65 protein-coding genes and 1 pseudogene (1 of these 66 only partly in view) are annotated in these 56,912 nt (G+C 36.8%); 22 read left to right on the top strand and 44 right to left on the bottom strand.

Annotation, left to right across the window (positions count from 1 at the left end; translation table 11 throughout):
• A pseudogene (locus F948_RS16380) lies at positions 1 to 190 on the top strand (IS4 family transposase); the annotation flags it as partial.
• 55 nt (positions 191 to 245) lie between these two features.
• On the opposite strand, the gene F948_RS07325 reads toward F948_RS16380, so the two are convergent.
• The 4 genes from F948_RS07325 to F948_RS07340 all read right to left on the bottom strand — a co-directional run bounded on the left by F948_RS07325 (position 246) and on the right by F948_RS07340 (position 3,141).
• Positions 246 to 842, bottom strand: a complete 597-nt coding sequence (locus tag F948_RS07325) for a nitroreductase family protein (protein ID WP_004962126.1) — start codon at positions 840 to 842, stop codon at positions 246 to 248.
• A gap of 245 nt (positions 843 to 1,087) precedes the next feature.
• The gene (gene ftsY, locus F948_RS07330; protein ID WP_004911397.1) at positions 1,088 to 2,227 is read right to left on the bottom strand and encodes a signal recognition particle-docking protein FtsY; all 1,140 of its coding nucleotides are present in this window, start codon (positions 2,225 to 2,227) and stop codon (positions 1,088 to 1,090) included.
• A gap of 118 nt (positions 2,228 to 2,345) precedes the next feature.
• Complete coding sequence (locus F948_RS07335) at positions 2,346 to 2,675, bottom strand: hypothetical protein (RefSeq protein ID WP_004962130.1); 330 nt, start codon at positions 2,673 to 2,675, stop codon at positions 2,346 to 2,348.
• Between the two features lie 106 nt (positions 2,676 to 2,781).
• Positions 2,782 to 3,141, bottom strand: a complete 360-nt coding sequence (locus tag F948_RS07340) for a hypothetical protein (RefSeq protein WP_004954146.1) — start codon at positions 3,139 to 3,141, stop codon at positions 2,782 to 2,784.
• A 226-nt stretch (positions 3,142 to 3,367) separates the two neighbouring features.
• Here F948_RS07340 and F948_RS07345 point away from each other — a divergent pair, with 226 nt between their 5' ends.
• The 3 genes from F948_RS07345 to F948_RS07355 all read left to right on the top strand — a co-directional run bounded on the left by F948_RS07345 (position 3,368) and on the right by F948_RS07355 (position 4,804).
• Entirely contained in the window at positions 3,368 to 3,601 is a 234-nt protein-coding gene (locus F948_RS07345; RefSeq protein ID WP_004911406.1) for an SEL1-like repeat protein, read from the top strand.
• A 257-nt stretch (positions 3,602 to 3,858) separates the two neighbouring features.
• Entirely contained in the window at positions 3,859 to 4,239 is a 381-nt protein-coding gene (locus tag F948_RS07350) for a DUF2750 domain-containing protein (protein ID WP_004911409.1), read from the top strand.
• Between the two features lie 133 nt (positions 4,240 to 4,372).
• Complete coding sequence (locus tag F948_RS07355; protein WP_004911413.1) at positions 4,373 to 4,804, top strand: CBS domain-containing protein; 432 nt, start codon at positions 4,373 to 4,375, stop codon at positions 4,802 to 4,804.
• Positions 4,805 to 4,856: 52 nt separating this feature from the next.
• On the opposite strand, the gene F948_RS07360 is transcribed toward F948_RS07355, so the two are convergent.
• Complete coding sequence (locus F948_RS07360) at positions 4,857 to 6,071, bottom strand: aspartate aminotransferase family protein (RefSeq protein ID WP_004962133.1); 1,215 nt, start codon at positions 6,069 to 6,071, stop codon at positions 4,857 to 4,859.
• 163 nt (positions 6,072 to 6,234) lie between these two features.
• Here F948_RS07360 and grxD point away from each other — a divergent pair, with 163 nt between their 5' ends.
• Entirely contained in the window at positions 6,235 to 6,576 is a 342-nt protein-coding gene (gene grxD / locus F948_RS07365) for a Grx4 family monothiol glutaredoxin (RefSeq protein WP_004772459.1), read from the top strand.
• A 34-nt stretch (positions 6,577 to 6,610) separates the two neighbouring features.
• Here grxD and F948_RS07370 read toward each other — a convergent pair whose 3' ends face one another.
• Complete coding sequence (locus F948_RS07370) at positions 6,611 to 6,934, bottom strand: hypothetical protein (protein WP_004911419.1); 324 nt, start codon at positions 6,932 to 6,934, stop codon at positions 6,611 to 6,613.
• A 79-nt stretch (positions 6,935 to 7,013) separates the two neighbouring features.
• Between F948_RS07370 and F948_RS07375 the strand changes: the two genes are divergently transcribed.
• Positions 7,014 to 7,439, top strand: a complete 426-nt coding sequence (locus F948_RS07375) for an HD domain-containing protein (protein ID WP_004962139.1) — start codon at positions 7,014 to 7,016, stop codon at positions 7,437 to 7,439.
• A 52-nt stretch (positions 7,440 to 7,491) separates the two neighbouring features.
• Positions 7,492 to 8,415, top strand: coding sequence for a LysR family transcriptional regulator (locus F948_RS07380; protein WP_004962142.1), 924 nt, complete (start codon positions 7,492 to 7,494; stop codon positions 8,413 to 8,415).
• 25 nt (positions 8,416 to 8,440) lie between these two features.
• Here the strand turns inward: F948_RS07380 and map are convergent, their stop codons facing one another.
• Positions 8,441 to 9,235 carry a type I methionyl aminopeptidase gene (gene map, locus F948_RS07385; RefSeq protein ID WP_004954129.1) on the bottom strand — a complete coding sequence of 265 codons (795 nt, stop codon included), beginning with the start codon at positions 9,233 to 9,235 and terminating at the stop codon, positions 8,441 to 8,443.
• A 344-nt stretch (positions 9,236 to 9,579) separates the two neighbouring features.
• Here map and brnQ point away from each other — a divergent pair, with 344 nt between their 5' ends.
• Together brnQ and F948_RS07395 are read left to right on the top strand one after the other, a co-directional pair.
• Positions 9,580 to 10,881 (top strand): branched-chain amino acid transport system II carrier protein, encoded by a 1,302-nt coding sequence (gene brnQ / locus F948_RS07390; protein ID WP_004962146.1) that lies wholly within the window; start codon positions 9,580 to 9,582, stop codon positions 10,879 to 10,881.
• Positions 10,882 to 11,240: 359 nt separating this feature from the next.
• Positions 11,241 to 11,480, top strand: coding sequence for a hypothetical protein (locus tag F948_RS07395; RefSeq protein ID WP_004911434.1), 240 nt, complete (start codon positions 11,241 to 11,243; stop codon positions 11,478 to 11,480).
• Between the two features lie 32 nt (positions 11,481 to 11,512).
• Here the strand turns inward: F948_RS07395 and F948_RS07400 are convergent, their stop codons facing one another.
• A complete protein-coding gene (locus tag F948_RS07400; protein ID WP_004954119.1) occupies positions 11,513 to 11,974 on the bottom strand; it encodes a hypothetical protein in 462 nt (153 codons plus the stop codon).
• Between the two features lie 119 nt (positions 11,975 to 12,093).
• Between F948_RS07400 and F948_RS07405 the strand changes: the two genes are divergently transcribed.
• Together F948_RS07405 and F948_RS07410 are read left to right on the top strand one after the other, a co-directional pair.
• Positions 12,094 to 12,951, top strand: coding sequence for an alpha/beta hydrolase family protein (locus F948_RS07405; protein WP_004911437.1), 858 nt, complete (start codon positions 12,094 to 12,096; stop codon positions 12,949 to 12,951).
• A 654-nt stretch (positions 12,952 to 13,605) separates the two neighbouring features.
• Positions 13,606 to 14,070, top strand: a complete 465-nt coding sequence (locus F948_RS07410) for a MarR family winged helix-turn-helix transcriptional regulator (protein WP_004911447.1) — start codon at positions 13,606 to 13,608, stop codon at positions 14,068 to 14,070.
• 53 nt (positions 14,071 to 14,123) lie between these two features.
• Here F948_RS07410 and F948_RS07415 read toward each other — a convergent pair whose 3' ends face one another.
• The 4 genes from F948_RS07415 to F948_RS07430 form a co-directional block, all read right to left on the bottom strand.
• A complete protein-coding gene (locus F948_RS07415) occupies positions 14,124 to 14,792 on the bottom strand; it encodes an SOS response-associated peptidase family protein (RefSeq protein WP_004911450.1) in 669 nt (222 codons plus the stop codon).
• 57 nt (positions 14,793 to 14,849) lie between these two features.
• A complete protein-coding gene (locus tag F948_RS07420; protein ID WP_004911452.1) occupies positions 14,850 to 17,012 on the bottom strand; it encodes a malate synthase G in 2,163 nt (720 codons plus the stop codon).
• 293 nt (positions 17,013 to 17,305) lie between these two features.
• Positions 17,306 to 18,451 (bottom strand): cell division protein ZapE, encoded by a 1,146-nt coding sequence (gene zapE, locus F948_RS07425; protein WP_004911455.1) that lies wholly within the window; start codon positions 18,449 to 18,451, stop codon positions 17,306 to 17,308.
• A 118-nt stretch (positions 18,452 to 18,569) separates the two neighbouring features.
• Positions 18,570 to 19,589, bottom strand: coding sequence for an AraC family transcriptional regulator (locus tag F948_RS07430; RefSeq protein ID WP_004962153.1), 1,020 nt, complete (start codon positions 19,587 to 19,589; stop codon positions 18,570 to 18,572).
• A gap of 155 nt (positions 19,590 to 19,744) precedes the next feature.
• Between F948_RS07430 and F948_RS07435 the strand changes: the two genes are divergently transcribed.
• Both F948_RS07435 and F948_RS07440 read left to right on the top strand, forming a co-directional pair.
• Complete coding sequence (locus F948_RS07435; RefSeq protein WP_004962156.1) at positions 19,745 to 21,259, top strand: flavin-containing monooxygenase; 1,515 nt, start codon at positions 19,745 to 19,747, stop codon at positions 21,257 to 21,259.
• A 47-nt stretch (positions 21,260 to 21,306) separates the two neighbouring features.
• Positions 21,307 to 22,224, top strand: coding sequence for a LysO family transporter (locus F948_RS07440; protein WP_004962159.1), 918 nt, complete (start codon positions 21,307 to 21,309; stop codon positions 22,222 to 22,224).
• 9 nt (positions 22,225 to 22,233) lie between these two features.
• Here the strand turns inward: F948_RS07440 and pyrF are convergent, their stop codons facing one another.
• Positions 22,234 to 22,929 (bottom strand): orotidine-5'-phosphate decarboxylase, encoded by a 696-nt coding sequence (pyrF, locus tag F948_RS07445; RefSeq protein ID WP_026057424.1) that lies wholly within the window; start codon positions 22,927 to 22,929, stop codon positions 22,234 to 22,236.
• A 162-nt stretch (positions 22,930 to 23,091) separates the two neighbouring features.
• Between pyrF and F948_RS07450 the strand changes: the two genes are divergently transcribed.
• Positions 23,092 to 23,607, top strand: a complete 516-nt coding sequence (locus F948_RS07450) for a hypothetical protein (protein ID WP_004962164.1) — start codon at positions 23,092 to 23,094, stop codon at positions 23,605 to 23,607.
• 239 nt (positions 23,608 to 23,846) lie between these two features.
• On the opposite strand, the gene F948_RS07455 is transcribed toward F948_RS07450, so the two are convergent.
• From F948_RS07455 to F948_RS07585, 27 genes are all read right to left on the bottom strand, one after another.
• Complete coding sequence (locus F948_RS07455) at positions 23,847 to 24,209, bottom strand: lipopolysaccharide assembly protein LapA domain-containing protein (RefSeq protein WP_004911472.1); 363 nt, start codon at positions 24,207 to 24,209, stop codon at positions 23,847 to 23,849.
• A gap of 30 nt (positions 24,210 to 24,239) precedes the next feature.
• Entirely contained in the window at positions 24,240 to 24,542 is a 303-nt protein-coding gene (locus F948_RS07460; protein WP_004911476.1) for an integration host factor subunit beta, read from the bottom strand.
• A gap of 157 nt (positions 24,543 to 24,699) precedes the next feature.
• Positions 24,700 to 26,382, bottom strand: a complete 1,683-nt coding sequence (gene rpsA / locus F948_RS07465; protein WP_004954100.1) for a 30S ribosomal protein S1 — start codon at positions 26,380 to 26,382, stop codon at positions 24,700 to 24,702.
• A 114-nt stretch (positions 26,383 to 26,496) separates the two neighbouring features.
• A complete protein-coding gene (gene cmk / locus F948_RS07470) occupies positions 26,497 to 27,177 on the bottom strand; it encodes a (d)CMP kinase (protein ID WP_004962168.1) in 681 nt (226 codons plus the stop codon).
• 10 nt (positions 27,178 to 27,187) lie between these two features.
• A complete protein-coding gene (locus tag F948_RS07475) occupies positions 27,188 to 27,628 on the bottom strand; it encodes an SRPBCC family protein (RefSeq protein ID WP_004962173.1) in 441 nt (146 codons plus the stop codon).
• A 66-nt stretch (positions 27,629 to 27,694) separates the two neighbouring features.
• Positions 27,695 to 28,198: a tRNA adenosine(34) deaminase TadA gene (tadA, locus tag F948_RS07480; protein WP_004962178.1), complete on the bottom strand. Its 504-nt coding sequence runs from the start codon at positions 28,196 to 28,198 to the stop codon at positions 27,695 to 27,697.
• Between the two features lie 6 nt (positions 28,199 to 28,204).
• Positions 28,205 to 29,329: an enoyl-CoA hydratase/isomerase family protein gene (locus F948_RS07485; protein WP_171053792.1), complete on the bottom strand. Its 1,125-nt coding sequence runs from the start codon at positions 29,327 to 29,329 to the stop codon at positions 28,205 to 28,207.
• Positions 29,326 to 30,039, bottom strand: coding sequence for a uracil-DNA glycosylase (gene ung / locus F948_RS07490; protein WP_004911491.1), 714 nt, complete (start codon positions 30,037 to 30,039; stop codon positions 29,326 to 29,328). Before ung ends, F948_RS07485 begins: the two co-directional genes overlap by 4 nt.
• A gap of 38 nt (positions 30,040 to 30,077) precedes the next feature.
• Entirely contained in the window at positions 30,078 to 30,674 is a 597-nt protein-coding gene (locus F948_RS07495; RefSeq protein WP_004954093.1) for a 6-pyruvoyl trahydropterin synthase family protein, read from the bottom strand.
• 106 nt (positions 30,675 to 30,780) lie between these two features.
• A complete protein-coding gene (gene gspK / locus F948_RS07500; RefSeq protein ID WP_004962185.1) occupies positions 30,781 to 31,740 on the bottom strand; it encodes a type II secretion system minor pseudopilin GspK in 960 nt (319 codons plus the stop codon).
• Positions 31,737 to 32,465: a type II secretion system protein GspJ gene (locus F948_RS07505; protein ID WP_004962188.1), complete on the bottom strand. Its 729-nt coding sequence runs from the start codon at positions 32,463 to 32,465 to the stop codon at positions 31,737 to 31,739. Before F948_RS07505 ends, gspK begins: the two co-directional genes overlap by 4 nt.
• Positions 32,462 to 32,935 carry a type II secretion system minor pseudopilin GspI gene (gene gspI, locus F948_RS07510; RefSeq protein ID WP_080592510.1) on the bottom strand — a complete coding sequence of 158 codons (474 nt, stop codon included), beginning with the start codon at positions 32,933 to 32,935 and terminating at the stop codon, positions 32,462 to 32,464. The genes F948_RS07505 and gspI overlap by 4 nt, the downstream gene beginning before the upstream one ends.
• A 13-nt stretch (positions 32,936 to 32,948) precedes the next feature.
• Complete coding sequence (locus F948_RS07515) at positions 32,949 to 33,497, bottom strand: prepilin-type N-terminal cleavage/methylation domain-containing protein (protein ID WP_004962194.1); 549 nt, start codon at positions 33,495 to 33,497, stop codon at positions 32,949 to 32,951.
• Positions 33,498 to 33,509: 12 nt separating this feature from the next.
• On the bottom strand, positions 33,510 to 34,118 hold the full coding sequence (locus tag F948_RS07520; protein WP_017397517.1) for a TetR/AcrR family transcriptional regulator: 609 nt from the start codon (positions 34,116 to 34,118) through the stop codon (positions 33,510 to 33,512).
• A gap of 38 nt (positions 34,119 to 34,156) precedes the next feature.
• Positions 34,157 to 34,930, bottom strand: a complete 774-nt coding sequence (locus F948_RS07525) for a TatD family hydrolase (RefSeq protein WP_004962201.1) — start codon at positions 34,928 to 34,930, stop codon at positions 34,157 to 34,159.
• 22 nt (positions 34,931 to 34,952) lie between these two features.
• Complete coding sequence (locus tag F948_RS07530; protein WP_004962203.1) at positions 34,953 to 35,297, bottom strand: PilZ domain-containing protein; 345 nt, start codon at positions 35,295 to 35,297, stop codon at positions 34,953 to 34,955.
• A gap of 224 nt (positions 35,298 to 35,521) precedes the next feature.
• Positions 35,522 to 36,511, bottom strand: coding sequence for a DNA polymerase III, delta' subunit (locus F948_RS07535; protein WP_004962206.1), 990 nt, complete (start codon positions 36,509 to 36,511; stop codon positions 35,522 to 35,524).
• A 1-nt stretch (position 36,512) separates the two neighbouring features.
• Complete coding sequence (kdsB, locus tag F948_RS07540) at positions 36,513 to 37,274, bottom strand: 3-deoxy-manno-octulosonate cytidylyltransferase (protein WP_004962209.1); 762 nt, start codon at positions 37,272 to 37,274, stop codon at positions 36,513 to 36,515.
• Between the two features lie 9 nt (positions 37,275 to 37,283).
• Entirely contained in the window at positions 37,284 to 38,291 is a 1,008-nt protein-coding gene (gene lpxK / locus F948_RS07545) for a tetraacyldisaccharide 4'-kinase (RefSeq protein WP_004962211.1), read from the bottom strand.
• 2 nt (positions 38,292 to 38,293) lie between these two features.
• Positions 38,294 to 40,021, bottom strand: coding sequence for a lipid A export permease/ATP-binding protein MsbA (msbA, locus tag F948_RS07550; RefSeq protein WP_004962214.1), 1,728 nt, complete (start codon positions 40,019 to 40,021; stop codon positions 38,294 to 38,296).
• The gene (locus tag F948_RS07555; RefSeq protein ID WP_004954071.1) at positions 40,018 to 40,446 is read right to left on the bottom strand and encodes an ExbD/TolR family protein; all 429 of its coding nucleotides are present in this window, start codon (positions 40,444 to 40,446) and stop codon (positions 40,018 to 40,020) included. The genes msbA and F948_RS07555 overlap by 4 nt, the downstream gene beginning before the upstream one ends.
• A gap of 14 nt (positions 40,447 to 40,460) precedes the next feature.
• Positions 40,461 to 41,090, bottom strand: a complete 630-nt coding sequence (locus F948_RS07560) for a MotA/TolQ/ExbB proton channel family protein (RefSeq protein ID WP_004962218.1) — start codon at positions 41,088 to 41,090, stop codon at positions 40,461 to 40,463.
• A gap of 46 nt (positions 41,091 to 41,136) precedes the next feature.
• The gene (locus tag F948_RS07565) at positions 41,137 to 42,024 is read right to left on the bottom strand and encodes a ParB/RepB/Spo0J family partition protein (RefSeq protein ID WP_004962221.1); all 888 of its coding nucleotides are present in this window, start codon (positions 42,022 to 42,024) and stop codon (positions 41,137 to 41,139) included.
• Positions 42,021 to 42,803 (bottom strand): ParA family protein, encoded by a 783-nt coding sequence (locus F948_RS07570; protein WP_004911554.1) that lies wholly within the window; start codon positions 42,801 to 42,803, stop codon positions 42,021 to 42,023. The genes F948_RS07565 and F948_RS07570 overlap by 4 nt, the downstream gene beginning before the upstream one ends.
• Before the next feature lie 21 nt (positions 42,804 to 42,824).
• Positions 42,825 to 43,457, bottom strand: a complete 633-nt coding sequence (rsmG, locus tag F948_RS07575) for a 16S rRNA (guanine(527)-N(7))-methyltransferase RsmG (protein ID WP_004962224.1) — start codon at positions 43,455 to 43,457, stop codon at positions 42,825 to 42,827.
• A gap of 172 nt (positions 43,458 to 43,629) precedes the next feature.
• Positions 43,630 to 44,319, bottom strand: a complete 690-nt coding sequence (murU, locus tag F948_RS07580; RefSeq protein ID WP_004962227.1) for an N-acetylmuramate alpha-1-phosphate uridylyltransferase MurU — start codon at positions 44,317 to 44,319, stop codon at positions 43,630 to 43,632.
• The gene (locus F948_RS07585; RefSeq protein WP_004962229.1) at positions 44,319 to 45,332 is read right to left on the bottom strand and encodes an aminoglycoside phosphotransferase family protein; all 1,014 of its coding nucleotides are present in this window, start codon (positions 45,330 to 45,332) and stop codon (positions 44,319 to 44,321) included. Before F948_RS07585 ends, murU begins: the two co-directional genes overlap by 1 nt.
• A gap of 118 nt (positions 45,333 to 45,450) precedes the next feature.
• Here F948_RS07585 and F948_RS07590 point away from each other — a divergent pair, with 118 nt between their 5' ends.
• Both F948_RS07590 and F948_RS07595 read left to right on the top strand, forming a co-directional pair.
• Positions 45,451 to 47,913, top strand: coding sequence for an LPS-assembly protein LptD (locus F948_RS07590; RefSeq protein WP_004962232.1), 2,463 nt, complete (start codon positions 45,451 to 45,453; stop codon positions 47,911 to 47,913).
• Positions 47,913 to 49,226 carry a peptidylprolyl isomerase gene (locus F948_RS07595; protein WP_004962235.1) on the top strand — a complete coding sequence of 438 codons (1,314 nt, stop codon included), beginning with the start codon at positions 47,913 to 47,915 and terminating at the stop codon, positions 49,224 to 49,226. The genes F948_RS07590 and F948_RS07595 overlap by 1 nt, the downstream gene beginning before the upstream one ends.
• 96 nt (positions 49,227 to 49,322) lie before the next feature.
• On the opposite strand, the gene fba is transcribed toward F948_RS07595, so the two are convergent.
• From fba to F948_RS07610, 3 genes are all read right to left on the bottom strand, one after another.
• Positions 49,323 to 50,360, bottom strand: a complete 1,038-nt coding sequence (gene fba, locus F948_RS07600) for a class II fructose-bisphosphate aldolase (RefSeq protein ID WP_004954063.1) — start codon at positions 50,358 to 50,360, stop codon at positions 49,323 to 49,325.
• A gap of 207 nt (positions 50,361 to 50,567) precedes the next feature.
• Positions 50,568 to 51,719: an ATP-dependent RNA helicase RhlB gene (gene rhlB / locus F948_RS07605; protein ID WP_004911568.1), complete on the bottom strand. Its 1,152-nt coding sequence runs from the start codon at positions 51,717 to 51,719 to the stop codon at positions 50,568 to 50,570.
• 99 nt (positions 51,720 to 51,818) lie between these two features.
• Entirely contained in the window at positions 51,819 to 52,031 is a 213-nt protein-coding gene (locus tag F948_RS07610; protein ID WP_004911569.1) for a cold-shock protein, read from the bottom strand.
• Positions 52,032 to 52,385: 354 nt separating this feature from the next.
• On the opposite strand from F948_RS07610, the gene F948_RS16030 reads away from it, so the two are divergent.
• The 6 genes from F948_RS16030 (at position 52,386) to F948_RS16875 (ending at position 56,321) form a co-directional block, all read left to right on the top strand.
• Entirely contained in the window at positions 52,386 to 52,625 is a 240-nt protein-coding gene (locus F948_RS16030; RefSeq protein WP_004962240.1) for a sulfurtransferase TusA family protein, read from the top strand.
• A 131-nt stretch (positions 52,626 to 52,756) separates the two neighbouring features.
• The gene (gene rpoH / locus F948_RS07615; protein ID WP_004911572.1) at positions 52,757 to 53,626 is read left to right on the top strand and encodes an RNA polymerase sigma factor RpoH; all 870 of its coding nucleotides are present in this window, start codon (positions 52,757 to 52,759) and stop codon (positions 53,624 to 53,626) included.
• Positions 53,627 to 53,733: 107 nt separating this feature from the next.
• Complete coding sequence (locus tag F948_RS07620; protein ID WP_004962244.1) at positions 53,734 to 54,099, top strand: DUF423 domain-containing protein; 366 nt, start codon at positions 53,734 to 53,736, stop codon at positions 54,097 to 54,099.
• 9 nt (positions 54,100 to 54,108) lie between these two features.
• The gene (gene thiS, locus F948_RS07625) at positions 54,109 to 54,306 is read left to right on the top strand and encodes a sulfur carrier protein ThiS (protein ID WP_004962247.1); all 198 of its coding nucleotides are present in this window, start codon (positions 54,109 to 54,111) and stop codon (positions 54,304 to 54,306) included.
• Positions 54,307 to 54,329: 23 nt separating this feature from the next.
• On the top strand, positions 54,330 to 55,115 hold the full coding sequence (locus F948_RS07630) for a thiazole synthase (RefSeq protein ID WP_004639328.1): 786 nt from the start codon (positions 54,330 to 54,332) through the stop codon (positions 55,113 to 55,115).
• A gap of 386 nt (positions 55,116 to 55,501) precedes the next feature.
• Positions 55,502 to 56,321, top strand: a protein-coding gene (locus F948_RS16875) for an IS5 family transposase (RefSeq protein ID WP_409360450.1) whose coding sequence is annotated in 2 segments (ribosomal slippage) — positions 55,502 to 55,887 and positions 55,886 to 56,321 — 822 coding nt in all. Because the reading frame shifts where the segments join, the coding sequence is not laid out codon by codon here.
• 276 nt (positions 56,322 to 56,597) lie between these two features.
• Here the strand turns inward: F948_RS16875 and F948_RS07645 are convergent.
• On the bottom strand, positions 56,598 to 56,912 hold the 3' portion of the coding sequence (locus tag F948_RS07645) for an HD domain-containing protein (protein WP_004962252.1). The gene runs 300 nt beyond the window's last position; the window shows 315 of its 615 coding nt (coding positions 301-615); its start codon lies beyond the right edge, outside the window; it ends in the stop codon at positions 56,598 to 56,600.

A 56,912-nucleotide genomic window follows, 5' to 3' on the forward strand; every position in this document is an offset into this window, starting at 1 on the left:
ATGGATTGCATTAATTGCCTATTTGCTGGTGAACTTCGCTAAACACATGGCACAAGAAGGATGGAGTGTTCAGCGTTTACTGAGAATTATTCAGGTCAATTTATTTGAAAGGAAACTTTTAAGGTCACTCTTTGTGCCTGATAAAAAATGGCGAAAACAAGAAGAACCTCAATTGAGGTTCTTCTTGTGATATTTGTGGGACAGCAGTGAATTGAAAGTGCCCTTTTTTAATAATCTTGAAAAACTTAGTTAAAAGTTTTGAAACGTGCAGCGTCATCCATAAATGGTTTATCGCCTGCTGGCGCTTCAATTGAACCAAATACTAACTGAGCACGTAATTTCCAATTTGCAGGAATATCATAAGTCTCAGCAACTTCCGCATCTACAATCGGATTATAGTGCTGTAATGATGCACCGATACCAATTTCAGAAAGCGCCGTCCAAGTTGCAAACTGAGCAATCGCACTTGAATGTTCAGACCATACTGGGAAATTATCAGCATATAAAGCAAACTGTTCTTGTAAACCTTTTACAACATCTTGATCTTCATAAAATAATACAGTCCCGAAACCTGCTGCGAAGCTATCAATTTTTTGATTTGTGCCTTCAAATGCTTCAGCTGGTACGATTTTACGTAAAGTCTCACGAACGATGTTCCAGAAATTTGTATGTGATTCACCATAAAGCGTCACAACTCGAGATGTTTGTGAGTTAAATGCTGAAGGGCTTTGTTTTACTGCTTCGCGAATCGTTTCTTCAATTTTCGCTTGATCTACTGTCACGTTTTTGCCAATTGCATAAATCGTACGACGAGCTTTGATGCTGTTTAAAAAGTTACTCATGTTGTTATTCCTCTTTTACCCTTTGGGTGTTATCTTGGATTGAATGTAGTGTATAACGGCTTATTTTTTATTAGTAGACCAAAAAATATAACAGATCGTTTTATTTTTGAAACGACCGTAAATGGTTGCCTATTTTTAGATCACAATAAAACTGTAGATTTACCTTAATTTCCTTTGATTGCTTTGAATATAAAAAAGAGGCTCTAAGAACCTCTTTTTAAAAGAATGAGCTAAATAATTAAAAATTATTTCTCAGTCTCGAACAAAGCAGCAACAAATGATTTAGCAGAGAAAGGACGCAAATCGTCAATCTTTTCCCCAACACCGATATAACGAATCGGCACATGAGTACGACTTGCGATATTGAATAAGACACCACCTTTAGCAGTACCATCTAACTTAGTAATTGTAATACCAGTCAAGCCAACAGCCTCATCAAAAAGCTGTACTTGATTGATCGCATTCTGCCCTGTACCAGCATCCACAATAAGCATAATTTCATGTGGTGCAGTCGCATCTATCTTTTGCATTACGCGCTTAACTTTTTTTAACTCTTCCATTAAGTTAGATTTGTTTTGCAAACGCCCTGCCGTGTCGGCAATGAGAACATCGATGCCTTTTGCACGGGCACTTTCGAATGCATCAAAAATCACAGAAGCACTGTCTGCACCATGACCCTGTGCAACAACTGGGATATCGTTACGCTCGCCCCAGATCTGCAGTTGTTCAGTCGCTGCGGCACGGAAAGTATCACCAGCGGCAAGCATGACCTTCTTTCCTTCAGCCTGTAAACGTTTTGCAAGCTTACCAATGGTTGTTGTCTTACCAACACCATTTACACCTACCATTAAAATGACATAAGGAGACTTGTTAGGATCAATATGTAGTGGCTTCACACGAGGAGCCAATAATGCTACCAACTCCTCTTGCAATGCTTTATACAAAGCATGCGAATAGATCAAATCTCCACGTGCTGTACGCTCTGTCAGATTTGCGATAATTGTTTTTGTTGCCTCAACACCGATATCTGCAATCAAAAGTTGTTCTTCAACTTCTTCTAATAGCTCATCATCGATTTCTTTACCACCGATCAAAATATTGACCATACCATCGGTAAAACTACGACGAGTTTTGATTAATCCATCCTTCATACGTCCAAAGAAACCTGTTGATTTGGTTTCTTCTTCCTCTTCTGAAGATACTGATTGATGTTGCTCAGTTATTTCGACGTTAGTAGCTGGCGCAGGTGTTGTTTCAACTGTTGTTTTTACAGCTGGCTCAATAATGGGAACATCGACAGCAGGTAAACTCGGTAATGTGACATCATCATCGCCGATATCAGCATCTATCAAGAATTTATTTTGCATATTCGATTGCTGTTGCATGTCAATTCCTTGAGAATAAAGCAGCTTTTTAAAAAGATGGTCAGTCTAGCATAAATAGATTTTATTTTCCCGACTGCTACAAATCCCTCATTTATAAATAAATTACTTTGATTAAAACTCATTCATCATCGAGCGAAAGTGCAGGATATTCTTGGATACGTGTAGATTCAAATTGAAACGCATTTAATAGTTTTAAATATTCGACCCGACGAATTTTTTGAGCTTGTAAAACATTCAAAGCCATAGCCTGCGTTTTGGGATGACTAGCTTGTTCAGCCAATTGCATAACCTTCAGATATTGATCCTGATTCACTGGTCGTAGTAGAGCATTAAATGCAAGAATAAAAATGGCTATTAGAATAAATATCACTAAATAGACATTAAACTGATCTAATTTATGCCCTAATTTTAGCTCTAAGATTTTATGTTTTAAATGTTTAGACAGCATGACTAACCTCAATATTAGAAGTAGTGTATGTGCCTACGTAACTCAGTACAAGACTCACGTTCAATAAGCCGCCAAAATATCGTTTATTGAACGTGATGGTTATAGGTCAACTCACTAATGTACGTACAAAGGCGAAGTAAAGGATAAATGCAATAATCACTAAACTAACAAATACAGCAAACATTCCCACACCACTTTCTGCATCTGCTGGATGTAAATCATCATCATCTGCTATACGGCGCAGCTCTCCGTTATAAATTTCATAAAAACGATCTTTTTGCTCTGGGCTAAGCGTACTCGCAAAATCATAAACCCTTTTACGCTGAGCTAAACAATAATCACCCAAATGAATTTCTTGATGGAAAATAGCCTCATCAAGTAATTTTCGATGATGATGTGCCAATTCAATAATTTGATTTTCAGATGGTGGAACATCAAAGGTTAAACCATCGATTACGTTTGACATGTTATTCTCCTTTTCTATTATTTTCACTTTGATTTTACTTAAAATTATTTGCTAGAAATGTTTAATCGTGTAAGCTTTTATTTACAGAAAGACACTCGATATATTTGACAATTCCATTATTTTTGTCATAATAATTTAACAATTCAAAGTTAAATTAGCTTATATTCAAAGTAAAGTGTCTTTGGATAGAATTTGCGGTAATCATAATTAAAATAAGGAGTTATATATGATTCAACATTTCACACAACACGAACTAGAGCATGTGTATGCAAATGCGGTTAATACCATTCAATCGCAAAAAAACTTTCAAGATGCAGTGAAAGAACTTGAAGAAGTAGCAAAAGCAGGTCATGGTAAAGCAGCATTATTTCTAGCAGAATTGTATTATCAAGGTTTCCGAGTAGAGCGTGATTCACTTAAAGCTCAATACTGGCAAAAGATGGCAACCTTACAAGCATAAAGAGACGTCACCTAGGTGGCGTTTTTTTATGCCTGCAACAAAGATAAAAAGTTATCTTTATCTGAGTTAAAAAATGTAATTTCTTTAGCATCTAAAATTTAATTAGAGCTTACTTTTTTCAATAAATGTGATGCAGATTACGATTTATTGAAATAATTAGAATATTTGCTTACCATTTTGATGAATTGATTAAACATAAATGCAAAGTATATTTCTTATAATAAAACATGAGTTTATAACTATATAAGTTTAAGAATATGTATCGGTTTAACCATTTTCAACCTGTTTCTCGTGAGTTGATGATTAAAATTTCAATCCTAAAAACAATGATGTATTGCGGTGTACTTTGGGGTCTTTATCATCAAGGTTGGGCAATCAAATCTGATCAAGATGGTCACGTATTCCCTTTTTGGCTAAATGGCGTCCAAGCACACCGTTATGCAAAATCACATTGGAAACATTACCAACCACGTAAAATCACACCCAAAGACTTTCACGAATCGTTGCTTCCTACTTTGACCCGATTACAAGTTGAACCTGCTTTATTTAATTCTTCGCACAGAAAATTCAAACTTTCTACTCAACAAATGCAGCACTTTTTCTTTATGCCAAAAGACACTGTAATGCCAGCAGTATAAAGCATCTAATCAATGATGACTTTTTAAGCACTTACATTAAAAAGTCATCATCGAAGATAAATTAGGGCTTTGCATTTAAAAAAAATACCGTTAAGTTAAATGAAAATGACAATACAACACAGGTGGATAAATAATGACAATCGTTGCTCAAGTCATCAAGAATAAAGCTGTACAATCTATTTTTACGATTTCACCAAATGCGACTGTACTTGAAGCAATTAAAATCATGGCAGATAAAGGTGTTGGTGCTTTAGTCGTTGCAGAAGATGAAAAAGTGGTTGGAATTTTCTCTGAGCGTGACTATACACGTAAAATCGCCTTGATGGAGCGCTCTTCAAATAATACGCTTGTTTCGGACATTATGACTTCAAAAGTGATTTCTGTAAGCTTAAACAATACAGTTGAAGAATGCTTAAACTTAATGACAGATCGTCATTTACGCCATTTACCTGTTCTTGAGAATGAAAAATTAGTTGGTTTTATTTCAATTGGTGATTTAGTCAAAGCTGCCATGGAAGATCAGCGTGTTTTAATTGAACAGTTACAACAGTATATTTCTGGCTAATTGATTAATATAAAAAAGGGCAATTTAATTGCCCTTTTTTTATTTACAAAGATCAACCTTTCAAGAAACTCTGAATGGTTGGTACAAGACGCTTAAGAAGATCGTCTGCTTGTTCTTGTGTCATGTTTAATGGAGGAAGTAAACGAACCACTGAACCTGCGGTTACGTTAACAATTAATTTGTATTCATCACGAGCGATTGCAACAATTTCAGCACAATCTTCAGGTAATTGAATACCAATCATCATACCAAAACCACGAACTTGAACATTCAAATCATTTAAATGCACTTTGAGCTGCTCAACTATGTATGCGCCTACTTTAGCCGCATTTTCTACTGCATTTTCATTTTGAAGTGTGTCAATCACTGTGTAAACAACACGTGAACCTAAAACAGTTCCACCATAAGTAGAACCATGACTACCAGCACCCAATAGTCCAACTGCTTTACCTTGAGTCATAACCGCACCAACAGGAAAACCATTTCCTAAACCTTTTGCAGTTGTCATCACATCAGGAACTATATTGGTGTGTTGGTATGCAAAATATTTACCTGTACGACCATTACCAGTTTGGATTTCATCAAGCATCATCAACCAATTGTGCTGATTACAAAGTGCGCGAACTTCTTCTAAATAGCTGAAGCCTTGTGGAGCGGTATTGACACCACCTTCACCTTGAATTGGCTCAATCAAGATAGCAACAATGTCTGGATGATTGATCGCAGCTTCTTGGATTGCCTCAACATCACCAAATGGAACTCGAATAAACCCTTCAACTAATGGCGCAAAACCTTCCTGAACTTTTTTATTCCCTGTTGCAGACAAGGTTGCCAAAGTACGACCATGAAAAGATTGTTCAGCAACGATAATTTTAGGATTACTCACACCTTGCTGCGCACCAAATTTACGAGCAATTTTAATTGCACCTTCATTTGACTCAGCACCGCTATTTGAAAAAAAGATTTCTTCCATTCCTGAAACTTCAGCAAGTTTCTGCGCAGCAGCTGTCTGCCAAGGAATTTCAAATAAGTTACTGGTGTGTACTAATGTTGCAGCTTGCTCTGCAATTGCTTCTGCAATCACAGGATGAGCATGACCTAAACCACATACAGCAATACCTGTCAAAGCATCCAAATATTCAGTACCATCTGCTGTATACAGATACGCCCCTCGTCCTCGAACAAAACTGATCGCTTGGCGACCATAAGTAGCCATAAGATGTGAAGGTTGATCAGGTTGCACAGGAGCAAGAGTGATATTAGTCATAACAAACTCAATCTATCGTTAGTTGTGTTGAAAAGGGTTATATAAGCAAAAACCTGTGTAGATTGAAAGCTTAAACTCACATTTATACAAGAAAAATCTTTAGCAATAGCCCGCAACTAATTTTTCGGTATATAATTTGGGAAGATTAGTTGAGGATCTATCTATGACGGAACAAGCGCGTGATACAGTAGCGTTAATTCGTGATCAAATTGCGAAACACCCTGTTTTACTTTACATGAAAGGCACTCCACAATTCCCGCAATGTGGTTTTTCAGCTCGTGCAGTTGAAGCACTTAGTCAAATTGGTCGTCCATTTGCCTATGTAAATATCTTAGAAAACCAAGATATTCGTGCAACATTACCTCAAATTGCAAACTGGCCTACTTTCCCACAGTTATGGGTAAATGGTGAGCTTATTGGTGGTAGCGATATCATGCTTGAGATGTTCCAAAATGGTGAATTAAAACCATTAGTTGAGCAATATAGCCCAGCACCTGAAGCATAAGTTTAAAAAGCCAATCTCTTGATTGGCTTTTTTATTACTTACAACTTAAACCGATATAACGAAACATCCCTTCGACGCCCAAATCTGATTTTAAAATAATTACATCTTCATATGTTGACTTTGAAATACTAGAAAAGATATTCATATTGGCATCTTCATGAATTTCATCAACAGATTGTGACAAAGTTTCTTCAAAACGATCTGCTATATATTCAAATCCCAAGTCCATAGCGATAAATAACGTATGATCACATGGTTGGATATATTGCTCTTGTTCCCAATCTAGTACAGCTTGTTGACAATATGGGCAGACAATATTTTGAGTTGAATCGGCAATATTAATAAGTTGATAAGACATGATGATAAAGCTTAAGAAATTAAAAACAGTTTAAAAGAATATCGTAATCAAAGCTATTCCGCTCAGGAGTATTTAGCACATGGTCTCTATAGAACAAGCTATCGCTTTTGCCGCTACAAAGCATATGGGACAAGTCGATAAGGCGAATGCCCCTTATATATTACATCCTTTACGCGTCATGATGAACGTCTCAACGATTCAGCAAAAAATTGTAGCCGTGTTGCATGATGTTCTCGAAGATACTAATACTACTGTAGATGAACTATATGAATTAGGATGTGATAACGATATTGTTGAAGCAATTCTGGCATTGACTAAACTAAAGGGTGAATCTAGAACTGAGGCTGCAAAACGCACCCTTCAAAACCCTATAGCACGTGTTGTGAAAATTGCAGATATCACTGACAATATGGACTTATCGAGGATTCACTCACCTACAGATAAAGATTTTGAACGAATTAAAGAATATCAACTGGTTCGCGATATTTTGACACAAAGTATTTAATCAACCGGTTTATACTAACCTAGAACTTGTAAAAGTTGGAGTTTATGGCGGAATGCTAACGGATTTAGATGATTTTTACTGCTTTGCACTGGTTGTAGAACATGGTGGTTTTAGCGCAGCCGAACGTGCAACTGACATCCCAAAATCTAAGCTTAGCCGTAGGGTCTATAATTTAGAAGAACAACTAGGCGTTCGCCTCATTCAACGCAGTTCACGACATTTTGCTGTCACTGATATCGGTATGGATGTCTATAGACACGCACAAGTCATGATGAATGCCGCGCAAGCAGCACATGATGTGGTTAATCACTTAAGTAGCGAACCTCGTGGCGTGATCAAAGTGAGCGTTCCTGTCGACATCGCCCAAAACCAAATGGCCAAAATACTACCCGCTTTTTTGAAGAAATATCCCGAAGTACGCGTACAAATGATGGTCAGTAACCGTCGTGTTGATGTTATTAATGAAGGTATTGATCTAGCTTTAAGGGTTCGTTCTAAATTAGATGATGACCCCAATCTCGTATTAAGAGAGTTTGAAGCAATAGAACAACGTCTTTTTGCCAGTCAAGCATATCTTAATGAATTTGGACACCTAAATACACCTGAAGAACTGAGCAAACACCGTATTATTAGTATGTCAGAAGATCATCTCGATCAACAATTCTTATTAAGTGGCCCAAATAATCAACAACAAAAAATTAAAGTTAACCCAGTGATTATGGCTTCCAATCTTTTAATGTTGGCACAACTTGCAAGCCAAAATTGCGGTATCGCTTTATTACCAGATAGTATTGCTCAAGATTTTGTAAAATCAGGACAATTAGTAAAAGTATTACCAGAGTGGACTGCACCTCATGGTATTTTTCACGCTGTATATCCATCGAGAAGAGGTTTGCTACCTGCCGTACGTGTATTTATTGATTATCTGGTTGAACAACTAACGATGTGCTCTACAAGAAAAAGGCCTGATTTTTAATCAAGCCTTGATGATTCGAAACCCTTTAAATTGAAGGATAATGTCCAGTTCCATTTGGCCATGGCGTCAATAGCTCAAATCCATCATCAGTCACAGCAACCATGTGCTCCCATTGCGCTGACCAAGATTTGTCCTGAGTAACAACCGTCCAACCATCACTCAACTCTTTAACAAATGGTTTCCCAGCATTAACCATGGGTTCAATCGTAAATACCATGCCTTTTTTCAGCACCATACCCTGACCTTTTTGCCCGTAGTGCAAAATGTTTGGCTGTTCATGATATACGCGCCCAATTCCATGACCGCAATACTCTCGGACAATACTATAGCCTTCACGCTGTGCTACAGATTGAATTGCATGACCAATATCACCTAAAGTCGCACCAGGCCTCACAGTATGAATACCAGCAAGCATCGCTTCGTAGGTAGTTTCTACTAATTTTTTTGCTTCAGGAGTAGGTTCACCCACAAAGTACATTCTACTGGTATCACCAAAGTAACCATCTTTGATGACAGCTACATCAATGTTTAAAATATCACCGTCTTTTAAAATCTTCTTTGCAGAAGGAATTGCATGACAAACCTCTTCATTGACGGAGATACACGTAGTCTTCGTAAAACCATGGTAGCCAACATTGGCAGGTATCACTTGCAGCGTATTTACAATGTAATCATTACAGATATCATCTAGGTATTCTGTACTTACGCCAGGCTTAATATACTCGCCTATCATTTCTAAAACTTGTGCCGCTAAACGTCCTGAGATTCTTAACTTCTCAATATCTTGTTCCGTTTTGATGGTCACAGTAGAAGCTCTCATTCGAGATATTCCTTATTAAAAAATAATAAAATCAAAAAATAATGCATAGGCGTTGCATTCATCATTTCTATAGTTTTACGCCTTAGCTTTCAAATGTTCAATCCTTTTATGGACTAACACCAATTAATTGTACATTTAATTTAGATTTTTATCATAATATCATCATGTTTAACCCATTTTTTCACTTTTAAAATCATTTCAAACAATTATGTTTACCAATCCTAATTATATGATTTACAAGCTTTCTTTTTAGTCAAAAATCAATCAATTTTCACATAAAATTAGTTTCAAAAGAGAACATTTTTGGTCTAGAATTCGCACTTTTATTTTAAACCTCCCATTTTATGAATCATCTTCGTACAGGAGATATTATTGCCTTAGGTTTTATGACCTTCGCACTGTTTATTGGTGCAGGTAATATTATTTTCCCACCTATTGTCGCACAACAAGCAGGTGAACATGTTTGGCTTGCTGCTTTTGGTTTTTTAATCACTGCAGTTGGTTTACCAGTGCTTACCATTATGGCTTTATCGCGAATGCAAGGCTCAATCGAGATTATTAGTTCTCCTTTAGGTCGATTTGCTAGCCTTTTATTAACAATTGTTTGTTATCTCTCTGTTGGTCCATTATTCGCTACTCCACGGACTGCGACAGTTTCATATGAAATTGGTTTTGCTCCTTATTTTGGAACTTCGAGTAGTAGTTTATTTATATATAGTGTGATTTATTTTGCTCTAGTGACTGCTGTATCACTCTACCCAAATAAGCTGTTAGACACTGTAGGGCATGTTCTTGCGCCTTTAAAAATTATTGCACTGGCAATTTTAGGTATTGCAGCAATTGTTATTCCGACTGGTTATATCTCACCGCCGATCAACAACTATGTGAGTAGTCCAGTATCTGAAGGCTTTGTTAATGGTTATCTCACCATGGACACGCTTGGTGCATTGGTCTTTGGTATCGTAATTATTCAAGCAATACAATCACGTGGTGTGACAGACTCAAAACTGATAACTAAATATGCAATTATTGCAAGTTTAATTGCAGGTGTTGGACTTACACTCGTATATATCAGCCTATTCAAACTTGGTTTGGGTAGTCATGAAGTTGCTGCAAATGCTGACAATGGTGCTATTATTTTGCATGCATATGTTCAACACGCATTTGGCGACTTGGGTTCTATCTTTCTGACTGGATTAATTTTTTTAGCATGTATGGTGACTGCTATTGGGCTAACCTGTGCTTGTGCTGAATACTTTACAGAATTGACTGGCCTACCATATAAATTACTTGTTTTTATCTTGATCGGTTTTTCATTGGTCATTTCGAATCTAGGCTTAACAAAACTTATTGCATTTTCAGTACCAGTGCTTAGTGCTATTTATCCACCAGCTATAGTGGTTATTATGTTGAGTTTTTTCTGGAAATTTTGGAATAAACCATCATTAGTTGTTGGATCAGTTACTACGGTTGCTTTTATTTTCGGAATTATAGAAGCGGTAAAAGCTGCGGGATTCAACGAATATTTACCAGTTTTCATTCAACATCTACCTTTGAATCAACAAAATTTGGCATGGCTACTTCCGTCTCTTATTGTACTGGTGGTAACTACTGCTATTGATCAAATGCGTAAAGAAAAAATTTAAAATGATTTGTCGTTAAAATGATGTTTTACCCAGACATGATTTTAGCTATACAGAAAATGTTCTTTTATCCAACGTTCATTTTTTGTTTACGACAAATCTTTTTAGCTGTTAAATTAATAATTTATGGTTTTATTATTTTCTATTTCTAAATGTAAAAAAACCAACAATATCATAATTAAAAATACCAACAATCACCAAATAAAATAATATTTTCATATATAATTCAATACATTCTAAAATTTATTTTCAAAATAGTCTTTTTACCTATTGAAATCCCTAAAAATAAGCAGTACAACTTTAAATTCAATTCTGACAAAAACGATTAGGTTTCTGTCATCACGACTCAAGGAGGGATGGAGATGTTATCATTACATTTCAACAAGCAAGTCTTCATTAACACTCTGAAGGCAAACGATTCGATCGTATATGCAATCACAACACTCGCACTTATGGCTACGTTGTTATTACAAGGCACAATTAAAGGTAATTTGAAACCTGAATATTTCGCCTATGCACTGATCGTTTCACTAGCCTTTTGTACGTGGGGTATTGTGGACCGAAAGTTTCGACAAATGAGTGCTGAGCGTCAAAAAAATTAATTTACTAAAATGGATGAGTCATCATCCATTTTTTATTGGAAATAAATTATTGTTCCGTAAAGCAATATAGCTGTTGCACCCAGCTCAACCACTATCAAACTAAACATTATAAAACTCATACACCAACTTGGTAGTGTCCAATGTCCCAATTGATGAGGTTGTTTAAATTGGTTGGTTGTGTCTTTTAAAAAACCATGGATTATGTAAGTTAGGATCGACATCGAGAAAAAGAACAGATTCGCAACAACGCAAAATAATTTTGTAGTTTCACTTAACATACTGAAATAACTTAAACATGCCAAAATTAAACTGGCACTCGCATATAACAAACTACTACGATGCGCAATATCTACATAATAATGAGCTCTTGATTGTTGAGATCTTCGAATTTGATAATATTTCCAAACGCCTGTTAACATTCCTACCCAAAGAAAAATTCCACTAAAAATTATTGCTAATTCCATTGCTTGGTTAAATTCCACAACTATATCCATTTGATTTGTTTAATTAATAATCTTGATTCTACCTTTATTTGACTTTTTAGTCATTTTTTATATAAGTTTCTTTTTGGAACTTATGTAAAGTAATTAGAGATAGTATTGAGTTCTCCGTTATGAATACCTATAAATCTTTTTGGATCAGCTGTAAAGATGGTTATCAACTTTCAGCTCGATACTACGCTTCTGAAAATAATACAAAACAGTTTCCAATTCTGGTTTGTTCAGCAACTGGCATTACTCAGAACTTTTACAATTCATTTGCACAATGGCTGAATCAACAAGGTTATCAAGTTCTCACCTTTGATTTCAGAGGAATTGGTGAGTCATTACATGGCAAATTAAAAGATTCTACAGCAAGTATTGATGATTGGGGTTTATTGGATATACCAGCTGCAATTGACTCACTAATCAACAAAACCCACGCACAACAGGTGATTATTATTGGTCATAGTGCTGGCGGGCAGTTGCTTGGTATCAACCCTTCTTATGAAAAAGTTGCCAAGGTATTAGCTATTGCGGGTTCTACAGGTCACATCAAAGGTCTAAAGGGAAAAACTAAGTTATTAGCTCCTGTTATGTTCAACATTATTTTCCCTGTTTCAAGTTTATTTAAAGGATACGGTGCGACACAATTCATCGGCATGGGTGAAAACCTACCGAAAAATGTTGCAAGACAATGGGCTGAGTTTTGTAGTAAACCTGGTTATGTAATGAATACGATTGGTAAAACTATTTTTAATGACTATCATCAGCAAATTAAGTGCCCTATCGTTTCGTTTTGGGCTACAGACGATGAAATCGCCACAGAAGCGAATGTCAAAGATTTATTACGACTGTATCCAAACGCTGAAACCAAACTAGTTCAACTTGATCCACAGAAACATGGTTTTAATGAGATCGGGCATATGTCGATGTTTAAAAAGAGCCATAAGCAACTATGGTCAATCATTGAAAAAGAAATCAACGTCTAATAAATAAGTACCCTCTTCACTTTACGCATCTAAATATGTAATCCTGTTTAGATGCGTCTTTTTAATAACATCAAATTCCACCTTTCATCATTCCAAAATTAATTAATCAAACTAAATCGACCGCCAAATTTATTAAATTTTCTACATCTGTATATTTTATTGATCAAAAAACAGCATAAAAATGTGATAAAGAATGTATTAATTCATCTTTTTAGATTATTTATTCTAGTTATTTTTTAACCATATGTTTAACCCAATTATCTGTATTTGATAGTATTTATTATATAAATATATTGATTTCTATATTTTATGACATTTGAGTCAGAAGTTTTTGCCTTTAAAGTCACGTCAAATATTGTATTTATTTTCTACAATAGCAATGTTCTTGAGATAGACTGATTTATAGAAAAACTGTCTATCTGAAAGAGTGTGTAGAATAGATAAAACCATCATAAATAACATTTTTATATGTTTTTTCGATGATTTTTTATTCAAAATAAAGATAGCTGTAGAGCTTCTTTAAGGAAGATTTGTTATAAATGAAATGGTGGAAAATTCAATCAATCTTGGATTTTTCAGCAAGTCGTGAAGACACTTCATGGAATTCAAGAGTTGGTTAACCAATTCACAGTAACAAGCATAGGAAATAAGTAAATGCCTAAAAAATATGCGCGTTTTTTACCTACAGCCGAATCATTTAACTTAGAAGACTTTCCATATTACTGGATTTCTCAAGTAAATGCTCAGTACGTTCAAAACATCGACAACGTACTTAAAAAGTATGGTTTAGACAATTCTCGCCGTCGTATTTTACTTGCATTGAATGTAAAACCTCATGCCAGCGTATCAGAACTATCAGATATGGTCATTTCAAAGATGTCTACGACCACTAAAATCGTTTATCGCCTGAAAGATGAAGGCTATATCGAAACTTACTCTTGCAAAGAAGATGGTCGTATTACGCGAGTTTTTCTGACAGACAAAGGTAAAGAAATGATTGTTAAAATTAATGACCTGACTTCAGTCATTTTAGAACAATCTTTCGATGGTTTAACTCCATTGCAAATAGAAAAAACAATGGAAATCTTAAAACATATGTTTAAGAATTTATCACGTTGATTTAATCAAATTTAAAAAAGCTTCCTATAAAAGAAGCTTTTTTATTTTCGAATCTAAAATAAATCAAACATATTGAGCTGGGGTGTGATTTTCTCAATTTTGAGTTTTGGTACATGTAAACATTCAAACTCCTCTACAGGAAAACCATTCATAAAATTAATTAATTGATATGGCTGTTTTAATGTTAACCACTCATCTAATTGTTCATGAGGAATAACTACAACTGATCTTTTAACATCACCAGGTTCATGGAAATCCTTCATCATCGGATGATCTATAGCGTCCATGGTTAACATCGCTGATGAACGAATTATTTTGTCATTTAACTTTCTAATCTCATAAAGTGCAGCAATATAAAATGCCCGTCCATCTTTACGCTTTACAGCCCAGCGTTGTGGTTTGTTATTTGTATATTTGCTTTCATAAAACTCAGTTACAGGGATTACGCCAAACTTACATTTGTTGGCAGATTCTTGAAAACTTGGTTTCTGAAAAATAGTTTCGTGACGTGCATTATAAGTATGTTTTGAAATATTAAGATCTTCTGCCCATTTAGGTACTAAACCAAACAGTACTTCCCTCCACTCCAAACCTTGTTCAGATTTAAACAATAATGGAGTTTTATAACTTGGATAAACCTCTTCTTCATAGGCAAAAGATACAAGCGGCAATTCAAGTTGCTTTACTTGCTCCAGTGTGATGGGTTTAAAGTTAGCACACATAAAAAATGATCTTCAAAATAATAAAAGCCTCCGAAGAGGCTTTTATTTTAGATGAAATTAATCACCTGTATAACCTTTAAGTTTTAAACGTGCAGCATGTAACAATGGCTCTGTATAACCCGATGGTTGCTCAGCGCCTTTGAAAATTAAATCAGAGGCTGCTTGGAAAGCGATACCATCAAAGTTTGGTGCCATTGGCGTATAAAGTGGATCATTCGCATTTTGTTGATCTACAATTACAGCCATACGTTTCAATACCTCTTCAACTTGTTCACGCGTTACGATACCGTGACGTAACCAGTTTGCAACATGTTGAGAAGAAATACGTAAAGTTGCACGATCTTCCATTAAACCAACGTTGTTGATGTCTGGAACTTTAGAACAACCTACGCCTAGGTCAACCCAACGAACGACATAACCCAGAATACCTTGACAGTTATTTTCAAGTTCGTTGTTAATTTCTTCAGCAGTCCAGTTGGTTTCTGGAGCAAAAGGAGGTGTTAACAAGTCATCCAGAGACAACATATCTTCATTAGCCAACTCATCCTGACGTGCTTTCACGTTGATTTGATGGTAATGCAATGCATGAAGTACCGCACCTGTTGGAGATGGAACCCATGCACAAGATGCACCTGCATTTGGATGTGCAGTTTTAGTCGCCAACATATCTTTCATGCTGTCTGGTTTTGGCCACATGCCTTTACCAATTTGTGCCTTACCTTGTAGGCCACATGCCAAACCAATCGCAACGTTACGATTTTCGTAAGCAGCAATCCATTTCTGAGCTTTAATAGCTTCTTTACGGACCATTGGCGCTGCTTCCATAGAGGTATGGATTTCATCACCCGTACGATCCATAAAACCAGTGTTAATGAAAATCGTACGGTCTTTTGCAGCAGCAATACAGTTTTTCAAATTAACTGAAGTACGACGTTCTTCATCCATGATACCGATTTTGAGTGTTTTCGCAGGTAAGCCAAGTGCCTGTTCCGCACGCTCAAACAATTCAACTGCGAATGCAACTTCTTCTGGGCCATGCATTTTTGGCTTAACGATATACATAGAACCTTTACGAGAGTTCTTATTTTCGTTTTCGCCACGAATATCTGAAATTGTAAGTAATGGAGTAACTAATGCATCCATAATACCTTCAAACACTTCTTCACCTTCAACAAGGATGGCTGGGTTTGTCATCAAGTGACCAACGTTACGAAGAAGCATCAATGAACGACCATGTAAAGTTGTCGTTCCACCGATCAAGTTTTTAACAGTACGATCTTTATTAAGAGCACGAGTAACTGTTTTACCGTTCTTCTCGATTGATTCTTGTAAATCACCCTTCATTAAGCCTAACCAGTTACGGTAGCCTTCTACTTTTTCTTCAGCATCTACAGCTGCTACAGAATCTTCCAAATCTTGAATAGTTGTAATTGCTGCTTCAAGTGTTAAATCTTTAACGCCTGCTGCATCAGTTTTACCAATTGGGCTATTCGCATCGATATCGATAATTACATGCAAGCCATTGTTTAATAAAACAACCTCTGTAGGGTTTTCTGCTTCACCATTAAAGCCAACGAATTGTGACTCATGAGCTAAAGAAGTAGTAGAACCATCTTTCAACGTAACAACTAAACGGTTATGTTCGATTGCGTATTTAGTCGCATCAGCATGTGAACCTTGTGCCAATGGGAAAGTTTGATTTAAGAAATCTTTAGCAAAAGCAATAACTTTGTCGCCACGAACAGGGTTATAACCCTTGCCTTTTTCAGCGCCGTTTTCTTCAGAAATTACATCAGTACCATAAAGTGCATCGTATAATGAACCCCAACGTGCATTTGCAGCATTTAAGCAATAACGTGCATTACGTACAGGTACAACAAGCTGTGGACCAGCTAATAATGCGATTTCTTCATCAACATTTTCAGTTGTAACTTTGAAGTCTTCAACTTCAGGAACAAGATAACCAATTTCAGTTAAGAATGCCTTATAAGCATTTAACTCAAATTTATTATTGCGGTGCCATTCATCAATTTTAGCTTGTAGCTCTTCACGCTTCGCTAATAATGCTTTGTTCTTAGGGCTAAGATCGACAACGACTTGCTCGAAATTTTTCCAGTAAGTTTCACTATCTAAACCAGAACCTGGTAAAGCTTCATTTTCGATGAAATCGTAAAGTTCTTTAGCAATCGCTAGCTTGCCTTTTTGAATACGTACAGTCATTGTCTTTCCTGATGGTGCTAACTTTTTATAACAAGAATCCTAGTATACTGATTTATACTAGCCTGAATAGTAATATCACATTCCTAAATAGTAAGCATTTTCTCAATTAGAAGTATTGACAACTACGAGATTTAGTAAATCAAAACTTTAAATTAAAATTTTACTTATTCTATGAGGATGTAATGATCTCACAGTCTTAAAAACACATTTAGTTATAACAAAAATCAACCAAGAATAAAGCTTTCTCAGTATCAAAATATAAAAAAAAGCATTCCGAAGAATGCCTTTATAAATTATGAAGTTTTAGCCATATCAATTTGGCGATGTTCAGAGTGCAGATATGCATCTGATTGCATTTCTAACAATCTGGAACGTGTACGTTCAATTTCAAATGCTAATTTAGATCCTTCATATAACTCAATAATCGAATCTTCTGAATTAATCAATAATTTAACGCCTCTGTCATAGAATTCATCGACCAAATAAATAAAGCGACGAGTTCCTTCCGAAAGGAAATCTGTTAAATGTGGAACATTACTAACTAACACAGTGTTGTAGATATTTGCGATTTCAATAAAATCAGCGGGGCTTCTCGGTTTAAAACATAATTCTGAGAATTCACACCATAAAACATCTTCTGTATGCCCGAGTGTTTCAACTACACGATTATTAATCATAATCGGTGAGTTTGACTTCACTTGAGTCTGAGTTAATGCATTGAAACGCTCTAACATCCATACTTGAGCATCAGCACTCAATGGATATTTAAACAATTGAGCTTGCTTCAATACACGTAGTCTGTAATCAATTCCTGCATCAACATTTAATACTGTGCAATTTTTTTGTACACATTCAATCGTTGGCATGAAACGGTCACGATGGATACCATTTTTATATAAGCCTTCGGGTGCAATGTTTGAAGTTGCAACCAGTGTGATACCACGTTCAAATAGTTTTTGAAACAAATCACTCAGGATCATGGCATCCGTAACATTCGATACAAAAAACTCATCAAAACAAATTACAACAGCATCTTTATAAATCTGATCTGCAACCATATCCAAAGGATTGCGCTGACCAGAAAGTTTATTTAACTCTTTATGCACGTGCTGCATAAAGTGATGAAAATGCAGACGTATCTTGCGGCGGAAAGGCACAGATTCATAGAATTGATCCATCAACCATGTCTTACCACGACCAACACCTCCCCACATATAAACACCTTTTGGGTATGTTTGTCTGCGGAAACGTCGAAATGCTTTTTTTGAAGCTTTATAGCGAGTGAGTAACTCTTTCCATACTCGATCTAACTCTTGCACTGCCTGCGCTTGAGCTTCATCAGGCATAAATTGCCCTGACTCAAGAGCTTGAGCATAGCGCTCAGCAGGCGATGTTGGTGTATATGCAGTGCTATGTGAGTCTGGTTTAGAATTTAACATAAGGCGTTATTGCAATTTTAATTGGTGAAAATTATATCGAACATTGAGTTCAAAGACATTAGATTTTAGGCTTAATTATCATAGAGTTTAAACATCATAATGTACCATTTTTAAGCATTTAGTTTTTTCGATGATATTGTCGAGGACTTCGTCCAAACCAACGTTTAAATGCATGGTTAAAGGCTGCTGGCTCTGAATATCCCAAAATTTCTGCAACCTGCTCGATCGAATAGGCACTATTTTCGATATATTTAATGGCTTTTTGTTTAATTAAGCGCTCTCTAATTTCTTTATAACTGGTTTGTAGTTGTTGCAGTTGATGCCTTAATGTTCGTTCAGGAATATTGAGTGCGCATGCTGTTTCTGACATCGTGGGAATTACCCCATTTTGCATTTCAAGATACCCTTCTACGTACTCTACGATTGTTAAAATACTATCAGAGCTTTTTTCGAATTTCTCGATATCTTGTAAGCACTTTTCCTCATAAATTCGATAAGTTAATACATCTGCTGAAGGTACTTTTATGTCTAGAATTTCTACGCCATGCATAATAAATGCCGCTTGATGACATCCAAACTTAACATCATGTCCATAATAAGCTTGGTAAGCCTCAGTCCATCGCAGATCTTTAGGATGTTCAAAAGGTAATTCAATCTGGATTTTAGGGATGTCTAATCGCATCATTTTAAAAATATCTTGCAGGAATTTATATGTACCAGAAATCTCACATTGAGCACGCAACTGCCCCAAATGAGTATTCAAATCTATTGGAGTGTAAAACAAATAAATTTTATTATCGGTAATATTTAGCTGTAGTGAACCAAACAAATGTGTAAGTTTCTGAAAACGTATACCGTTCAAAAGTGCTTTATGTAAGCTTTCAGTGGTGACTAGTAACATCAAAAAAGGACCGTAACCAGCTAATGCATAGTGCTGACCTATTTCGAGACCTTGTTCTGGATATATATCCTCGCTAATATGTTTTAAGATATCCCATTCGATTTCGTCTGGAATTATGGTACTTGGATCTAAAGCGTCAGCATGTATCCCCATATTTGCCAAACGTGCGTCTACATCTATCCCAACATGTCGCATGCCTTGAATTAAATACATCAATCCGAGGATAGATCGCTTCATAATCCCAATTACTATTCACTAAACTTTAATGTTTTACTCGAAATATACAAATAAGTGTATTGCCGAAATGATCAAGTTTTGCGTCTGTACAATCATATTTAATCTCACCAAAACCTTTAAACTTGCACAAAATTTAGATGTGTAGGGCGTGGACTATGCGTGATCAAGCCAAAGATGCCATTCAAAAAACAAAAGTTGCAATTATCGGTGCAGGTTTTGGTGGTTTAGCAATGAGTATTCGATTATTACAAAGCCAAATCAATGATTTTGTAATCTTAGAAAAAACCAACGATGTTGGTGGTACATGGAGAGAGAACCAATATCCAGGGGCAGCTTGTGATGTTCAATCACACATGTATTCTCTATCGTTTGCGCCTAAAACAGATTGGTCAAAGCGTTATGCTGAGGCTGATGAGATTTTTGATTATATTCAAGAAATCACAACTCAATACAAGCTAAGAGACTATTGTAAGTTCAATCATGAAGTTACCAATGCTACATTTGATGAAAATCGTAATGTTTGGACTTTAAAATTTAAAGACCAACCTACACTTGAAGCTCAATTTGTAATTTTCGCATCTGGCCCATTACATGTTCCACAAATTCCACATTTAAAAGGAATTGAAAACTTCAAAGGTAAAGTTTTCCACTCTTCTCAGTGGGATCACAATTATGATTTGAATGGTAAATCTGTAGCTTCAATTGGTACTGGTGGAAGTGCGATTCAGTATATTCCTGAAATTGCAAAAGATGTTAAACAACTTTATGTGTTCCAACGTACAGCAGCTTGGGTGATTCCACGTGATGAACGTAAATACTCTCAACTAAGCAAATCTTTATTCAAAGCATCAAATATCTATCGTCAAATTCATCGTAGTCGTTTGTATTGGACAAATGAGTCACGAGTTGTGCCAATTGTACAACCACAAATCATGAAATATGGTCAAAAGCTTGCTGAAGCCTTTATCCGCTTCCAAGTAAAAGATAAAGAACTCGCTAAAAAACTTACTCCAGATTTCGTAATGGGCTGTAAGCGAATTCTAATCTCAAATAAATATTTCCCTACATTCAATCGTAAAAATGTTGAACTAGTCACTGATGGCGTTCAAGAAATTACAGCGAATGGAATCGTGACTAAAGATGGCAAAGAACGTCAAATCGACTGTCTGATTTATGGTACTGGATTTATTACTGATCCACGTATCTATCTCAAACACTTTGATTGCTTTGGTCGTAACGGTATTGAGCTGAAACAAGCTTGGAAAGATGGTGCAGAAAGCTATTATGGTATTGCAACCAAGAATTTCCCTAATTTATTCCAATTATTAGGTCCGAATACGATCCTTGGTCACAACTCTGTAATTTTTATGATTGAGTCACAAGTAAATTATATTTTACAGTTAATTCAAACTGTTGATAGCACTAAAACTCAAGCTGTTGAAGTTAAGCATGCTGTTCAAGATCAATTTAACGATCGCGTACAAGAGCAGTTAAAAGGCACTGTTTGGCAAGCCGGCGGATGCAGTAGTTGGTATCAAGCTGCTGATGGAAAGAATTTCTCATTATGGCCGACGTACACTTGGAAATATTGGTTAGAGACTCGCAAAGTAAATGTTGCTGACTATAATTTCCTTAATAACTCAGCAATTACGAAAACAAATGCAGCGTAGTCAATAATTCTTCATAATAAGCAGGTTATTCGTAACCTGCTTTTTTTATGCAATCTGTCATTTTAATTTTTCAAATTTTTATTGCAATTAGCTTAGGCTATTTTATTGCACCAAGACTTTCTAAAAATTTGAACAATCTCATTTTTAAAATTCTTCCATATTTTTCATATGTGTTATTGGTCAGTGTTGCTTTTGAATTGACACAAGCACTCAACCATATTGACAACCCGACCACAATCCTCCCTCCTGCACTTTTAATAGCTTTTACCACCTCTATTTTCGCATTTGGTATTTGTTTAATTACATATAAACTTATTGATCGGCAAAGCGTACAAGGCAAAATTTCATTTAATCTTTTTTTTAACGCCTTAAAAAATATAGCGAAAGCTTTTTTAGCATTAGGAATTGGTATTCTTTTAGGGCTAATAATTAACCATAGCAATATACAGTTTACATTTAATAGCTGGTATCTACTTTTAGTTTTTATCTTTTTAATCGGCATCGAACTCGCACATACACAGTTTGATCGTAGTTGGTTAAGTTGGAAAATACTCTTAGTACCATTTGCTGCATTTGTAGGTTCATGCTTGGCGTCTATATTAAATTATTATCTTTTACCTAAAGCCTTTAAGTTAAATGAAGTTTTAGCTTTATCACAGGGTTATGGCTGGTATTCAATGTCTAGCATTCTATTTACTGAATTGCATTCTGCAAAGTATGGAGGGATTGCCTTACTCACTGATTTATTCCGTGAAATTTTTGCAATTTTATTAATGTATTGCTTAGGTTGGCGTTTTCCTCGTTCCGCGATATCGAGTGCAGGTGCAACATCTATGGATGTCACTTTGGCTATGGTCAAGCAATCATGCGGAACTCATTACGTACCGCATGCAATGATGAGCGGGCTAATATTATCTTTATTAGCTCCACTCTTGATCAGCTTATTTCTGAATCTAAAAATCTAATTTATTGAATTAGATGGAAGCTAAAATAGATTTTAACATTTCAGTTGGTTGAGCCGCCTTGGTAATTGGGCGGCCAATTACTAAATGAGTAGATCCATCAAGCATCGCTTGCTTAGGTGTTACGATTCGTTTTTGATCATCTGCATTTGTACCTTCAGGTCGAATACCAGGTGTAACTAAAGCAAAATCTTGACCCAGCATTTCACGAAGAATTTTAGCTTCTTGAGCTGAACAAACCACTCCATCCAAACCACTATCTTTAGTAAGCTTTGCTAGACGTTTTACATGATCAACAGGTTCGACATCTAAACCGATATCAAACAAATCTTCTCTACCCATAGATGTAAGAACAGTCACAGCGATTAATTGTGTTTGGTACTGACCTGCTTTAAGACGTTCTACACAAGTTTCCATCATCTTGCGACCACCTGAAGCATGAACATTTACCATCCATACTCCAAGATCAGCAGCAGCACAAACAGCTTGCGCTGTCGTATTTGGAATATCGTGAAACTTAAGATCGAGAAAAACTTCAAAACCTGTATCTTGTAATTTTTTTACAATCGATGGACCTTCATGCGTGAAAAGCTCTTTGCCCACTTTTACTCGACAAAGTGTTGGATCAAGTTGTTCAACAATAGTCATAGCTTCGTATTGGCTTTTTGCATCTAATGCAACAATGATACTCAAGAGCTTTTCTTCCAAGTCAGTTAAAAGCGCTATTATAAATAGGTTTTTGCAGAAGTGTAAAATATGATTAGCAGGTCTTTGCTTGATGTATGTGCATAACCGCTACAATTTAAAAATAAAACAAATGGTAAAATAAGTTATATTTTAATCCTAAAATAACGACAATAAGGAATAATAATGCAAGCTATCAAATCGACAGTACAGCACAAAAAAATACAGTTTAGCAATCATCACTTCTTTCATATTCTTAAAAATGAAGATCTGACAATTGATCAAAGGTTAAAATTTTTACCAGATTTAGCTCACTTTATTATGAGTTTTTCAGATCTTAATAAATATGTCTTACCTTATGCAAACCCACAGAATAAATACGAAGAGGCAATAAACCTACATTGCAAGGAAGATGCAAACCATTGGCCTTGGTATCTATATGATCTAAAAAAACTAAATTTAGATCAGTCTCAATTATTGAGCGATACATTAAAATATTTATGGGGAGATAAAATGTCCCCTAGTAGAAAATTATCGTATGAGTTAGTTTCACTAACCTCAAATCAATGTCCTTTTATTCGATATGTTGCTATTGAAGTGATGGAGGCTACAGGAAATGTTGTATTCAATGTTCTTAATGAGATAACTAAAGAGACACATCTAAATCTAAAATTTTGTAGTGAAATACATTTATCACATTAGACTGGGCATACTATTGGTGCTGGAACAGATGTTTTTGATGATTATCCAACGTCTACAGATATAAAATTAAAATCGATTATCGTGATTGAAAAAAGCTTTAATGCTTTTGCCAAATTTATGGATCAGCTAGAAAATAAATTAAAAGAATAGGTCTTTGGTTGAAGATTTAAAATTAAAAGCGTCTAAAAATACAAAAAGGCTATTTCACTTATGAAATAGCCTTTCGAATATTAAAAATATTAAAACGTTGTCGTTTTATCATTGGCGTGAACATCTAAAACAGTTTTCTCATGCCGAACACTCGAAGCAGCTTCAGCTGCAGCTTGCTGAGCAAGTTGAATCTGTTCTTTTCTCAAATGATCAATATCTTTACGCAAGCGCTTAATTTCCCAACTATTTTGAAAAACTCGGAAAACTTGTACACCCAGTAATAATCCAACCACGACACCTAAAGCAAGTGTTAACAAAAGCAATAAACCTAATCGCATCGCTGGAACTTGAGTAAATAATAAATCTACTTGCAATTCAGCTGGATTCTGTAAAACTAATGCTAATGCGTAACCAAATATAGCAACAAGTAATGCAATTAATACATAGCGCATAATTGGCACCTCACTTATTTAATTTATTTTTTATTTAATTGACTCGTTTACTGCATCACGAAGAGCTTTACCTGGTTTGAAGTGTGGTACTGCTTTTGCTGCAACATCAACTGCCTTACCAGTTTTAGGATTACGGCCTAGACGTGGTTCACGATGATGTAATGCAAAGCTACCAAAACCACGAATCTCAATACGATCACCACTCGAGAGCGCTTCAATCATTTGATCAATCATGATCTTAACTGCATCCTCAACCAAAGGCTCAGCTAAGTGTGGGTTTTTAAGTGCAATCCGTTCAATTAAATCAGATTTATTAAGTGCTTCAGTCGTCATTGATGACCTCTTTAATTATCGCTACTTTTCAATGTTTTTAATAATAACCTGTTTAAATACAAAACGGTAGCGCAGTACATAAATACTACGCTACCGTTTACAGTATTTTTGTATAAAAAAGTACATCTCTGTTACAAGAAATGTACTTTTTAACAAATTACTTCATTTGAGCTTTAATTAAGTCACCAATAGTCTTAGGACCATTGCTTTCTGCAGCTTGAGTTGCAGCAGCTTGGCGAGCGTTGTTTACAGCTTCTTTCTCTTCAGCTTCGTCTTTCGCTTTGATAGACAAGTTGATAGAACGAGACTTACGATCAACGTTGATGATCTTCGCTTCAACTTCTTGACCAACTTCTAAGAACTTAGTTGCATCTTCAACGCGGTCACGATTGATTTCAGAAGCTTTAAGAGTTGCTTCGATGTCATCAGCTAATTTAACTGTAGCACCTTTAGCATCAACAGCTGTAACAGTACCTTTAACTAAAGCACCACGTTCATTCGCAGCTAAGAAATCATTGAATGGATCGCTGTTTAATTGCTTGATACCAAGGCTGATACGGTTACCTTCAGCATCTACAGATAAGATAACTGCTTCAACTGTGTCACCTTTCTTGTAACGACGGATAGCTTCTTCACCTTGTTCGTTCCAAGAAATATCAGACAAGTGAACTAAACCGTCGATACCACCAGATAAACCGATGAAGATACCGAAGTCAGTAATAGACTTGATCGTACCAGAAACTTTTTCGCCTTTCTCATGAGATTTAGCAAACTCTTCCCATGGGTTAGCACGAGTTTGTTTGATACCTAAAGAAATACGACGACGTTCTTCGTCAACTTCAAGAACCATAACATCAACTTCATCACCAATCTGAACTACTTTAGATGGGTGGATGTTTTTGTTTGTGTGGTCCATTTCAGAAACGTGTACTAAACCTTCAACGCCTTCTGCGATTTCAGCAAAGCAACCGTAGTCAGTTAAGTTAGTAACGCGCGCTTTAACGATAGAACCTTTAGGGTAACGGCTCATGATCGCTAACCATGGATCTTCGCCTAATTGCTTAAGACCTAAAGATACACGATTACGCTCGCGGTCAAATTTAAGTACTTTAACTGTAACTTCTTGACCAACTTCAACAACTTCTGAAGGGTGTTTGATGCGTTTCCAAGCCATATCTGTGATATGAAGAAGACCATCAATACCACCAAGATCAACGAATGCACCGTAGTCAGTAAGGTTCTTAATAGTACCAGTAACTGTTTGACCTTCTTCAAGTTGAGCAAGTAATGCTTCACGGTCAGCAGAAGATTCAGCTTCCATAACAGCACGACGAGATACAACAACGTTGTTACGTTTAGCATCAAGCTTGATTACTTTGAACTCTAACTCTTTACCTTCAAGGTGAGTTGTGTCACGAATAGGACGAGTGTCAACTAAAGAACCTGGTAAGAATGCACGTACAGGACCGATGTCAACAGTGAAACCGCCTTTAACCTTACCAGAGATAACACCAGTAACGATTTCGCCGTCTTCAAAGATTTTCTCAAGTTTAGTCCAAGTTTCAGCACGTTTCGCTTTTTCACGTGACAAAACAGTTTGACCCATACCGTTGTCAAGCGCTTCAACAACTACGTCAACAGTATCGCCAACTTGAACTTCAAGTTCACGTTGTTCATTTAAAAATTCAGCACGATCAACAACGCCTTCAGATTTAAGGCCAGTGTCGACAGTAACCCAGTCAGAATCGATACTAACAACAGTACCTTGGATGACTGCACCCTTTTCAACGTTGAGGTTTAATTCACTTTCTTCAAAGAGGGCTGCAAAAGATTCGGTCATGATATACCTGATAAAGTCAGCGGTCTTGGATCAGACAAGGCCGGTTAAGTTAAGTTGTTACATTGTCCAAAAGATCTGATCAAGCAATGCTTCAACTGAAAGTTAAATCAATATCTATTTTATACGACTGTCGATATAGTCAACCATGAGCTTAAATACTTCATCGATACCTATCTCAGAGCTATCAACGATATAAGCATCTTCGGCCGGCTTGAGTGGAGCAACAGTACGCTCCATATCTCGCTTATCTCTAGCCTGTATGTTAGATAAAATGTCGCTTATTTTAGCATCAAGCCCCATACCCTGCAACTGTTTTACACGTCGCTCCGCTCGTGATTGTGCTGATGCGGTGAGATAAATTTTTGCCTGAGCTTCGGGAAAAATAGAAGTTGCCATATCACGACCATCAGCAACCAATCCTGGAGACTGGATAAAAGCTCTTTGACGATCAAATAACGCTTTACGTAATGCTGGAATTGCTGCAACTTTAGAAGCATATTCCCCCACTTCCTCTGTGCGTATCACATTCGTCACATCAGCACCATCGAGTAGAATAATCGTGGAAGATTCTGTTGATTTAAATTCGATATTTAAATAAGTTGCAATTTCGACACATTCATCCAACTTAGTTTCAAGTTGCTCTAATAAGTTTTTTTGAGCCAAAGACAGTCCAAGTAAACGATATAACGCACCAGAATCCAATAAATTATATTGGTAATGTGCAGCAATCTTAGCAGCTAACGTACCTTTTCCAGATCCGCTTGGACCATCAATCGTAATAATATGAACTGTCATTATCTTCTCTTTATGGAGCAACTGATTTCGCTAGTTTTGAGAAACCTAGTGTAATTGCTGCTTTAAGTTGTGCAAGAATTAATTTACTCACAAAAGGTGCTTTTGCTGTAAATTCAATCTTGTAAGTTACCAATGTTACGTAAGGTGTAATTTCTTTGAAATCAATTTGACCCAAATGATGCTTTACAAGTGGATTGTTAATCAACTTATACTCAATACGTTTATTTTCTTCCAATAATGTAATTTCTTCTTGCAATGGTTTTACAGGACCAAATCCCATTCGACGAACCGACCCAATTCCATCTAGACGTTTTGGATCAGCCGAATCTTTAACTCGTACCACTTGTAATGGAGCAAAAGCTTTATTATAAGTTGCGTGTTTTGACAATAAATCAAACACTTCTGAAAGAGGTGCATGAAACTCTTTTTTTACAGTGATTGCATTACGCATAGCTTTGCCTTTTTTAATTTGACCAAAATCATCGCGGCTTAGTTTGCCACAACTCAAAAGACATGTTTAATCATTTAAGGACGTTTTAGATAAATAGGCTTGCTTCTTTTCTTTTCTTCTTTGCTTAAAAAAATCACTTAGTTGAGCTGAACATTGTTGTTGTAAACAACCTTGTTCAAATACAAATTTATGGTTGTAATAGCCATTATCTAACAATTGACGAGCACTAACAACAGAACCAGCTTTTGGCTCAGTCGTTGCAAAAATTACTTTTTGAATTCTTGCATGAATCAACGCACCAACACACATGGTACAAGGTTCAAGCGTGACATATAAAACAGCATCATCTGGTAATCGATAATTTTCAATAGCTCGGCAAGCTGAGCGCAGCGCTTGAATCTCTGCATGTGCAGTAGGATCAGACAATTGGATAGGTGCATTGTAACCTGAGCCAATGATTTTATCTTGACTCACGATTACAGCGCCAACAGGTATTTCACCTTGTGATGCTGCGATTGCAGCCTGCTCGTAGGCAAACTGCATCCAATATTCATCTTTATTAACAGTCATATCTACTTAAGAAATTACACCATATTGTCTTAATAACGCATTCCAACTATCAATTGTTGTAATTGGTGGACAATCAGACAATATATCTTTCAAAGTGATTTTTTCAGCAGACTTCCATTCAGGTGAAAGATCCTTATCAACCAAACGTGCTCGCACACCCTCAACGAAATCAGGATGACGAATCTTCCAATCAGAAATTTGTGACTCTAAAGCAAAAACCTCATCCCATGCATGACCTTGTTTACCCCATTGCCAAAGCAACCAAGTAATCGCAGCAGTGCTCGGAGAACCCTTCTGTAAATTCTCACTAGCTTGACGCAACCAGTCACTACTTGCATCACTCAAACCTATAATAGCTTGGTAATCATACTCAAAGCTTTGTCCACGACAAACACTATGGATAACATCAATAGAATTTTGTAATGGTCCAGAAGCAACTGGACGATGCAGGCTATTCAGGGTGTCATCGATTGCTCTAAACGCGCCAGCTGGATAATGATTCCAATCAACATTCAATACTTTTTGAAGCACATTATCACGCTGAGCTTCACAAATATGTGTCGCCCAACCAATACTGAATGCTCCAGCAGCTGTCATGATTGAACCCGTTAAACCAGTAAATAGACCAATTTGACCACGATCAGCAAGGAAGCGACTACCACCAACATCAGGATACAATCCAATATTAATCTCAGGCATAGCTAAACGAGAATATGGTGTGACCAAACGAAATGGTGCAGCCATAAATAAGCCTAGTCCGCCACCCATAACATAACCTTCACCCCAAACCACAATAGGCTTAGCATAGTTATGCAGCAGTAAATCTAGTGCATATTCTTGCTCAAAGAATTTATTAGCCGTATCAACTTCATTGTTAATAACCAATTGGCGCAATTTACGAACATCACCACCCGCACAAAATGCTTTTGGTGTAGTCGAATCAAACCAAATCGCTTTTACACTTTCATCATCATGGAAATGTTCGAACACTTTGAGTAAAGCACTTACGATCGATTCATCCAATGCGTGTAATGATTTAGGTCGGTTCAAACGAACAATACGCCAACCATTTTTAGCGTGCTCGACAATCAAATCAGGATGATAGCTATTTAAATCGGGAGAATTCATTATGCGTCCAATTGCCAGTCTATAGGCTCAATGCCATGTTGTTTCAAATATTGATTTGTTTTAGAAAACACTTTACAGCCAAAAAAACCACCTCGGTTTGCTGATAAAGGTGACGGGTGGGCTGCACTTAAAACTAAATGTTTGTTACGGTCTATGCGCTGTCCTTTACGTTGAGCATAAGCTCCCCATAATATAAATACGATACGTTCACGATGTTCATTCAACACATCAATCACATTATCAGTAAAATCTTCCCAACCTTGTTTCTGATGTGAGGTGGGTTGACCAGCTTCAACCGTCAGCACACTGTTCAGCAATAAAACACCTTGCTCAGCCCATTTACTCAAATCACCATGTCGAGAAACAGGTATGCCTAAATCAGTATTCAATTCATGAAAAATATTACGTAAAGATGGAGGTAATGCAACCCCTCTTTGTACCGAAAAACTTAAACCATTCGCCTGATTCGGTCCATGATAAGGATCCTGACCAAGTATGACGACTTTCACATGGTTAAGTGGAGTGGTGTTAAATGCATTAAAAATTTGTTTGCTTGGCGGATAAATCGTTTTTTGGGCAAGTTTCTCTTGTTGCAAAAACTCGCGTAAATTATCCATTTTTTGCCCAAGTAAAAATTCAGAAAGTGAATATTTCCAAGATTCATCAATCTGAATTTTATTTAATTTATTGAGCTGTTGTTCCGTAAATTGCATCAACTTTCCTTTATTTGAGTTCACTTAATCAAGTAAACTCAAAGTGTTACTTGTAATTCTACTTCTGGATTTTCGAACTTAATTCCTTTTTTCAAGTTCTCATATATCTGTGGATCACTCCACTCTGATACGACTTGCTCTGAAAAAACTATTTGATCCAAGCTCAATATACCCATTTGCTCATTTTCAATGTCTTCCTGAAAACTTTGGGCGTACCCCGTATCAGTCTCATGAACAATCACAGAATATACTTGAACATCACCCTCACCGTTTTGTGTTGTAGTTGAGCGAAGGACTTGTTGAGCTAAATAGAAAAAAATACGTGAAAATTGTTCGGCAGAAGGCGAAACAGGCAATGAAATCCATCTTGCACTAAATGTCTTACATGCATCGATATAAGCAGCATCATCTTTTTGCCAAAAACAAATGGCATGATCAAAACTGTCAAAAAGTTCTTTTATAACACCTTTGAGCAAACCAAAATCGTAAACCATCTGACCATGATCTAACTTTGACGCTTTGAGTAATAATTCAACTTTATAACTATGCCCATGAATCGAACGCTTACAGCGATCCGATGTACAATTGCGTACAATATGAGCATTTTCAAACTTAAATAATTTACGAATTAACATGCACCAAGCTAATCTTTATCTGCGAACGAGTTTTATTATAAAGCAAAAAAACAAGCATTGGGATTGATTTTAAACCTTGTCGATATTTGATAATTCAATTATCAAATCAATTGAAAGGTGCAAGACTTCTTGAGTAAACAATTACATGATTATCTTTTCTAGCCATAGAACTTGTGAATTGACGCTTACGCTCACTTAAAAGCACATCAATCTGTGCAGTAAAATAATTCGATTTCACATCCATTAAGCTACCTGCATCAGTTTTACTCTGCTCATCAATGCCAGAAAATGCATTCAATTTCCATAAGTCATCTAGATTATTAAAATAAGTCAAGTTTGCCTCTTTTGCTTTGATCTCCTGCTCTACCGCTTTCATATCCACCTTTGGATCCATGCTTGCTAACAATAAAGCAGGTGCAGTATTTATATTTATTTTTGTCGGTTCAGGTAAGGCCGAAACATAGGGACGAATCAAATCAAATTTTTTACCTTCGAATCCTCTAACCAATTTTAATTCTTCAACATTATGGAACTTTGTATTTGATGCTAAATATGCAGGATCCACTCCTTGATAAATACTACTTTCAGCTCCCATTGCACCTGAAGTTTCATCATCCGCATCTTGCCAATCAATGACAGCTTGACTCAACTCCGCTGGCAATCCAACTCTGACTAATAGTTTTTCAAACCACCGACGAGCGGAATCATCCACTTTTCCGTCTGGCTTAACTAAATTATTTAAATTAAATTTCCCCGAATCATCAATTAAACGTCCAGAAACTGCACCATCTTCAACTGGGAACGAAGGTATTGGTTTCGCCCAACTTTCCTGTAAATGATCAAGATTACCTGCATTTTCACTATCTTGAATCAATAATTCAGAAAAAAATGCCTCTGCGCTTTTTGCATAAAGTAAAGACTGATTTTGGCGCATCAAATAGCCCGTATTTTCAGCAGTATTGCTTTGACGTTTTGCAATTGTTGCAGCCAAAATAGTAGCCAATGCGACCATGATCAATATTGTAAGAAGTGCTATACCTTGTTCAGAAGATTTAATCTTGATCATGGTGGAGTTTCCAGATTGACCAATAACTGATTGGCATTTAATAAACTATAAATCCACTCATAATCTGAACCAGCAATCGTCAATTGAACTTTAAAACCTAATGGTAACTTCTTTAATTCATTTACATTATTTGGATCATTAATATTTTCAGGCCATTGGCTAATTTCTTGTGGATTTAAAATCAAAATTCTAAATTGATCTACATTTTCAAGTAAAGTGCTTGATACTGGTTGCACACGATTTGGAATATTTAAATTTGTATATTTCAAACGGTAAACTTTTTTTTGTTGCGCATCATATCTGTATTCTATTCGCTCATATGGTGAAAGATCTTGCTTCAATGGATCAGATACCCAAGCCTTACTAAAACTAAAACTTCGATCATTCAAAACCATAGCTGCTTGTAATTGTCGCCCATCATTTGCAGTCAATGGAATTATCTGCATGCTATCTTTTAAAAATTGCTGATAAGCATCCTGTAATTCAAATAAGTGTGTTTCATGTTCTGCATTTCTATCTTTCACTTTGATGAGATAATCAAAAACTTTCCACCCCAACATTGAAAGCACTGCAAATATCGCAATCGCAACAAGCAACTCAACTAAAGTAAAACCTAAATTACTCTTAATTTTTTTAGGTAAATAAGACTTAGTTGAACTTTGCTGACATTCTGAGACAACATTAAATTTGAAACCCAAACTCATTACAACATTCTTGATTTTCATGATGTTTTGACTTTAGCAGGATAATTAAAGAATACAAGATTGGTAATTCCTGCCTCAACTTTGCCTTGTTCAGTGTTATATAAACTTACTTGTAACTCGATACGTTGGATTTTTGGGCTTAATGTTGATTGTGCTTTTTTATCAATTTGCCAAGTTTCTCCCTGCGCAGTCACTTGTTTAGATTGTGTTCCCTCAAGCCACTCTTGATTTATTTCCATGGTTGCAATTTCATTCATTGCAATAAATTGGGCTTTAGTACGTAAAATTGCATTTGAAGTTGATTGGGTATACTGCATAGCTATTTTAGTTAACGCGATTGCAGCGACCGCAAAAATAGCTAAAGCAACCATCACCTCTAACAGCGTAAAACCTTTCTGTATTTTGAGAGAATCTAGTTTAACCTCAGCAATTGTTTGAAAATTAAGACTATCTGATTTTTTATCAAGCAAACTGAATTGTCGATTAGTCATCTTATTTGAGGTGTTAATTTTCATGTATTTTCCCCAAGTAATCTAATTCCAATTCATTACCAATCGGTTGCTGCTGATAATAAAATTGAATTCTCACAGGTTTAACTTCACCATTGCCAAACCAAACTAGTTGAGGAGATTTACCCCCCAGTAGATCCTCGTTATTTGCTTTAGAGTACCGCTCAGCATCAACAACTTGTAAGCTAAAGGACACGTTATCTGGTAATTGGCGAGGCTTAAATTCCTTATATGCCTGCCATGTTTTATCAGCTTGCTGAACGAGCTGTAGACTCTGGTCGTGATATTCAAATAAATTATAGGTAAATGGAGAAACATCCGTTGCGTTTTGAAAATTCAATGCAAATACTTTTGATTGATCAGCAGATTCTTTATTTATTCTTTTCAGATCAAGTATAAATAGCTCTCTGGCTTGCATTGCTTCACGCTGATCTATACCACCAATATTCAGAACAACAAGTGATGCCATAACCGTCATGATTACAATCACCACCATGATCTCAATTAGGGTAAAACCTTGCTGTAATCGAAGTGATGATTTCATGATCATAATCAACTATGTTAATGCGTGTTCAAGCTGTTTTGGCATCGCCAAAGCCTGTTCTATATAAGCTACACGTAGTGTATCTCTTGAGCCCAAGTAACGCTGATAGAAACTTGAATTTAGTATAACCGCAGCACCATAGGTTAAAGACCATATCGAGGCTAAATAATCTCGTGTCGTCATCTTACTATTGATATCAATCAGGTAACCCTCAGTCATACGAATAATAATGCGCAATCTTTGACGTCGAATTTTATATAATTCACTGAATAGTAACTGTATACCTTGTCCAGTTGTTGAAAGACGTTCTTCTATTTGATGAAATAATGCGGTACGTTCAGGATGATGTAAATGATGTAGCATAAAAAAAGCTAAATGCTCCGGAAATGATTTTTCAGTATCCTGAATCATTTCCAACAGCATTTTTTCATTGCGAATGATCAGCAACATATACAGCTCATCTTTGCTTTGAAAATGCTTATATAAAGTGCCCTTAGCTAAGTCCAATTCTGCTGCAAGGGCATCAAGCGTCATGCCCGCTTCACCATTTTCTAATAAGAGTTGTTCAGCGATTTGAAAAATTAATGCTTCTCGTGCTCTAAACTGAGCTTGACGATCCATCTTCACGTGATAACTCTCTTTTCAAGTACTACAAACCGTTATTTAAAATTTAAGAGATTTTCAAAATTTTGCATGGTAATCATGCCAATCTCTTCAAACGATTTATCATATACTTCACTTAGAGCTTTTGCTACATAGGGCACATATTTTGGTTCATTTGTTTTACCACGATATGGCACAGGTGCTAGATACGGACTATCTGTTTCAATTAATACACGATCAAGTGGAACTTGCTTAGCAACATCTCTAAGGGATTGAGCATTTTTGAAAGAAATGATTCCTGAAAAAGAAATATAGTAACCACAATCTAAGACCGCTTTTGCTGTTTCCCAATCTTCTGTGAAACAATGTAATATGCCGTGTGTTGATTGTTCAGCTCGAATAATATCTACAGTGTCATGTTTTGCCGAGCGCGTATGTACAACCACAGGTTTTTTTACAATTTTTGATGCTTGTATATGCCTAGCAAAGCATTGCTTCTGATCTTCAACAAAATCAGTACTGTGATAATAATCCAAACCCGTTTCACCTAAAGCCCACACTTTCTCTGATTGAGCTAACTCGACCAAATAATCTGTTGTAGCTCGGGCCATGACATGTTGATCTTCACATGGATGAACCCCTACTGTGTAACCAACATCATCATGTCGTGATGCAATTTCTGCCAATTTTATATGATCTTCTAAATCCACAGATATCCCCATGAATTTAGTTACGCCTGCCTGACGTGCAGCATCGAGCGCTTGATCTAGATCTCCACCGTATGGCGTAAGATCTAACATGGTTAAATGGCAATGGGTATCAACAAACACGCTTTGTTCCTAAAAAATTTAATTACATAGTATAACTTGGACGATCAAGGCTTTTAGCACCTGTTAAAATTCTTTCTGCCTCTGTTCGGTAATAAACACCTTTATCACCTGCAAGCTGAATTGCAAAACCTTGTGGTTTAAAATGGGTTTGCTTATGCGAAATCCAAATCACCTTACCAGTTAAAGGAATTTTCTGTGATTGATCAGGCAAAGTGGCAAGGATAAAAACTTCTTGTCCCATTTTTACCGCTTGCTTAGTCGGAACAAATAGGCCACCACCTTGTACAAAAGGCATATAACTCGCTTGTAAGGTAGCCTTGTCAGGAATATTGACTTGTATAATCCCACCCATCATTTGTGGTTGCATTACATTCCCCTGTTATTAATTTACTTAAAGTTTCTTATATGATGCTGATTAACCGTAATAAAGCATGAACGCTCATGGTTTCAAATACAAGTGCGATAAACACCGTCAACCTACTTAGTTGAACCCAATCAAGTTTCATTTTTTTGAATTATAAGAAACATTAATAGAAACAACAAATAATGTTTCAAATAACTTACCTATTTATAAGTATTTAAGAAATAGCGTCACTGATTGACATTCATTAGCTGAATAAATAGCTCATCCATAACTAATTGCGACTGAACATTTTGCTCCAACATTAGTTTTTTCTGCTGGAAATCCGAATAAATTGAGAACAGAGTTTCTAAGTTATATATTTGAGCTAAATCATCAAAAACTAAATCTTGATTTTTTAATTGCTGATTTAGCTTTAGACGAATAACATCCGCAAACAAGTATTCAAACATAACCATAAAATCTACAAAACTTAGCTCTTTCGACCATTTATTAGCATAATGCAAAGGCATACTCTTTTCAGAACAAAGCTTAGACCAATCTTTTAAAAATGATGCTCGTTTATCTAACCACTCACTGTTTTGTATTTCGATTGCAGTTAATGGCATTCCATTAGCAAGATTGAGTAACAAGGATAGTTGTTGCGGTTTCAGGTCAGAAATTCTTTCTTGCAGAAAACTCTGAGCATCCTCATCTTTTAAACGATCTAATGCAAAGTGTTGCAATCGACTCCGAATAGTTGCAGGTAATTTCAAATAATGATCTGCAACCAAGATCAAAACAACTTTCTCACCAGGTTCTTCTAAAGTTTTTAATAAAGCATTTGATGAAGCCATATTTAAAGCTTCAGCAGGTTCAATGACTACAACACGCCAGCCTTCACCAGTTTGCTGAACAAAAGGTAAAAGATCTCGAATTTTCTCAATCTTAATTTTTGCATTTTGCTTTTTATTATCTTCATCTGTTGTGATGTGAACATAGTTAGGATGTGTATCCGACTTTAACCATTGACAGCTACTACATTCGCCACAGGCATTTTCAGATTGTTTATTTAAACATAACACCCATGCTACAAATCTATCGGTAAACTCTTGTTTAGCACATCCTTTCTTTCCATAAAACAATAAACCATGCCCAACATCAGGAAAACGCGAGGTTAAAAGATCCCACGTTTGCTGATGCCAAGGATAATGTTCATAGATTTGAACTTCTTTTGTCATATTATTCAAAGAAACTGATAGACATTGAGTTTAATCGATCTAAATCTTCCTGAGTATCAACTCCGGGCGGAAGGTTTGCTTCAGCAATAGCTATGGCAATGCGATGACCGTTTTCAAGCACCCTGAGTTGCTCAAGACTTTCTAATTTTTCAAGCACACCTTGATCCCAAGTTACATATTCTTGTAATAGTTTAACTCGATAGGCATACAAACCTAGATGGCGGTAAGCACTGCTATGCATTGATTGCTGTTTTTGTTTCGCCCCATCACGATCATAAGGGATAGTTGCGCGGCTAAAATACAATGCTTCATTATGTTTTGACATGACAACTTTGACGATACTATCTCGCTGAAATTCATCCAAAACGCTGATTGGCTCGCACAACGTAGACATTGAGCAGTTTGGATTATCAACTAGAAGCTGTGAAACCTGTTTAACTAATTTTGCAGGTAATAAAGGTTCATCACCCTGAACATTCACAATAATGTCATCTTCAGCCCATCCTTTTAAACGAGCTACTTCACTTAAACGATCCGTACCAGATAGATGATCAGGGCTTGTCAATACCACATCAACGCCTTCTGCACGGCAGATCTCGGCAATTCGCTCATCATCTGTCGCAACACATAAATCATCAAAGCCCTCAACTTTTTTTGCCTGATCAACCACTCGTAAAATCATTGGACGACCATGTATCAGCAATAATGGTTTAGCTGGTAATCTCGAACTTGCAAAACGTGCAGGAATGACAATGTGTTTCATGGTATATCTCTAAGACAAATGAATACCAACTTGTTGTAATTGTTGCTCCAACAAGTCATAACAATCGGATGATAAAACGGCTTCTACGGGTACAACCCAAATAGGGATATTGAATTCTGGATGTTGAATTAAAATTTCTTTTAATTTAACAGCATCTTTTTCTGTTGTGATAATCGCATTCTGATTCTGAAAACTTAGATCACTCAGTTTATATTCATGATGATCCGGAAACTCATGCGCTTGAAATTGCTCAATTCCTAAATTTTGCAAAGTCTGATAAAAACGCTGAGGAAAACCAATACCAACCACAGCATGATAGCTTTGCTTCGAATCAAATTGATTAGATAAATTATCAGATCTGAGTAAATAAGGCTTACCCACTTGCAAATGCATATTGAGCAATGATTGAGGCTGTTTGCTATGTACAATCACACTACTATTTTGTAGACGTGATTTTGGCTCTCGCAAATACCCTTCAGGCAACAGCTTTTCATTCCCTAAACCACGATTTTGATCTAAAACAATCCATTCAATTTGACGATCTAAAGCCCAGTGCTGAAGACCATCATCACTAATAATCAAATCCAATGAATAGTTCTGCAATAATAACTCTATAGAAGATTGTCTATTTGGACCAACTGCCATTGCAACACCAGTCGATTGAACAATTAAAGCGGGTTCATCACCAATAATCTCAGGCGATGACTCTTTATGTACCAGCGCTGGAAATGGACCAACCCCTCCATAACCACGACTAATTACACCTACCGACAACCCTTTGCTTTGCAAATATTTTACTAGTTGAATTAGCAAAGGAGTTTTTCCACTTCCGCCAACTGTAATATTTCCAATCACCATAACTGGGATTGGTGCCGTATAGATTTTCTTCAGCTTGTGTGTGTACATCGCTTTATTCATCAAAAATGCAAAGCGATAAAGCCATGACAATGGTCTTAAAACGATCAGCCATTTCTTTTGGTTATTCCAAGCAGTCTGAATCGTCTGTGCCAGTGACATGATTAATTTTCCTCAAAATTGCGCTGATGTAACTGATAATACATTCCTTGTTTAGCGATCAATTCTAAGTGAGTTCCTTGCTCGATAATTTGTCCTTTATCCATCACAACAATCAAATCGGCATTTTCAACTGTAGATAATCGATGAGCAATTACAATCGTGGTACGACCTTGCATCGCTTCATCAAAGGCTTGTTGGATAAAGTATTCTGATTCGTTATCAAGCGCGCTTGTTGCCTCATCTAAAATTAGAATTGGCGAATCTTTCAGAATTGCTCTCGCAATCGCAATACGTTGACGTTGTCCACCAGATAAATTCAGACCTTGGGCACCAAGTATAGTGTCATAACCTTGAGGCAAACTCATGATGAAATCATGTGCATAGGCAGCTTTAGCAGCAGCAATCACTTGCTCATCACTAGCATTTTGTAATTGTCCGTAGGCGATATTGTCACGCACTGAACGATTAAACAGAACGACTTGTTGGTTCACCATTGCAATTTGCGATCTTAAACACAGCAACTCGATTTCTTGAACAGGAATATCATCAAAATATATACCGCCACTACTTAACTCTTGGAAACGCGGCAACATGTTTACCAATGAGGTTTTACCAGCCCCTGACCGCCCAACGAGTGCAATAGTTTGACCAGCTTGAATATTTAAAGAGAAATCTTTAATGGCTTTGGTACCATCAGAATATTCCAAGCAAGCTTGATCAAATCGAATATTACCTTTCAATTGAGGCTTCAATTGCCCTTTATTTTCTTCTTCAGGTAAATCCAATAATTCAAAAACCGAATGTGCTGCAGCTAAACCGCGCTGAAGCTTTTCATTGATATCAGTTAAGTTTTTTACAGGCTTAGATATTAAACCAGCAGCAGTGATATAAGAGACGAATTCGCCAGCAGATGTGTCACCAAAAACCTGCGGGCGCAAAGCTAACCATAAAATGATTGCCATTGCACAAGACAAAATCAGTTGCACCAATGGACTATTGATATTCTGAACAACCACCATCTTCAAACCACGACGAAGGTTTTCTTCAGATGACTTATAGAAGCGTTGTTGCTCAAAAGCTTCACCAGTGAAACTTTTAACTACAGAGTTACCATTGATGGTTTCCTGAACCACATGATTGACATCCCCCATGGTATTTTGTACTTGTATCGAAAGCTTTCTCATGCGCTTTGCAGCTACACGAACTAAAATACCAATCACTGGCATAAATACGATAATACACATCGTTAAGCGCCAGTTGGTATAAAACAAATAACTTAATAAACCTATGACAATCAGGCCATCTTTGACTAATGTCTGTAAAGAATCAGAGGATGCAGCTGTTAATTGCTGCACGTTATACATTAATTTTGCACTAATATGACCAGAGGTATTATCTAAATAATATTGTGCAGGCAGTCTAAGCAGCTTCGCATAAACCTCTTGGCGAATACTAAAAACCAAACGTCTTGAGATTACAGCGGTAAAATATCCGCCTAAGAATAATCCAACACCTCTAAAGAACATTAACAACACGATCAATGCAGGAAATAGATTTAGGTTTTCTCTGCTTCCATTTTGAATTGCATCAATAATAAACTTCAGCAATTTGGCTACCGAGACTTCCGTAGCCGCATTGATACCAAAACCAAGTAATACAAATAAGGCAATACCCCAATAAGATTTTAGATAAGCTAAAAGGCGTAAATAAACCTTAAAATCTTGATTCACTCGGTGAAACCTCTAGTTGGAACTTTAGTGCTAATGTTAACGTTTACAAACCCAAGCTGACCTGCAACATCCATCACACGTATTACATCCTGATGGGCGGCTTTAGCATCAGCAGCGATAATAAACATAAAGTCGCGACGTTCTTGTGCAACTTGCTTAATGGCTGTACTGAGATCAGCTGTATCTTTTGTCGATAATGCTTGACCATTCACGGAATAATGGCCAGTGGAGTCTACCATGATTTCAATTTTTTGATCGAATTGTTTAGGCGGTACACCTTGAGCATCGGGCAAAGTTAGATTTATACGACTTTGCTGACTAAATGTCGTCGAAAGTAATAAAAACACCAAAATAAATAACATACAGTCAATCATTGGTGTCAAATTGATATGAATATCTTCAACTTGAGAGCGTTTAAATTTCATTGGATCACCTATGCTTAGCTTGCAAGGCGATGTTCTTGTACATGTGGTACTTTTTTGTAGAAAAGTGCAGCATGGAACAAAGTAGATTGTTGTTCTAACTCAGCGGTATATTCGTGTACAACACGTTGAAAGTATCGATAAGCAATCATCGCTGGAATAGCAATTAACATACCAACAGCCGTTGTGATCAAGGCTTTAGAAATACCAGGCATCATCATACTTGCATTTCCTGCTGATCCCACATCAATCACCAAGAAAGATTCAATAATACCTAAAACCGTACCAAGCAAACCCAATAAAGGGGCTATTGCGCTTAATGTGCCCAAGAAATTGATGTTCTTCTCTAAGAAGGAAATTTCTTGTGAAGCTGCCGCCTCCATTTGCGCACGCGCAAATTGTTCACCCTGTTCTTTGTGTTCGTACCCAGCAAGTAGAATACGTCCTAAAGGTGATTTCTTTGCTTGCTCTTGCTGTAAATTTGAAATTACAGTCTCAGCATTAGAACCATTTACAAATAAATCCCCAGGTAATACTTGAGAACGTTTCAAACGAATGTAGCGTTCAATTGTGATTGCAACCGTAAAAATTGATGAGAGAATAAGCGGCAGCATTAACCAACCGCCCGCTTTTACCAGTTCCCACATATTATTCCCCAATAATATTTAAAATAATTAGGACGAATCCTAAATATTAGTTAGGCAAACAAATATTTAGAATCCCATCCAACTCATCCAATGAGTGATAGTGAATGACCATTTTCCCTTTTCCTTGTTGGTTATGGTCAATTTTGACATTCGCACCAAAGCGTTCAGATAGCTTTTGAGTTAAATGTTCAATATCTGGAGAAATTTTTACTTTCTCCTTTTCTGGTTTTGGTTCACTCCACTCACGAACCAATTGTTCAGTTTGACGCACTGACAAACCTTTTTCAATCACGATTTTTGCAACTTCAATTTGTTCTTTAGTCTTTAAAGTCAAAATTGCGCGGGCATGTCCCATATCAATCTGACCTTGTTGCATATAATCTTTAATTGGGTCTGCTAAACTTAATAAGCGCAACAAATTACTAACTGTAGTACGTGCTTTACCAACAGTATCTGCAATTTCTTGGTGACTTAAACCAAATTCATCATGAAAACGTTGCAATGCAAGTGCTTGATCAATAGGATTTAAATCCTGACGTTGAATATTTTCAATTAAGGCTAATGCTATCGCGACCTGATCATTCAACTCTCTTACAATTGCAGGAATTTCAGTTAATCCCGCCATAATTGCAGCACGCCAACGTCTCTCACCTGCAATAATCTCATAAGGGTGTTGCTCATCATCCACAGGACGAATCACGATAGGCTGCATTACACCATGTTTTTCAATCGATGATGCAAGCTCTTGTAAATCCTGTTCTTGAATAAAACGACGTGGTTGATATTCTCCACGCTTTAACGAGTTAACATCAATTTGCTTGAGTTGACCATGATCCAAGGCTTGTGCTTCTAGTTGCAGTTTTTCTTTTTGAATCGAACCTAGCAACGCATCTAAACCACGACCTTTAGCCAATCCGCGTTTTTTGATGCTCATACAGCACTTCCTTTTTTAACTTTACTTTTTTTAAGCATTTCCGCAGCCAAATTTAAATACGCAACAGCACCTTTAGAACTCTTTTCAAAATAGATCACAGGTAAACCATGTGCTGGCGCTTCAGCCAAACGAATATTACGAGGGATAACTGTATCATAGAGCTTTTTACCAAAATATTGCTCAAGCTCAGAGGATACATCACGTGTTAACGCATTTCTTGCATCATACATGGTACGTAACACACCAATGATTTCCAAGTTTGGATTGAGTGCTTTTTGTATACGGTCGATGGTTTGCGTTAAGTCAGCAAGGCCTTCTAAAGCATAGTACTCACATTGCATCGGAATGATCACACCATTCACTGCTGCAAGGGCATTTACAGTAATCAAGCTTAGACTTGGAGCACAATCCACAATAATGTAATCAAAAGCTGAATCCACCTCTTCTAATGCTTTTTTGAGGATAAATTCACGACCTTCTTGCTCAGCGATTGCTAGCTCTACTCCTGCAAGCTCACGGTTTGCACCCAAAACTTTATATCCTACTTCTGCTTTTTGAATTGCAGTTTCGATCGGCACTTCACCTAATAAGACATCAGTAACAGAATACAAAAGGTCATTCTTTTGTACGCCAGACCCCATTGTTGCATTACCTTGTGAGTCCATATCAACTAACAAGACACGCTTCTTTAAAATCGCCAAAGAAGCAGCAAGATTAACAGCGGTTGTTGTTTTCCCTACGCCACCTTTTTGGTTAGCAATTGCAATAATATGTGCCATGATTACCCTTAATATTTTTTATTAAATTCGTTGAAGCAAAAGCAAATGACGTTGTTCATCTAATCTTGGTACTTTCAATTCGACAATCTGAGACTGATATTGACCTTTTAATTGATCAAGTTCATCAGTTGGAATCAAACCTTTCATTGCCGCAATAATACTTTTTTCATGCATATATGGCTGTGCAGCATCCACAAAGTCAGTTAGTGAAGCAAATGCTCGACTTGTAATTACATCGAACTGACCAAGTTCATTGATACTGTCTTCATTTTCAACACGTGTTTGCACTGCAATTACATTTTTCAGTTTTAAATCAGCAATAAACTGTTTCAGAAAACGAATTTTCTTGCCATTTGAATCAAGCAAAACACAATCACGTTCTGGTTGACATAACGCAATAATCATTCCAGGCATTCCACCACCTGTACCTACATCTAATAAACGCCCTTTTGGTAGATCATTCAAGATACTTAAACTATCTAATAAATGTTTAACCAGCATTTCTTTAGGGTCGCGTATTGCTGTTAGGTTATATGCCTTATTCCACAATACTAGCGCATCTTGATATTTTAATAAGAGTATTAAAGCCTCTTCGCTGAGGTTTAATCCTAAAGCTTGACTACCTTGCTTTAATTCTTGAAAAAAATGATGCATGACAGTGTAACATCTCGATAAATTTGCTGTGCAGTATACCGATTTCTGATACAAGACACAGTAGGACTTGTTGAACGATTATGCAGTTAATCATCTATGTTCATGATAAACTGCACAATCCATCAAATTTTCTGCCTTGGTTCAACAACATCAAAGCACGACAAATATCTTCTTAGGCAAATTCACCTTGTTTAATTTTATTATCAAGCTCTTCTAACCGCTCAGGCGTACCAACATCAACCCAAATACCCTGCATTTTCTCAGCTGAAACTAATTCTTGTGACATTGCCTGTTTAAGTAAAGGTGCTAATGGTCTCTTACCATTCTCCAGACCTTTAAACATATTCGGTGATAATACCGCAATACCACTATAGGTTAATGCTTCACCCAATTGCTCCTGCTCGAATGTATAAGCCAAATCATTCGATAAAATGAAATCACCTTTCAAATGCTGAGGAGGATTATCAACCAATACTAAATGCGCTTGCTTGTCACCTAAATGAACATTCAGCAATGCAGAGAAATCCATAGTTGTCCAGACGTCACCATTTACTAGAATGAAAGGCTTATCGCCCAATAAAGGCAATGCATTGATAATACCACCAGCCGTCTCAAGTCCCTCACCCTCATGCGACCATAAAATAGTTACACCAAATTGAGAACCATCTCCAAGAGCAGCCGCAAGTTTGTCTCCCAACCAAGCAGTATTGATCACAATTTCAAAGACACCTATCTTTTGCAATTTTTCGATGTGCCAAACAATTAAAGGCTTTCCACCAACTTCAAGCAAAGGTTTTGGTGTATGCAACGTGAGCGGTCGCATACGATTTCCAAGACCTGCGGCAAGAATCATAGCTCTCATTATGCAGCAACCTCATAATCACCATATTTTGCAATGAACTTTGGCATAACGATTTCACGCATAAATTGCATAAAGTCATTCAATTCATCATAACCTTGACTTTCTTCAAGCAGATACCACATCACTCTTGGCAGATCTTTTAGATAACCTGATTTTCCATCACGCTCGAATAAACGAACAAAAATACCTAAAATTTTAAGATGACGCTGAATCGCCATAAGATCAGCATCACGCTTAAACTGCTCAAAACTCCGATTTTCTTTCGCTTTTGCTGGCAACAAGTTATAAAAGACTTCAAACCATTCATAAACGCGCTCAGCATTCCACTGTACATAAGCATCTCGTGTAATCGAGATTAAATCATAAGTATCAGCACCAATTACCGCATCTTGGAAGTCAATAACACCGAGTTCTTGCTCATTTTCAATTTTCATCAGATTACGACTGTGAAAATCACGATGAACGATTACTTGAGGTTGATTAGTTGCTTCAATCGCAAGAAAATCGAAAGCGTGCTCAATTGTTTCTAATTGCTGTTCTGTTGGTTGAATATTTAATGAAGGTAGCATCCATTCTGTTAACAAACGCATCTCAGTCATTAATTTCTCATATGAATATGCAGGCAAATGAGATTTCCCGTCAATTTGCTGCAATTCAATAAGTTGTTTAAAGCTCTGGGCATAATATTGATCAACTGTTTTATCATTTAACAATGTTGATAACACTACATCACCAAAATCTTCCAACAATAATAATCCTTGCTCCAAATCTTTAGCTACGATATGAGGAACTCGCACCCCATTCGCATCAAAGAACTCATCAATCGTCACAAACGGAACGCAATCTTCTTTTTCAGGAGGCGCATCCATGAGCATATATGTTTTGTTTTGTAACCCAACTCGTGCATAGCGGCGGAAACTCGCATCTCCAGCAAGAAAGTTGATTTCAAACTGATCAGATTTGAGAACGGCTTCAAGCCAAGTTTGTATCAATTGTTCACGTTGTGTATTCATTTGCAATAAAATCTAAAACTAGCTGAGATTTTGAAAGCTTAAGTGTAGCCACTTATCAACTTTTTCTCTATGATGCGACAATAATTAATTGTGAATTAGCATACTGGTTAATGAGACAATGAAACATCAGTTTAAATTTAATCCTTTAGCAACTGCTATTTTGACACTCTTGTGTGGCGGCTCGATTCAATCAGGTTTCGCAGCAACCAACACGTCTCATGTCTCTACACTAGACAATGCTCAACTCAAAGCCAAAATTCAGAAAGACCAAGAAACCTACCCTGGCGAAAGTTTTTTTCAGCAATACTATGTAGACAAATCAGCACCAGAAGCTCAATTGCGTGACAATCGCTATTTAAGCTCATCTTTTTGCCAAGGTACATGGATTACGCCTATCAACCCTGAAAGCAGACCCAAAGATGCGAATAGCACCACCTCTGTTATTACGGCAGACTATGGTCACTACAATCCAAATGGTGATTCGGTTTTACGAGGTGACGTAATTATCGACCAAGAAGGTCGCAATATTCGCGCAGATGAGGTTACTTTAGATTCATCTCAAACATATGCAAATGCGAAAGGTCGAGTTCAACTCGCTCAATCAGGTTTACTCACCCAAAGCGATCAAATCAATTACAACTTAAAAACCCAAACTGGCGACTTAAATAACAGTTTTTATATTTCTGAACAACAACATGCTCATGGTTATGCAAGCCAAATCAAACGCCAAAATGAAAATTTGGTTATTCTTAAAGATACTAGCTATACAGCTTGCCCACCTGAACAAAAACCTGCATGGAAAATTCAGGCGAAACAAATTGAACTGAATCAAGAAACTGGTCGTGGTGTGACTAGAGGAACTAAACTATATGTAAAAGATGTTCCCGTCTTAGCTGTTCCTTATTTTAATTTCCCAATTGATGATAGGCGCTCCACTGGTCTTTTAAGTCCAAATTTTGGTTATAGCAATGATGGTGGTGCTCAACTTACCGTTCCTGTTTATCTTAATCTTGCACCTAACTATGATCTAACACTCGCACCAAGCTTTATGAGCAAACGTGGAGCAAAGTTGGATGCAGAATTTAGATATATGACTGAGAATTTTGGTTCAGGACGTATTTGGGGTGGCTATCTACCAAATGACAACGAATACGACAACAAAGATCGTGATGACTTACATTTTGAACACAATTGGAACATCACAGATCAATGGTCTACGAACCTAGAATTTAACCATGCATCAGATAAAGATTATTTCTCTGATTTTAACTCAAGCCCAAATTCAAAAACTGATTTAAACCTACGCCGTGCATGGGAATTGAATTACAAAAATGGCATTCCTGGCTTAAAAGCTCAGTTAAAAGTCGAAGATTTCCAAACCTTAGATGAAACGATTGAGGATAAAGACAAACCCTATGCTCGCTTACCTCAGTTCCTTCTCAATTATGTAACAGGTAATCCTCAAGGTTTACAATACGAGTTTAATAATGATACAGCTTATTTTAAAAAGTCTATAAATGATGGCTCAGCTTTAGAATCAAGTGGTACTCGTATCTATAACCAATTTGCTGTTCGTTATAACTACATAACACCATCATGGTTCTACGCTATTCCAGAATTATCCGTACGTACAATTAATACATTCTACGATCAAGATACTAAAGAAGGTTTAGGCTTATCGGCTTCCGATGATTTAGAGAAGTCTGTCGTTGTGCCGCAATTTACGTTCGCAACTGGTGTCACTTTTGAGAAAGATGGCAAATATCTTCAAAGCATCTCACCAAGAGCGTTCTATGCTTACTCACCTTATAAAAAGCAAGATGATCATCCAAACTTTGACTCTACAACTGCATCTATTAGTTATGATCAATTATTTAACCCTTACCGCTTTTATGGGCACGACCGCTTAGAGGATAATAATTTCTTATCTTTGGGTGTTACATACAGCTTACTAGATACAGAAGGCTTAGAGCGTATTAGAGCGAGTCTAGGTCAAAGTTATTATTTTAATGACAGACGTGTAACCCTGAACGAAGAGCCTGATGAGTTCGACACGCAAAAAAGAACAGGTCCGATTATTAGCCTAGCGAGTCAATTGAATCAGAACTTCACCTTAGCTGCCAATTCTGCATGGATGTCTAATGGTGAAAACGCACAACGTGATTTTCAAGCATATTACGTCGGCGATAAAGGTAATCTCTACAATGTAGGCTATTTTTATCGTAAAGATATTCCAGACCGTCAAGATTCTTATGATCAAGCTGTTGCATCCTTTATACAACCTGTAAAAGATAATTGGCGTATTATGGGGCATGCTCAATATGACTTAGACAATAATTTGATGCGCGAGTATTTACTTGGCGTCAATTATGAGTCTTGTTGTTGGGCTGTCTCTGTATATGGACGCTCGTACTACAACGATTTAGATGATCCTAATTCTCCTGATGTACGTAGAAAGCGTGCTGTAATGGCTGAGTTTACACTTAAAGGTTTAGGCGCCTTAAATAATAAGCTTGCCTCACTTTTAGAAAGCAGAGTTTTAGGTTTCAACAAAATTAATCAATCTTGGACACAACGTTAATGAAGATAAATTCTATTCAACATATCTTTAGAGCTACTGTTCTAGCCGCCCTAATTTCTTCATCAATGCATAGCTTTGCTCAACCTACGGATGAGGTTGTCGCAATTGTGGATAATAGTGTCATTCTTAAAAGTGATTTAGAACAAGGAATTGCTGAAACTGAGCATCAACTTAAAGCACAAAATAAAACTGTGCCACCACAACAATACTTACAGATGCAAGTTTTAGATCAGTTGATCATCCGACAAGCTCAATTAGAACAAGTTAAACGTTACGGTATTAAAGCCGACGAAAAAAGTTTAAATGCTGCTGTTTTGAAAGTGGCAAATCAATCTGGCGCTACTACCTTAGAAGCGTTCCAACAAAAACTAGACGCAATTGCGCCAGGTACATATGAAAACTTAAGAAACCGTATTGCTGAAGATTTAGCAATCGGACGCTTACGTCAACAACAAGTAATGTCGCGAATTAAAATCAGCGACTTAGATGTTGAAAATTTCCTAAATTCACCTGAAGGTCAAGCCGCATTAGGCACTCAAGCTCATGTGATTCATATGCGTATCTCAGGAGATAATGCAGCAGAAGCACAAAAAGTTGCCTTAGAAGTAAAAAATGCGCTTACGAATAGTGATGATCCAAAAGCAATCAGCTCTAAATTATCAACTTCTTCTGTGAAAGTTGATGGCGCAGACATGGGATTTAGATCACTTTCTGAAATTCCAACTGAACTCGCAGCGCGAATCACCCCATTGAAAATAGGTCAAACAACTGAACTTATTAATGTTCGTGATGGTATCCACGTTCTTAAATTACTTGAACGTAAACAAAATGATCAAAAAGCTTTAGTGGATCAATACCAAACACGTCATATTTTAATCCAACCTTCTGAAGTTGTATCTTTAGACCGTGCTAAACAAATGATTGATAGTCTATACAATCGTGCTAAAGCTGGCGAAGATTTTGCAACACTTGCTGCAACATATTCAAATGATACAGGTTCAGCTCGTGATGGAGGTAGCTTGGGTTGGGTTAGCCCGGGCGTTATGGTTGCTGAATTTGAACAGACAATGAAGAATACTCCTGTAGGTCAAATTAGCAAACCATTCCAAACACAATTTGGATGGCACATCCTGCAAGTGATGGATACTCGCCAACAAGACATGACCAAAGAAGTACAAGAACGTATGGCACGTCAGATTCTCGGTGAACGTCAATTTGATTCCGAAGTAGATACTTGGATGCGTGAGCTTCGCGCCAATGCATATGTTGAAATTAAAGATGTCAATTTAGACTCAAAAGCGCAGCAAAAATAAATTCTGCCTCAAAAAATGCCAGCTATATGCTGGCATTTTTTCATACAAATAAAAAAATAGCGGCAAAGGCCGCTATTTTTTTAAGTTACAAGTTAATCACTTATAACGATCAACCATCTTCTCTAAAGAAATTGGGCGAATCTTATCTGCATTACCAGCTGTACCAAATGCTTCATAACGTGCAATACAAATGTCTTTCATTGCTTCAACTGTTTCACCAAAGAATTTACGTGGATCAAATTCACTTGGCTTCTCAGCCATCATACGACGCATCGCGCCAGTAGATGCCAAACGTAAATCAGTATCAATATTAATTTTACGAACACCATGTTTAATCGCTTCTACAAGCTGATCTACCGGTACACCATAAGTTTCTTTAATATCACCACCATATTGGTTAATAATCGCCAACCACTCTTGTGGTACAGAGCTTGAACCATGCATTACAAGATGCGTGTTTGGTAGTGCAGCATGAATTTCTTTAATTCGATCAATTGCCAAGATATCGCCTGTAGGTGGACGAGTAAACTTGTATGCACCATGAGAAGTACCCACAGCAATCGCTAAAGCGTCAACATCAGTATCAGCAACGAATTGTGTTGCTTCTTCTACAGAAGTTAGCAATTGAGAATGGTCTAGTACGCCCTCAGCGCCAACACCATCTTCTTCACCAGCCATACCAGTTTCAAGGCTACCTAAGCAACCAATCTCACCTTCAACAGAAACGCCACATGCGTGAGCCATAGCTACAACACGACGAGTAACATCAACATTGTAATCATATGAAGTTGGTGTCTTACCATCAGCTCCCAAAGAACCATCCATCATCACTGAGCTAAAGCCCAACTGGATAGAGCGTTGGCAGACATCAGGGCTTGTACCGTGATCTTGATGCATTACCACTGGAATATGTGGCCATTCTTCAATCGCAGCTAAAATAAGATGACGTAAGAAAGGTGCACCTGCATATTTACGCGCACCAGCGGAAGCTTGTACGATTACAGGTGAATTCGTTGCATCAGCTGCGAGCATAATTGCACGCATTTGTTCTAAGTTGTTTACGTTAAACGCTGGTACGCCGTAGTTATGTTCTGCAGCGTGATCCAAGAGCTGGCGCATTGAGATTAGAGCCATAATATCCTCCCAGGTAATGCGCCATATTCTACATGTTGATTTGTTTCAATTCAGCAACTAATCACAGGATTTCAAAAAAATTCTTAATCTTTTGTATCATTTGGGTAGCAAAACATACTAAAAAATAAAAAAAGCTAAATCGTCGCATGATTTAGCTTTTTAAATGATTCAACAAACAAATTCTAATTTGAAATTGCTTCAATCAAATCAACAATATCCTTCGATTCGTGTAAGGGGTAATTTCTTCCCAATCGCCTTTTCAATCTCAGGCAAATAGAACGCATCATCTTCTGATAAGAAGCTAATACTTACACCTTGAGCACCTGCACGTCCAGTACGACCAATACGATGAACATAATCATCTGATTGCTCAGGCAAGGTAAAGTTAATGACGTGCGATACACCATCAACATGAATACCACGACCAGCAACATCAGTCGCAATCATAATATTGTTTTTGCCTTGTTTAAACTGATCGAGCATCTTCAATCGTTTGTCTTGTGCAATCTCACCAGACAACATTCCTACTTTATAACCATCACGTTTTAAATGATCATATAAACGACGAACTTGATCTCTACGGTTTGCAAAGATCATGACTTTATCAATAGGTTCTTCACGAAGAATTTCTTGAAGCAATTTATATTTATCTTTGTTTTCTACAACGTAAACTCGTTGCTCGACATCATTATTGGTTTTCTGTTCAGGTTCAATTTCTACCGTAACAGGTTCAAATAACCATTGTCTTGCCAAATTCAATACATCGTAGCTAAATGTTGCTGAAAACATCAAAGTTTGGCGTTGCTCTTTGAATGGAGAAAAACGAACAATTCGTTTTACGGATGGGATAAATCCCATATCAAGCAGGCGATCAGCTTCATCAATCACTAAAAATTCAATTTTATCTAACCAAACTTCTTTTTGTTCAACAAAATCAATTAAACGCCCTGGCGTTGCAACAATAATATCAACAAAGTTGCGATCCAACATTTTCTTTTGTTTTTCAAAGTCTACACCTCCTAATAGAGTGACAAGATGTAGATCAGTGAACTTTGTCAAATGCTGGGCATCACTTTCAATCTGTAATGCAAGCTCACGAGTAGGAGCTAAGATTAATGCTCGTGGTTCACCACGAAAACGTTGCTCTTGTACTGGATTGGTTAATAAATCATTAATCACACTGATTAGAAAGGCAGCTGTTTTACCCGTCCCTGTCTGTGCTCGACCAATGGCATCATGCCCTGCTAATGTATATTTTAAAACCTTTTGTTGAATAGGAGTCATTTGTGTGAACCCCAAAGCATCAATGGCTTTTTTCAACTGCGGATGTAAATTTAAGGTTTCAAAACCAGACGTCATATATGCTCTCGAACCATCAATGACTAAAGAAAGTGGCTATTATAAACAAAAACGCCCCAAATAACATTGGAGCGCCTTTTATTGCGTTAAAGCAACAAATTAGTCTAAAGGCTGAACGTTTTCAGCTTGGAAACCTTTTTGTCCTTGAACTACGCTGAATTCTACGCGTTGGCCGTCACGTAATGAACGGTGACCTTCGCCTACAATTGCGCGGAAATGAACAAATACGTCATCACCACCATTACGCTGAATAAAACCAAAGCCTTTAGTGTCGTTAAACCACTTTACTACGCCTTGTTCACGAGCTGTCATAAGTCAATCCTCAGATATTGAAAGATAAGGACCTTCCGGTGTTGCAAACAGCAGAGCCAACAAGGTTTTAAAATATTTATAATTTTAAAGCTTGTAATCATTCTGTAAAACTATCAACAATTTCCGGTTACATCCATTTGTTATAGGGTTTAATACAAGAAATTTATATTAAACACTTTCTAAAACGCATCGAGCTTAACACGGGTTTATTCCAATTAATAGATTTATTTTTAGTAATTTCCTAGCACTCTATCTGTTTTATTCAACCATTTAGCGCTTTTTTTGCTAAAAATTTTCCGTGTAAAATAGTGAAAGTTTGTTAAGATAATTTTCAATTAAGCTTTGTTTATTACTATGTCTAAAATTGAAGGCTCGCCCGAAATAATTGATGCGCTAGGACAACCTTGCCCTATGCCACTTTTGATGTTGAAACGCGCTATTAAGAAATCGTCAGGATCAAAGCAATATCTTTTAAAATCATCAGACCCGCATAGTGAAATTGATGTAACACGATATTGCCAAATTCAACAACTTCAATGTCAAACACAGAAAATTTCAGACCGAGAATTTCACTATTTAATTGAATCTATTTGATTCTTTGCTAAACTCTCGGTAAAGATAAAATTGAAATATTTACATTTCTATACTCAAATTTCCTTAGTGATGAAGAACATTCGCATTAAGATGAAATTATTGACTTTAATACCATCCTATAAGGAGACTCCATGACTACTGACAGCAGCAATCAATTGATGCCCCTGTCATTGTCTGCGCCAGGCGTTAACCTTGGTGCATATATCAGTACTGTCAATCAAATTCCTATTTTAACGGCAGAGCAAGAGAAAGAACTTGCTGAACGTTATTATTATGATCAAGATCTGGATGCTGCCAAACTTTTGGTAATGTCACACTTACGATTTGTCGTACATATTGCACGCAGCTATGCAGGTTACGGATTACCACAAGGTGATCTCATCCAAGAAGGTAACCTAGGACTGATGAAAGCTGTTAAGCGCTTCGATCCTAATATGGGTGTGCGCTTAGTTTCTTTTGCTGTGCATTGGATTAAAGCAGAAATTCATGAATATGTTATTCGTAACTGGCGAATTGTTAAAATTGCCACTACGAAAGCTCAACGTAAATTATTTTTCAATTTGCGTAGTCTTAAAAAATCAAGTAAACGTTTGACTTTAGAAGAAGCTCAATCAATTGCAAATGATTTGAATGTGACTCCTGAGCAAGTGCTCGAAATGGAAGGTCGTTTAACCGCTTACGATGCTGCTTTTGAAGCGCAAGGTGATGATGACGATGATACACCACACACCGCGCCTGCACTTTATCTAGAAGATAATCGTTACGACCCTGCACGCCTAATTGAAGAAGAAGATTACGAAGAACAAAGTACTTCTGCATTACATGAGGCCATGGATCAACTTGATGATCGTTCTCGTAATATTTTACAGCGTCGTTGGTTAGACGATGACAAATCAACTTTGCATGAATTGGCTGCTGAATATAATGTTTCTGCTGAACGTATTCGCCAGCTTGAAAAGAATGCAATGGAAAAAATTAAAATTGCGATGTCAGCAAGTTAAATTCAGAACAAACACAAGGGCGACAATGCCCTTTTGTTTTATCCAGCTTTGTTAAAAGCTTCGAATATGTTAACTTTGTTCATCAATTTTCCAGTTCCATTTTCATTATGTGGATAGCAATTTCTGCGCTTAATCTTGCACTTGCAGTTATGTTAGGTGCTTTTGGTGCTCATGGGCTTAAATCTATTGCTACAGTAGAGCAACTCGCTTGGTGGAGCACTGCAACGCAATATTTTTTCTACCATGCTATAGGTTTACTCATTTTAGCTGTACTCAAAAAAACCACACCAACATTCCCAATAAAAATTCCTTTTATTTTGATTCAAATTGGCATCATATTTTTCTGCGGTTCATTATACATTATGTCGCTTGGTTTACCTCGAATATTAGGTGCAATCACTCCGATTGGTGGTGCATTTATGATTGCAGGTTGGCTGTTACTCGCATGGTATGCGATCAAACATGCGAAATAAGGATTTATCATGCATATCTATTTAAACGGCGAGTCAACAGACACGTCATGTGAAAATCTACAGCAATTGGTTCAAAGCTTGGCACTTGAAGGCAAACGCTTTGCTGTAGAGAAGAACCAACAGATTATTCCGAAAAGTAGACTTGAGCAAACAACAATTGCTCCAGAAGATCGTATTGAAATTATTCAAGCTGTTGGTGGCGGCTAATCGGCTAAAAATGGAGTAAGCCTATGCAAGATTCCCCTTTAATTATTGGTTCACGTACTTTCCAATCTCGTTTACTTGTCGGAACTGGTAAATATAAAGATCTCAATGAAACCGATTTAGCAATTCAAGCAAGTGGCGCTGAAATTGTGACCGTTGCAATTCGTCGCGTAAACATTGGTCAACATGCCGATCAACCAAATTTACTCTCAGTCATTCCACCTGAGAAATATACAATTTTACCAAATACAGCCGGTTGTTTTGATGCTGATAGCGCAATTCGCACCTGTATGCTGGCTCGTGAACTGCTTGATGGTCACAATCTGGTAAAGCTAGAAGTACTCGGCGATGAAAAAACCTTATACCCAAATGTCACTGCAACACTGAAAGCAGCGCAGACCCTGATTGATGATGGTTTTGAAATCATGGTCTACACCTCGGATGACCCAATTGTTGCCCAAGAACTGGAAAGTATGGGCTGTGTTGCAATCATGCCTTTAGGTAGTTTAATTGGTTCTGGTCTCGGTATTTTGAATCCACATACCATTTCTATCATCAAAGAAAACGCCAAAGTTCCTGTGCTGGTGGATGCTGGTGTGGGTACTGCCAGTGATGCTGCGATTGCGATGGAACTCGGTTGTGACGGCGTACTGATGAACACGGCAATTGCTGCTGCTCAAAATCCAATTTTGATGGCTTCTGCTATGAAAAAAGCAGTTGAAGCAGGTCGTGAAGCATTCTTAGCGGGTCGTATGCCACGTAAACGTATGGCAAATGCGAGCTCGCCTGAGACGGGGTATTTCTTTAAATAGCATGTTCTGAAGGGATATACCTTATCCCTTCAATACTCACCTTATGAACCACACTATTAAGTAAGGCACTCTTATGTGCTTCTTTATCACAAGCCGATTATACTGTATGATATATTAGCTAAAAAATACTAATCAGCACTTATCAAATCCTTTCTTATTGTAGAAGATAGATATTTCAAGAAGATCAAATGAGGTTCAATATAAAAAAAGGTTCTAACCTTTTTGGCTTTAGCTATCTCCTTAGCATATTTTTCAAATTATATGGTAAATAAAGATTATAAAAAAAATGAGAAATACATTAGACTTTTTGCAAAAATCAAAAAACGATCAACGTTTTGTTTGTTTTTTATCCAGATTAAAAAGTCATGTTCTACTATCATGAGTACATGAAATATGAAAAAGTAAAGATGCTATCAAATAGTCAGTTTAAACGACTGATTGGAATACAACCCTCAACCTTTTTAGAAATGCTTGAAGTATTAGAGTCAAGCCAAGTCAATACTCAACGAGGTAGGCCTTCGAGTCTTTCACTTGAAGACCAACTGTTAATGACGCTAAGTTATTGGCGTGAATATCGCACGCTCTTTCATGTTGCTATGAGTTATGGAATCCACGAATTAACTGCGTCCAGAATTATTCATAAAATAGAAAATATTTTAATAAAATCTGATAAATTTCATTTACCTAAGAAACTACCGCATGGTGCAGGGATAGATTGGAATGTTGTTATTGTCGATGCAACTGAAATGACAATTGAGCGTCCAAAAAAAACAGAAAAGATTCTACAGCGGTAAGAAAAAACGACATACGATCAAAGCTCAACTCATCATTCATTATGAAACGATGCAGATTATTTCATTAGGTCTTACACATGGGAGTACACATGATTTCCAGTTGTTTAAGGCTCAACGTAAAAAGCAGAGATATCAAGCCTTTATGCTGATTGATAAAGGTTATTTAGGTTTAAATCGTTTGGGGGTAAAATGCCTGATGCCATTCAAGGCAAGTAAAAAGAAGCCGTTAACTTTATTACAGAAGCAAATAAATCGGGAAATTAGTAAACGTCGTATTCGAATTGAACACGTCAATGGAAAATTAAAGACCTTTAGAATTCTGGCTACACGTTATCGAAATAGGCGTAAACGCATGGGTTTACGTCTGAATTTAATTGCTGCAATTTACAACATGGAGTTGGTTAAAAAATGATTTTTGCAAGAGGTCTATTGTAAAAATATTCCAGCAAGATACAGGACTACATGAAAAATATGGAAATATAGAAAACTTTAAATTAAGAAAATCAGGTTGGTATTCTGGGGATAGTCAAGAACCTACTCCATATTATTACTATCATTTCTATATCACAGGAAGTCTTAAAGATGGAGTAATTGAGTTGATAATTTACCAGAACCAAGAAAAATATGTAGTAAAATACATAAAATAAAGAAAATTTAATTCACAAAATCAACAACTTAAAAAAATAACCTAAAATAACCCCCTTAAATTTTCTTTCGCTTTTTGCTCAAAATTCTGTTGAAAATATTCCGTTTGATACAGCGGTTCAGTCTGATAAAAATGCGCTAGAACTTGTTTTCTTTTAATCAAATAAATATCTGGATCTATCCAAGCATATTCCTGTTGAATCTGCTGCTCATACTCCGCAAAACGCTCTGGCGAAGCCGCTAGAATCGCTAAGTCAATATCCAGTAAGAACTGTAAATCAAGCTCATCCGTTGCTTTATGCATTTGGGTTGCGAGAATCCATCGCTTAATCTTTTGAACGATATCTATTGATAAATC

Source organism: Acinetobacter junii CIP 64.5 (genome assembly GCF_000368765.1).
Taxonomy (GTDB): domain Bacteria; phylum Pseudomonadota; class Gammaproteobacteria; order Pseudomonadales; family Moraxellaceae; genus Acinetobacter; species Acinetobacter junii.

Excerpts from the sequence above, each read along its gene's own strand:
- F948_RS07530 (WP_004962203.1), bottom strand. The coding sequence starts at position 35,297 with ATGCAACCACAAATGATGGGTGGGATTATACAAGTCAATATTCCTGAC.
- F948_RS07400 (WP_004954119.1), bottom strand. The coding sequence starts at position 11,974 with ATGGATATAGTTGTGGAATTTAACCAAGCAATGGAATTAGCAATAATT.
- F948_RS07610 (WP_004911569.1), bottom strand. The coding sequence starts at position 52,031 with ATGACAGCTCGTGAACAAGGCGTAGTAAAGTGGTTTAACGACACTAAA.
- F948_RS07410 (WP_004911447.1), top strand. The coding sequence starts at position 13,606 with ATGCCTAAAAAATATGCGCGTTTTTTACCTACAGCCGAATCATTTAAC.
- F948_RS07430 (WP_004962153.1), bottom strand. The coding sequence starts at position 19,589 with ATGAAGCGATCTATCCTCGGATTGATGTATTTAATTCAAGGCATGCGA.
- F948_RS07340 (WP_004954146.1), bottom strand. The coding sequence starts at position 3,141 with ATGTCAAACGTAATCGATGGTTTAACCTTTGATGTTCCACCATCTGAA.
- F948_RS07355 (WP_004911413.1), top strand. The coding sequence starts at position 4,373 with ATGACAATCGTTGCTCAAGTCATCAAGAATAAAGCTGTACAATCTATT.
- F948_RS07555 (WP_004954071.1), bottom strand. The coding sequence starts at position 40,446 with ATGAAATTTAAACGCTCTCAAGTTGAAGATATTCATATCAATTTGACA.
- F948_RS07420 (WP_004911452.1), bottom strand. The coding sequence starts at position 17,012 with ATGACTGTACGTATTCAAAAAGGCAAGCTAGCGATTGCTAAAGAACTT.
- F948_RS07415 (WP_004911450.1), bottom strand. The coding sequence starts at position 14,792 with ATGTGTGCTAACTTTAAACCCATCACACTGGAGCAAGTAAAGCAACTT.
- F948_RS07380 (WP_004962142.1), top strand. The coding sequence starts at position 7,492 with ATGCTAACGGATTTAGATGATTTTTACTGCTTTGCACTGGTTGTAGAA.
- F948_RS07565 (WP_004962221.1), bottom strand. The coding sequence starts at position 42,024 with ATGAGCATCAAAAAACGCGGATTGGCTAAAGGTCGTGGTTTAGATGCG.
- gspI (WP_080592510.1), bottom strand. The coding sequence starts at position 32,935 with ATGACTAATCGACAATTCAGTTTGCTTGATAAAAAATCAGATAGTCTT.
- F948_RS07375 (WP_004962139.1), top strand. The coding sequence starts at position 7,014 with ATGGTCTCTATAGAACAAGCTATCGCTTTTGCCGCTACAAAGCATATG.
- F948_RS07405 (WP_004911437.1), top strand. The coding sequence starts at position 12,094 with ATGAATACCTATAAATCTTTTTGGATCAGCTGTAAAGATGGTTATCAA.
- F948_RS07345 (WP_004911406.1), top strand. The coding sequence starts at position 3,368 with ATGATTCAACATTTCACACAACACGAACTAGAGCATGTGTATGCAAAT.
- F948_RS07435 (WP_004962156.1), top strand. The coding sequence starts at position 19,745 with ATGCGTGATCAAGCCAAAGATGCCATTCAAAAAACAAAAGTTGCAATT.
- F948_RS07335 (WP_004962130.1), bottom strand. The coding sequence starts at position 2,675 with ATGCTGTCTAAACATTTAAAACATAAAATCTTAGAGCTAAAATTAGGG.
- rsmG (WP_004962224.1), bottom strand. The coding sequence starts at position 43,457 with ATGCATCATTTTTTTCAAGAATTAAAGCAAGGTAGTCAAGCTTTAGGA.
- gspK (WP_004962185.1), bottom strand. The coding sequence starts at position 31,740 with ATGATCAAGATTAAATCTTCTGAACAAGGTATAGCACTTCTTACAATA.
- F948_RS07585 (WP_004962229.1), bottom strand. The coding sequence starts at position 45,332 with ATGAATACACAACGTGAACAATTGATACAAACTTGGCTTGAAGCCGTT.
- F948_RS07620 (WP_004962244.1), top strand. The coding sequence starts at position 53,734 with ATGTGGATAGCAATTTCTGCGCTTAATCTTGCACTTGCAGTTATGTTA.
- F948_RS07450 (WP_004962164.1), top strand. The coding sequence starts at position 23,092 with ATGCAAGCTATCAAATCGACAGTACAGCACAAAAAAATACAGTTTAGC.
- rpoH (WP_004911572.1), top strand. The coding sequence starts at position 52,757 with ATGACTACTGACAGCAGCAATCAATTGATGCCCCTGTCATTGTCTGCG.
- F948_RS07505 (WP_004962188.1), bottom strand. The coding sequence starts at position 32,465 with ATGAAAATCAAGAATGTTGTAATGAGTTTGGGTTTCAAATTTAATGTT.
- thiS (WP_004962247.1), top strand. The coding sequence starts at position 54,109 with ATGCATATCTATTTAAACGGCGAGTCAACAGACACGTCATGTGAAAAT.
- rhlB (WP_004911568.1), bottom strand. The coding sequence starts at position 51,719 with ATGACGTCTGGTTTTGAAACCTTAAATTTACATCCGCAGTTGAAAAAA.
- tadA (WP_004962178.1), bottom strand. The coding sequence starts at position 28,198 with ATGACTGTTAATAAAGATGAATATTGGATGCAGTTTGCCTACGAGCAG.
- F948_RS07370 (WP_004911419.1), bottom strand. The coding sequence starts at position 6,934 with ATGTCTTATCAACTTATTAATATTGCCGATTCAACTCAAAATATTGTC.
- map (WP_004954129.1), bottom strand. The coding sequence starts at position 9,235 with ATGAGAGCTTCTACTGTGACCATCAAAACGGAACAAGATATTGAGAAG.
- lpxK (WP_004962211.1), bottom strand. The coding sequence starts at position 38,291 with ATGTCACTGGCACAGACGATTCAGACTGCTTGGAATAACCAAAAGAAA.
- F948_RS07595 (WP_004962235.1), top strand. The coding sequence starts at position 47,913 with ATGAAGATAAATTCTATTCAACATATCTTTAGAGCTACTGTTCTAGCC.
- F948_RS07520 (WP_017397517.1), bottom strand. The coding sequence starts at position 34,118 with ATGGATCGTCAAGCTCAGTTTAGAGCACGAGAAGCATTAATTTTTCAA.
- cmk (WP_004962168.1), bottom strand. The coding sequence starts at position 27,177 with ATGACAGTTCATATTATTACGATTGATGGTCCAAGCGGATCTGGAAAA.
- F948_RS07535 (WP_004962206.1), bottom strand. The coding sequence starts at position 36,511 with ATGACAAAAGAAGTTCAAATCTATGAACATTATCCTTGGCATCAGCAA.
- rpsA (WP_004954100.1), bottom strand. The coding sequence starts at position 26,382 with ATGACCGAATCTTTTGCAGCCCTCTTTGAAGAAAGTGAATTAAACCTC.
- ung (WP_004911491.1), bottom strand. The coding sequence starts at position 30,039 with ATGCAATTTACGGAACAACAGCTCAATAAATTAAATAAAATTCAGATT.
- F948_RS07570 (WP_004911554.1), bottom strand. The coding sequence starts at position 42,803 with ATGGCACATATTATTGCAATTGCTAACCAAAAAGGTGGCGTAGGGAAA.
- F948_RS07350 (WP_004911409.1), top strand. The coding sequence starts at position 3,859 with ATGTATCGGTTTAACCATTTTCAACCTGTTTCTCGTGAGTTGATGATT.
- F948_RS07475 (WP_004962173.1), bottom strand. The coding sequence starts at position 27,628 with ATGCGTAATGCAATCACTGTAAAAAAAGAGTTTCATGCACCTCTTTCA.
- F948_RS07440 (WP_004962159.1), top strand. The coding sequence starts at position 21,307 with ATGCAATCTGTCATTTTAATTTTTCAAATTTTTATTGCAATTAGCTTA.
- F948_RS07630 (WP_004639328.1), top strand. The coding sequence starts at position 54,330 with ATGCAAGATTCCCCTTTAATTATTGGTTCACGTACTTTCCAATCTCGT.
- F948_RS07495 (WP_004954093.1), bottom strand. The coding sequence starts at position 30,674 with ATGTTAATTCGTAAATTATTTAAGTTTGAAAATGCTCATATTGTACGC.
- F948_RS07455 (WP_004911472.1), bottom strand. The coding sequence starts at position 24,209 with ATGCGCTATGTATTAATTGCATTACTTGTTGCTATATTTGGTTACGCA.
- ftsY (WP_004911397.1), bottom strand. The coding sequence starts at position 2,227 with ATGCAACAGCAATCGAATATGCAAAATAAATTCTTGATAGATGCTGAT.
- F948_RS07325 (WP_004962126.1), bottom strand. The coding sequence starts at position 842 with ATGAGTAACTTTTTAAACAGCATCAAAGCTCGTCGTACGATTTATGCA.
- F948_RS07360 (WP_004962133.1), bottom strand. The coding sequence starts at position 6,071 with ATGACTAATATCACTCTTGCTCCTGTGCAACCTGATCAACCTTCACAT.
- F948_RS07590 (WP_004962232.1), top strand. The coding sequence starts at position 45,451 with ATGAAACATCAGTTTAAATTTAATCCTTTAGCAACTGCTATTTTGACA.
- murU (WP_004962227.1), bottom strand. The coding sequence starts at position 44,319 with ATGAGAGCTATGATTCTTGCCGCAGGTCTTGGAAATCGTATGCGACCG.
- kdsB (WP_004962209.1), bottom strand. The coding sequence starts at position 37,274 with ATGAAACACATTGTCATTCCTGCACGTTTTGCAAGTTCGAGATTACCA.
- grxD (WP_004772459.1), top strand. The coding sequence starts at position 6,235 with ATGACGGAACAAGCGCGTGATACAGTAGCGTTAATTCGTGATCAAATT.
- brnQ (WP_004962146.1), top strand. The coding sequence starts at position 9,580 with ATGAATCATCTTCGTACAGGAGATATTATTGCCTTAGGTTTTATGACC.
- F948_RS16030 (WP_004962240.1), top strand. The coding sequence starts at position 52,386 with ATGTCTAAAATTGAAGGCTCGCCCGAAATAATTGATGCGCTAGGACAA.
- F948_RS07460 (WP_004911476.1), bottom strand. The coding sequence starts at position 24,542 with ATGACGACTGAAGCACTTAATAAATCTGATTTAATTGAACGGATTGCA.
- F948_RS07395 (WP_004911434.1), top strand. The coding sequence starts at position 11,241 with ATGTTATCATTACATTTCAACAAGCAAGTCTTCATTAACACTCTGAAG.
- F948_RS07515 (WP_004962194.1), bottom strand. The coding sequence starts at position 33,497 with ATGAAATCATCACTTCGATTACAGCAAGGTTTTACCCTAATTGAGATC.
- zapE (WP_004911455.1), bottom strand. The coding sequence starts at position 18,451 with ATGTTAAATTCTAAACCAGACTCACATAGCACTGCATATACACCAACA.
- F948_RS07560 (WP_004962218.1), bottom strand. The coding sequence starts at position 41,090 with ATGTGGGAACTGGTAAAAGCGGGCGGTTGGTTAATGCTGCCGCTTATT.
- fba (WP_004954063.1), bottom strand. The coding sequence starts at position 50,360 with ATGGCTCTAATCTCAATGCGCCAGCTCTTGGATCACGCTGCAGAACAT.